The 40,775-nt window shown below is 61.5% G+C and carries 41 protein-coding genes and 2 pseudogenes; 20 read left to right on the forward strand and 23 right to left on the reverse strand.

Annotation, left to right across the window (positions count from 1 at the left end; genetic code table 11):
- Positions 1-238: 238 nt before the first annotated feature.
- Positions 239-2,437 (reverse strand): OsmC domain/YcaO domain-containing protein, encoded by a 2,199-nt coding sequence (locus tag AACW30_RS18670; RefSeq protein ID WP_200625595.1) that lies wholly within the window; start codon positions 2,435-2,437, stop codon positions 239-241.
- A gap of 134 nt (positions 2,438-2,571) precedes the next feature.
- On the opposite strand from AACW30_RS18670, the gene AACW30_RS18675 reads away from it, so the two are divergent.
- Positions 2,572-3,192: a LysE family translocator gene (locus AACW30_RS18675; RefSeq protein WP_200625596.1), complete on the forward strand. Its 621-nt coding sequence runs from the start codon at positions 2,572-2,574 to the stop codon at positions 3,190-3,192.
- Here AACW30_RS18675 and AACW30_RS18680 read toward each other — a convergent pair.
- From AACW30_RS18680 to AACW30_RS18690, 3 genes are read right to left on the reverse strand one after another with little or no spacing between them, the layout of a single operon-like run.
- Positions 3,179-4,351 (reverse strand): arabinose transporter, encoded by a 1,173-nt coding sequence (locus AACW30_RS18680; RefSeq protein ID WP_200625597.1) that lies wholly within the window; start codon positions 4,349-4,351, stop codon positions 3,179-3,181. The two genes, AACW30_RS18675 and AACW30_RS18680, sit on opposite strands and share 14 nt — an antisense overlap.
- A 12-nt stretch (positions 4,352-4,363) precedes the next feature.
- On the reverse strand, positions 4,364-5,230 hold the full coding sequence (locus tag AACW30_RS18685; protein ID WP_200625598.1) for an SDR family oxidoreductase: 867 nt from the start codon (positions 5,228-5,230) through the stop codon (positions 4,364-4,366).
- A 13-nt stretch (positions 5,231-5,243) separates the two neighbouring features.
- Positions 5,244-5,900: an O-methyltransferase gene (locus AACW30_RS18690; protein ID WP_200625599.1), complete on the reverse strand. Its 657-nt coding sequence runs from the start codon at positions 5,898-5,900 to the stop codon at positions 5,244-5,246.
- 111 nt (positions 5,901-6,011) lie between these two features.
- Between AACW30_RS18690 and AACW30_RS18695 the strand changes: the two genes are divergently transcribed.
- The 3 genes from AACW30_RS18695 (at position 6,012) to AACW30_RS18705 (ending at position 9,108) form a co-directional block, all read left to right on the forward strand.
- Entirely contained in the window at positions 6,012-6,644 is a 633-nt protein-coding gene (locus tag AACW30_RS18695; RefSeq protein WP_124417641.1) for a TetR family transcriptional regulator, read from the forward strand.
- Between the two features lie 28 nt (positions 6,645-6,672).
- A complete protein-coding gene (locus tag AACW30_RS18700; protein WP_200625600.1) occupies positions 6,673-7,488 on the forward strand; it encodes a suppressor of fused domain protein in 816 nt (271 codons plus the stop codon).
- A 306-nt stretch (positions 7,489-7,794) separates the two neighbouring features.
- Positions 7,795-9,108: an NAD(P)/FAD-dependent oxidoreductase gene (locus AACW30_RS18705; protein WP_200625601.1), complete on the forward strand. Its 1,314-nt coding sequence runs from the start codon at positions 7,795-7,797 to the stop codon at positions 9,106-9,108.
- Positions 9,109-9,113: 5 nt separating this feature from the next.
- On the opposite strand, the gene AACW30_RS18710 is transcribed toward AACW30_RS18705, so the two are convergent.
- Genes AACW30_RS18710 through AACW30_RS18720 form a run of 3 tightly spaced genes read right to left on the reverse strand, consistent with a single transcriptional unit; the run spans position 9,114 to position 11,676 of the window.
- The gene (locus tag AACW30_RS18710) at positions 9,114-9,722 is read right to left on the reverse strand and encodes an XAC2610-related protein (RefSeq protein WP_200625602.1); all 609 of its coding nucleotides are present in this window, start codon (positions 9,720-9,722) and stop codon (positions 9,114-9,116) included.
- 16 nt (positions 9,723-9,738) lie between these two features.
- On the reverse strand, positions 9,739-10,260 hold the full coding sequence (locus AACW30_RS18715; RefSeq protein ID WP_119740067.1) for a GNAT family N-acetyltransferase: 522 nt from the start codon (positions 10,258-10,260) through the stop codon (positions 9,739-9,741).
- A gap of 30 nt (positions 10,261-10,290) precedes the next feature.
- Positions 10,291-11,676 (reverse strand): XAC2610-related protein, encoded by a 1,386-nt coding sequence (locus AACW30_RS18720; protein WP_200625603.1) that lies wholly within the window; start codon positions 11,674-11,676, stop codon positions 10,291-10,293.
- 126 nt (positions 11,677-11,802) lie between these two features.
- Here AACW30_RS18720 and AACW30_RS18725 point away from each other — a divergent pair, with 126 nt between their 5' ends.
- Entirely contained in the window at positions 11,803-12,363 is a 561-nt protein-coding gene (locus AACW30_RS18725; RefSeq protein WP_200625604.1) for a cysteine hydrolase family protein, read from the forward strand.
- On the opposite strand, the gene AACW30_RS18730 is transcribed toward AACW30_RS18725, so the two are convergent.
- Both AACW30_RS18730 and AACW30_RS18735 read right to left on the reverse strand, forming a co-directional pair.
- The gene (locus AACW30_RS18730) at positions 12,360-12,815 is read right to left on the reverse strand and encodes an NUDIX hydrolase (protein ID WP_200625605.1); all 456 of its coding nucleotides are present in this window, start codon (positions 12,813-12,815) and stop codon (positions 12,360-12,362) included. The genes AACW30_RS18725 and AACW30_RS18730 overlap by 4 nt on opposite strands.
- A 5-nt stretch (positions 12,816-12,820) precedes the next feature.
- Positions 12,821-13,465 (reverse strand): TetR/AcrR family transcriptional regulator, encoded by a 645-nt coding sequence (locus AACW30_RS18735; RefSeq protein WP_106579019.1) that lies wholly within the window; start codon positions 13,463-13,465, stop codon positions 12,821-12,823.
- Positions 13,466-13,537: 72 nt separating this feature from the next.
- On the opposite strand from AACW30_RS18735, the gene AACW30_RS18740 reads away from it, so the two are divergent.
- A complete protein-coding gene (locus tag AACW30_RS18740) occupies positions 13,538-14,404 on the forward strand; it encodes an aldo/keto reductase family oxidoreductase (protein ID WP_200625606.1) in 867 nt (288 codons plus the stop codon).
- Between the two features lie 8 nt (positions 14,405-14,412).
- On the opposite strand, the gene AACW30_RS18745 is transcribed toward AACW30_RS18740, so the two are convergent.
- Both AACW30_RS18745 and AACW30_RS18750 read right to left on the reverse strand, forming a co-directional pair.
- Positions 14,413-14,859 (reverse strand): bleomycin resistance protein, encoded by a 447-nt coding sequence (locus AACW30_RS18745; protein WP_200625624.1) that lies wholly within the window; start codon positions 14,857-14,859, stop codon positions 14,413-14,415.
- Positions 14,859-15,305, reverse strand: coding sequence for an HIT family protein (locus tag AACW30_RS18750; RefSeq protein ID WP_200625607.1), 447 nt, complete (start codon positions 15,303-15,305; stop codon positions 14,859-14,861). The genes AACW30_RS18745 and AACW30_RS18750 overlap by 1 nt, the downstream gene beginning before the upstream one ends.
- 173 nt (positions 15,306-15,478) lie before the next feature.
- Between AACW30_RS18750 and AACW30_RS18755 the strand changes: the two genes are divergently transcribed.
- Entirely contained in the window at positions 15,479-16,123 is a 645-nt protein-coding gene (locus AACW30_RS18755; RefSeq protein ID WP_200625608.1) for an aspartate/glutamate racemase family protein, read from the forward strand.
- 10 nt (positions 16,124-16,133) lie between these two features.
- Here the strand turns inward: AACW30_RS18755 and AACW30_RS18760 are convergent, their stop codons facing one another.
- The gene (locus tag AACW30_RS18760; RefSeq protein WP_200625609.1) at positions 16,134-17,636 is read right to left on the reverse strand and encodes an FAD-dependent oxidoreductase; all 1,503 of its coding nucleotides are present in this window, start codon (positions 17,634-17,636) and stop codon (positions 16,134-16,136) included.
- A gap of 79 nt (positions 17,637-17,715) precedes the next feature.
- Between AACW30_RS18760 and AACW30_RS18765 the strand changes: the two genes are divergently transcribed.
- Positions 17,716-18,183 (forward strand): MarR family winged helix-turn-helix transcriptional regulator, encoded by a 468-nt coding sequence (locus AACW30_RS18765; protein ID WP_145161118.1) that lies wholly within the window; start codon positions 17,716-17,718, stop codon positions 18,181-18,183.
- A 17-nt stretch (positions 18,184-18,200) separates the two neighbouring features.
- On the opposite strand, the gene AACW30_RS18770 is transcribed toward AACW30_RS18765, so the two are convergent.
- Entirely contained in the window at positions 18,201-18,887 is a 687-nt protein-coding gene (locus tag AACW30_RS18770) for an SDR family NAD(P)-dependent oxidoreductase (RefSeq protein WP_200625610.1), read from the reverse strand.
- Between the two features lie 358 nt (positions 18,888-19,245).
- Between AACW30_RS18770 and AACW30_RS31585 the strand changes: the two are divergent.
- A pseudogene (locus tag AACW30_RS31585) lies at positions 19,246-20,250 on the forward strand (cache domain-containing protein); the annotation flags it as partial.
- Between the two features lie 87 nt (positions 20,251-20,337).
- Positions 20,338-21,105, forward strand: coding sequence for a methyl-accepting chemotaxis protein (locus tag AACW30_RS31590; RefSeq protein WP_442793552.1), 768 nt, complete (start codon positions 20,338-20,340; stop codon positions 21,103-21,105).
- Here AACW30_RS31590 and AACW30_RS18780 read toward each other — a convergent pair.
- From AACW30_RS18780 to uvsE, 5 genes are all read right to left on the reverse strand, one after another.
- Positions 21,102-21,902: an alpha/beta fold hydrolase gene (locus tag AACW30_RS18780; protein ID WP_200625612.1), complete on the reverse strand. Its 801-nt coding sequence runs from the start codon at positions 21,900-21,902 to the stop codon at positions 21,102-21,104. The genes AACW30_RS31590 and AACW30_RS18780 overlap by 4 nt on opposite strands.
- Positions 21,903-21,982: 80 nt before the next feature.
- A complete protein-coding gene (locus AACW30_RS18785; protein WP_200625613.1) occupies positions 21,983-22,885 on the reverse strand; it encodes a LysR family transcriptional regulator in 903 nt (300 codons plus the stop codon).
- Between the two features lie 44 nt (positions 22,886-22,929).
- The gene (locus AACW30_RS18790; RefSeq protein WP_200625614.1) at positions 22,930-23,700 is read right to left on the reverse strand and encodes a nucleotidyltransferase domain-containing protein; all 771 of its coding nucleotides are present in this window, start codon (positions 23,698-23,700) and stop codon (positions 22,930-22,932) included.
- Complete coding sequence (locus AACW30_RS18795; RefSeq protein ID WP_200625615.1) at positions 23,697-24,176, reverse strand: AAA family ATPase; 480 nt, start codon at positions 24,174-24,176, stop codon at positions 23,697-23,699. The genes AACW30_RS18790 and AACW30_RS18795 overlap by 4 nt, the downstream gene beginning before the upstream one ends.
- 41 nt (positions 24,177-24,217) lie before the next feature.
- Complete coding sequence (uvsE, locus tag AACW30_RS18800; RefSeq protein ID WP_200625616.1) at positions 24,218-25,246, reverse strand: UV DNA damage repair endonuclease UvsE; 1,029 nt, start codon at positions 25,244-25,246, stop codon at positions 24,218-24,220.
- 253 nt (positions 25,247-25,499) lie between these two features.
- Here uvsE and AACW30_RS18805 point away from each other — a divergent pair, with 253 nt between their 5' ends.
- The 4 genes from AACW30_RS18805 to AACW30_RS18820 all read left to right on the forward strand — a co-directional run bounded on the left by AACW30_RS18805 (position 25,500) and on the right by AACW30_RS18820 (position 28,850).
- A complete protein-coding gene (locus AACW30_RS18805) occupies positions 25,500-25,823 on the forward strand; it encodes a hypothetical protein (RefSeq protein ID WP_200625617.1) in 324 nt (107 codons plus the stop codon).
- Between the two features lie 88 nt (positions 25,824-25,911).
- A complete protein-coding gene (locus AACW30_RS18810; protein WP_119740040.1) occupies positions 25,912-26,337 on the forward strand; it encodes a DUF2231 domain-containing protein in 426 nt (141 codons plus the stop codon).
- Positions 26,334-27,626, forward strand: a complete 1,293-nt coding sequence (locus AACW30_RS18815) for a PQQ-dependent sugar dehydrogenase (RefSeq protein WP_200625618.1) — start codon at positions 26,334-26,336, stop codon at positions 27,624-27,626. The genes AACW30_RS18810 and AACW30_RS18815 overlap by 4 nt, the downstream gene beginning before the upstream one ends.
- A 306-nt stretch (positions 27,627-27,932) precedes the next feature.
- The gene (locus tag AACW30_RS18820) at positions 27,933-28,850 is read left to right on the forward strand and encodes a bifunctional helix-turn-helix transcriptional regulator/GNAT family N-acetyltransferase (RefSeq protein WP_119740036.1); all 918 of its coding nucleotides are present in this window, start codon (positions 27,933-27,935) and stop codon (positions 28,848-28,850) included.
- A 39-nt stretch (positions 28,851-28,889) separates the two neighbouring features.
- On the opposite strand, the gene AACW30_RS18825 is transcribed toward AACW30_RS18820, so the two are convergent.
- Both AACW30_RS18825 and AACW30_RS18830 read right to left on the reverse strand, forming a co-directional pair.
- Positions 28,890-30,293, reverse strand: a complete 1,404-nt coding sequence (locus tag AACW30_RS18825) for an MFS transporter (protein WP_200625619.1) — start codon at positions 30,291-30,293, stop codon at positions 28,890-28,892.
- A gap of 143 nt (positions 30,294-30,436) precedes the next feature.
- The gene (locus tag AACW30_RS18830) at positions 30,437-30,967 is read right to left on the reverse strand and encodes a GNAT family N-acetyltransferase (protein ID WP_200625620.1); all 531 of its coding nucleotides are present in this window, start codon (positions 30,965-30,967) and stop codon (positions 30,437-30,439) included.
- A 153-nt stretch (positions 30,968-31,120) separates the two neighbouring features.
- On the opposite strand from AACW30_RS18830, the gene proP reads away from it, so the two are divergent.
- Together proP and AACW30_RS18840 are read left to right on the forward strand one after the other, a co-directional pair.
- Positions 31,121-32,623 carry a glycine betaine/L-proline transporter ProP gene (gene proP / locus AACW30_RS18835; protein ID WP_179608315.1) on the forward strand — a complete coding sequence of 501 codons (1,503 nt, stop codon included), beginning with the start codon at positions 31,121-31,123 and terminating at the stop codon, positions 32,621-32,623.
- A gap of 52 nt (positions 32,624-32,675) precedes the next feature.
- Positions 32,676-33,182: a GAF domain-containing protein gene (locus tag AACW30_RS18840; protein WP_106579000.1), complete on the forward strand. Its 507-nt coding sequence runs from the start codon at positions 32,676-32,678 to the stop codon at positions 33,180-33,182.
- Here the strand turns inward: AACW30_RS18840 and AACW30_RS18845 are convergent.
- Positions 33,157-33,278 (reverse strand): annotated as a pseudogene (locus tag AACW30_RS18845) (AraC family transcriptional regulator); the annotation flags it as partial. The gene AACW30_RS18840 and the pseudogene AACW30_RS18845 overlap by 26 nt on opposite strands.
- Positions 33,279-33,405: 127 nt before the next feature.
- Positions 33,406-34,227, reverse strand: coding sequence for an AraC family transcriptional regulator (locus AACW30_RS18850; protein WP_106578999.1), 822 nt, complete (start codon positions 34,225-34,227; stop codon positions 33,406-33,408).
- Between the two features lie 97 nt (positions 34,228-34,324).
- On the opposite strand from AACW30_RS18850, the gene AACW30_RS18855 reads away from it, so the two are divergent.
- Complete coding sequence (locus tag AACW30_RS18855) at positions 34,325-35,536, forward strand: MFS transporter (protein WP_119740027.1); 1,212 nt, start codon at positions 34,325-34,327, stop codon at positions 35,534-35,536.
- Positions 35,537-35,647: 111 nt separating this feature from the next.
- Positions 35,648-36,814 (forward strand): GGDEF domain-containing protein, encoded by a 1,167-nt coding sequence (locus AACW30_RS18860; RefSeq protein ID WP_200625621.1) that lies wholly within the window; start codon positions 35,648-35,650, stop codon positions 36,812-36,814.
- A 284-nt stretch (positions 36,815-37,098) separates the two neighbouring features.
- On the opposite strand, the gene AACW30_RS18865 is transcribed toward AACW30_RS18860, so the two are convergent.
- The gene (locus AACW30_RS18865; RefSeq protein ID WP_200625622.1) at positions 37,099-37,428 is read right to left on the reverse strand and encodes a DUF2834 domain-containing protein; all 330 of its coding nucleotides are present in this window, start codon (positions 37,426-37,428) and stop codon (positions 37,099-37,101) included.
- An 83-nt stretch (positions 37,429-37,511) separates the two neighbouring features.
- Between AACW30_RS18865 and AACW30_RS18870 the strand changes: the two genes are divergently transcribed.
- Both AACW30_RS18870 and AACW30_RS18875 read left to right on the forward strand, forming a co-directional pair.
- A complete protein-coding gene (locus AACW30_RS18870) occupies positions 37,512-38,300 on the forward strand; it encodes a helix-turn-helix domain-containing protein (protein WP_200625623.1) in 789 nt (262 codons plus the stop codon).
- 55 nt (positions 38,301-38,355) lie between these two features.
- Entirely contained in the window at positions 38,356-40,065 is a 1,710-nt protein-coding gene (locus AACW30_RS18875) for an amidase (RefSeq protein WP_106578994.1), read from the forward strand.
- Positions 40,066-40,775 lie beyond the last annotated feature (710 nt).

Consider the following 40,775-nt stretch of genomic DNA (forward strand, 5'->3'; position numbering starts at 1 on the left):
TCAAAGGTGGGAGCTGGCTTGCCTGCGAAAGCATCACCTCGGTACACCTGAAACACCGAGGTGTCTGCATCGCGGGCAAGCCCGCTCCCACAGGGGTTCAGCGTCGGGCTGAATGATGTTGATTGTCGCCGCACTCAAAGGTGGGAGCTGGCTTGCCTGCGAAAGCATCAGCTCGGTACACCTGAAACACCGAGGTGTCTGCATCGCGGGCAAGCCCGCTCCCACAGGGGTTTACGCGTCAGGCTGAGGTGATATTCGCACGCGCCGCGTGCAGCTTTTTGTAGCTGTCGATCAAGCGCAAATGCCGATCCAGCCCTTCCAGCTTCATGCTGGTCGGCGTCAAGCCATAGAAACGCAGCGTGCCGTTGACCGAGCCGATCACCGCGTCCATGCGCTCATTGCCGAACATGCGGCGGAAGTTGGCCTCGTAATCCGCGAGTTCCAGGTCCTCGTCCAGGTGCATCTCCAACACCGCGTTCACCGCCTGATAGAACAGGCCGCGATCAGCAGTGTTGTCGTTGTACTGCAGGAACATCTCCACGCACTCTTTCGCCTCCTCATATTGCTGCAAGGCGAGGTAGATCAGCAGCTTCAACTCCAGAATGGTCAGTTGGCCCCACGCGGTGTTGTCGTCGAACTCGATGCCGATCAAGGTGGTGATGTCGGTGTAATCGTCCAGCTCGCTTTCCACCAGACGCTCAGCCAGCGCTTTGAGCTCGTCATCGTTGAGGCTGTGCAGGTTGAGGATGTCGGCCCGGAAAAACAGCGCCTTGTTGGTGTTGTCCCAGATCAGGTCATCCACCGGGTAAATTTCCGAGTAGTCCGGTACAAGGATGCGGCAGGCGGTTGCGCCTAGGTGTTCGTACACCGCCATGTAGGACTCTTTGCCCATGCCTTCGAGGATGCCAAACAGGGTCGCGGCTTCCTGGGCATTCGAGTCTTCGCCCTGGCCCGAGAAATCCCACTCAACGAACTCGTAGTCTGACTGGGCACTGAAGAAGCGCCACGAGACCACGCCGCTGGAGTCGATAAAATGCTCGACGAAGTTGTTCGGTTCGGTCACCGCGTGGCCTTCAAAGGTCGGCTGCGGCAGGTCGTTCAAGCCTTCGAAGCTGCGGCCCTGAAGCAATTCGGTGAGGCTGCGTTCCAGCGCCACTTCCAGGCTTGGGTGGGCGCCGAACGAGGCGAATACGCCGCCGGTGCGCGGGTTCATCAAGGTCACGCACATCACCGGGAATTCACCGCCCAGGGACGCGTCCTTGACCAGCACCGGGAAGCCCTGGGCTTCCAGACCTTGAATACCGGCAAGAATTCCCGGGTATTTGGCGAGCACTTCAGCCGGTACGTCCGGCAGGGCGAATTCGCCTTCGATGATTTCGCGCTTGACCGCGCGCTCGAAAATCTCCGACAGGCACTGCACCTGGGCTTCGGCCAGGGTATTGCCGGCGCTCATGCCGTTGCTGAGGTAGAGGTTTTCGATCAGGTTGGACGGGAAGTACACCACCTCGCCATCGGACTGGCGCACGAACGGCAGCGAAACAATGCCGCGTTCTTCATTGCCCGAGTTGGTGTCATACAGGTGCGAGCCGCGCAGTTCGCCATCGCGGTTGTAGATTTTCAGGCAGTAGGCGTCGAGGATTTCAGGCGGCAGCTCGTCTTTGCTGCCCGGCTGGAACCAGCGCTCATCCGGGTAGTGCACGAACGGCGCGTTGGCCAGTTCCTCACCCCAGAACTGGTCGTTGTAGAAGAAGTTGCAGTTGAGCCGCTCGATGAACTCGCCCAACGCCGACGCCAGTGCGCCCTCTTTGGTCGCGCCCTTGCCGTTGGTGAAGCACATCGGCGACTGAGCATCGCGGATATGCAGCGACCAGACGTTGGGCACGATATTGCGCCACGAGGCGATTTCAATCTTCATGCCCAGCCCCGCGAGGATGCCGGACATGTTGGCGATGGTCTGCTCCAGCGGCAGGTCCTTGCCAGCGATGTAGGTGCCCGTTTCAGAAGCAGCATTAGGCATCAGCAACGCCTGGGCATCGGCGTCGAGGTTGTCCACCTCTTCAATCACAAACTGGGGCCCTGCCTGCACGACTTTCTTGACGGTGCAACGGTCGATGGAGCGCAAAATGCCCTGGCGGTCCTTGTCGGAGATATCCGCCGGCAACTCGACCTGGATCTTGAAGATCTGGTTGTAGCGGTTTTCCGGGTCAACGATGTTGTTTTGCGACAGGCGAATATTTTCGGTGGGGATATTGCGCGTTTCGCAGTACAGCTTCACAAAGTACGCCGCACACAACGCCGACGAAGCCAGGAAGTAATCGAACGGACCCGGGGCCGAACCATCGCCTTTATAGCGAATGGGTTGGTCGGCAATCACCGTGAAGTCATCGAACTTGGCTTCAAGCCGAAGGTTGTCGAGAAAGTTGACCTTAATTTCCATGCGGGCACACCAGAACGAGCTAAACAAATTGGCCGCCATTATGAAGATTTTCGCCGGGAAGTCTCAGGGTTTTCCGAATTGGCTGCCGATCGGTGCTAACGTTCCAGCCAACCTCTCATTGAAGTTGTGCGCCCATGACCCTCACCGACAACCTCCTCGCCTTCACCTTCGCCGCCACTGTGCTGACGCTCACGCCCGGGCTCGACACCGCCTTGGTGCTGCGCACCGCTACGGTAGAAGGCAAGCGTCAGGCGCTGCACGCTGCCCTCGGCATCAACGCCGGTTGCCTGGTGTGGGGCGCGGCCGTGGCTTTTGGGCTGGGCGCGTTGATTGCAGTGTCGGAGGTGGCGTTCAACCTGCTCAAGTATTGCGGCGCCGCTTACCTGGCCTGGTTGGGCGTGCACATGCTGCTGCGCCCGCGCCGTTCACTGTCGTCGGCCAACGCTGACGCCAGGCCCGGCGGCAACTGGTTTTTCAAGGGCATGCTGGGCAATGTGCTGAACCCTAAGGTGGGGATTTTTTACGTGTCGTTCCTGCCGCAGTTCATTCCCCAAGGCCATTCGTTGATTGCCTGGACGTTCGGCCTGGTGAGCATTCACGTGGTGTTGGGGCTGGCGTGGTCGTTGGCGTTGATTGGCGCCACCCGGCCACTGTCCGGCTTCCTGCGCCGAGAAAAGGTCATTCAGTGGATGGACCGCACCACGGGCCTGATCTTCTTTGTATTTGCCGCGCGCCTGGCCTTCAGCAAGCGCTGAGTTCAGGCTGTTTAGCCAACAACAGCCACGCCACCACCACCGACATCGTCACCGCCACGGCGCCTGCCAGGTACACCGACGCTACGTCGGTAGCACCGGCCAAGGCGCCGGCCAGCGGAGTGCTGATCCCTAACGCAATATCGAGGAAGGCCACATAGGCGCCCATGGCCAGTCCGCGCGTTTGCGGGGGCGCACGCTTGATCGCCTCGACACCAAACCCCGGGAACGCCAACGAATAACCGAAGCCGGTCAGCGCTGCGCCCACGTACGCCGTCAGCGGTGAGCCTGCGCCCCAGATCAACAACTGCCCCGCCGCTTCGATCAGTACACAGACCAAGGCGACGACTGCGCCACCGAGCTTGTCCGGCAGGTGCCCGAAGAAGATTCGCGCGCCAATAAATGCAAGGCCAAACGCGGTGAAGGCGAACGACGCGTTGCCCCAGTCCTTGGACGCAAACAGCAGCGCGATAAACGCTGTGATCAGCCCAAAACCGATGCTGGAAAACGCCAGCCCCAGGCCCGGCAACCACACTGTGCCCAGTACTTTGTAAAACGAGGTGCGCCGCTGGCTGGTGGGCGCAACGCCCTTGGCCCCCGCGACGATAGCCAGCGCGCACAGCGGCAACAGCAGGGTCGCGATACTGATTCCACTGAACCCCCACTGGCTGTTGATTGCCACGCCCAACGGTGCACCCAGCGCAAATGCGGCATAGATCGCAATGCCGATCCAGGCCATGACCTTGCCGGCGTTTTGCGGCCCGACCAGGCCCATGCCCCAGCCCATCGAGCCGGTGATGATCAGGCTTTCACCCACGGCCAGCACCACGCGCCCGGCGAGCAGAACCCACACCGACAGCGCCGGTGTGTCGACAAACGCCAGCGACGCCAGGTACAGCACACCGGAACTGGCCGCCACCAGCATGCCAATCAACATCGCACGCTTGGGCCCACGCATGTCGGCAAAATTGCCGGCCCAGGCCCGTGACAGCAACGCCGCCGCGAACTGCGCGCCCACCACCACGCCGACCACCAGGGTGCTCATGCCCAGGGTGTGGTTCAGGTGCAGCGCCAGCACCGGCAACTGCAGGCCGATGATCAGGAAACCGACGAACACCGCCAGCGTGATCGGCAGCATTTTGAGCAAGACAGGTTGAGTCATGAAAACCTTCCGTCAGAGGGTGAAGTAGTCGGCTTGATCAAGGTCTGTGAGCAAGTCCGGGCCGCTGGGAGCCCAGCCCAGCAGGTCGCGGGTGCGCGCGCTGGAAACGGCCATGTCGGCCCCGGCCATCATCGCGAACCAACCAAAATGCTCACGCGGCCGGGATTGCACCGGCACACCCAGGCGGCGCCCGATGACCTCAGCGATGGCTTTGAAGGGCACGGCCTCGTCCGCAACCGCGTGGTACACGGCTTGGCTGACGCCCTCCTCCAGCGCCAGGCGGTAGACCCGCGCCGCGTCGGTGCGGTACACGCCGGACCAGCAATTCTCGCCGTCGCCGATATAGGCCGACACGCCCGTCTGCCGTGCCAGGCGAATCAAAATCGGCAGAAAACCATGGTCGCCTACCCCGTGCACCGATGGCGCCAGTCGCACGGTTGCCGCCCGTATGCCACGCTCGGCCAACAGGCGCGCGGCGGGTTCGGATTGGCGCGGGGCGCCAGCGTTCGGTAAGTCACTCTCGAGCGCGCCGCGCGCCAGGCCAGACAAACCCGAGGTCACGATCAGCGGCGTATCCGAACCTTTGAGCACACTTTCCAGCGCCTCGATCACGCGACGGTCCTGTGCGCAGTTTTCGATGAACCGTGTGAAGTCATGATTGAACGCGGTATGGATGACCGCATCTGCGCTCCAGGCCGCACGGCGCAAAACGTCCAGGTCATCCAGACAGCCGCGCAGCACTTTCGCGCCGGTGGCCGCCAGTGCCTGGGCCTTTTCATCGCTGCGGGCCAAACCGGTGACCCGGTAGCCGGCGCCGATCAGATCCTTGACCACTTCGCAGCCAACCCAGCCGGTGGCTCCCGTGACAAATACATGCATGAGGTGACTCCTGTTAGCGCAAGCGGATCGAGAGTTCGATGTCATCGGCAAAGGGCACGGACAGGTAGCCGTTCGCAGGCTCGCGCACGTGCGCCAGGTAATGCGGGCAATAGTCGGTATTGTCGGCTATCACCAGCGCGCCGGGCCGCAGGTGTTTTTCCACCCGGTGCAGCACGTCGCCATACAGGCTCTTGGCGCCATCGAGCAGCAGCAGATCGACCGCTTCCGGCAGGTCTGTGGCCAACGTCACCAAGGCGTCGCCCTCACGGATTTCGATCAGGTCGCTGACGCCGCCCTGAATGAAATGCTCGCGTGCCAGGGCGATCTTCGAGGGCTCGAATTCGCTGCCAATCAGCACGCCGCCACCGTTGTCGCGCAACGCGGCGGCCAGGAACAAGGTAGAAAGGCCAAACGACGTCCCAAACTCCACGATAGCCCGCGCCTTAGTGCTGCGCGCCAACAGGTACAACAAGGTGCCGGTGTCGCGAGAGACCGGCAGCCACAGGTCTTTGAGCATCATGTAGAGCGCGAGGTAGTCGGTTTTGCTGTGCATCAGACGGTCGCGTTCTTCACGCGAAACGCTGTTGATGAGAGGGCTGGTGGCCGCATTGGCTTGTGCGTACAGGCGTTCGATCAAGGGCGCCATTGGCGCGGAGGTCAGGGTCGACATGATTGATTTCCGTGAGGTTGGGACTAAGATGCGACTAATTCGTCGCATTAAAAGTATGCGAGTGATTCGTCGCATTCGCTATTCGCGTTAGCCCCGCCGCTGGAGCCCTTGATGACAACCCGCCAGACCGCCCGTATTTCCTCACGCAAACAGCCACAACAGGCGCGTTCCACCGAGCTGGTGGCGGCGATCCTGCAAGCAGCTATTCAGGTTTTGGCCAAGGAAGGCGCGACGCGTTTCACCACCGCACGCGTGGCGGAAAAAGCCGGCGTGAGTGTCGGTTCGGTGTACCAGTACTTCCCCAACAAGGCGGCCATCCTGTTCCGACTGCAGAGCGATGAGTGGCAGCAGACCACGCAGATGCTGCGCGACATTCTGGATAAAACCGACGTTGCGCCGCTTGAGCGCCTGCGCACCCTGGTGCATGCGTTTATTCATTCCGAATGCGAGGAAGCGCAGATGCGCGTAGCGCTGAACGACGCCGCGCCGCTGTATCGCGATGCGCCCGAAGCCGTGGAAGTGCGCGCGGCAGGTCAGCGCGCCTTTGAGACGTTCATGCTTGAATTGCTACCCGATGTGCCTGCTGAACGCCGAGCACTGGCCTGCGATTTGATCCTGACCACGCTCAGCTCGGTGGGTAAGGATTTTTCCGGCAGCCCACGTACGGCGGCGGAAATAGCTGTTTACGCCGATGGAATGGCTGATATGTTTCGCGCCTATGTAAACGCACTGAATCTGCTGTAAAGCACTTATCTCCAGCAAAGGAATGCCCATGGACTTCTTCAAGAAGTTGTTCGGTATTGCCAAAAAACCTGACGCCGAAGCGGCCCTGTCCGCGCCGACTGAACCTGTTGAGCCGGTTGAAACAGCAGCAGATGCAGCCAATATCGCCGCGCGCCTTGCCAGCGGCGATTGCCTGGACCGTCACTGGCAGACCGTGGGTCGCGTGGAACAGGACGTGCTGACGTACATGATCAGCCCAAGCTTTACCGGCGGTCCTCATTGGCCCTCCACCCGCCAGGCGTACCGCGTGGTGCGCCGTGATGAATCCATCGTCCTCGCCACCGAAGGCCTGTCCGACCCCTTCGACGATGCAGAAGGGCTGGGCAATGGGTTTGAGATGGAATTGTTCCTGGAAACACCGGATATCCCCGACGACGCCCGTGGCGAGCCGGGTGATGTCGACCCTTTGCGTCGCAGTTGGGCGTTCGAGCTGCTCGAACACGTCGCCAAGACCGTGGCTAACGCGGGCGGCATTACCCACCAGTTGGACAATCACGGCGTACTGTCTTTGGAACTGCCAGGGTTCAGCCTGTCACATCAGATGAGCGATCAAGTGCCCACGCTGTTCGTCACCGAAGACGACGCCGCCGGTGTGCTGCTCGGTGGGCCCGAACCAGACTTCCCTACCCGCCTTGAAGACATGCCGCTATCGCCGGTGCGACTGGTGCCGGTGGTGTTGATTACCGCGTCGGAGCTTGAGTATGTGCGTGCAGGTGGGCGTGCGGCTCGAGAGGACCTGGTGGCGCGTTTGAACGCCGCCGGCGTAGGGCATACCAGCACCTTGTATCGCCAAAGCGTGGTATGAGGGAGCGTTGCGCCGCCGCGACGATTGTTTAACGAAGCCATAACTGAAGGTACACAAACGGCGATTTAACGCACCTGCGCGTGGTGGGAGCATCGGCAACCATGATTTCGCTATTGCGTGTGTTCCCTCGCCACCTGCACCCTTGCTTTCCGAAGGCGCGTGCGCGTCCCTGCGAAAACCCGCTGTTCAATATCATCCTGGCCTTCTGGGCGCTGTGGCATTGCCGTCATGCGCGTCCGCCCGATGCACGCCTCTGATCAAGTCGAAACGCCTCGCCGGCATTCATTTTTTCAGAAGGATCATTCCATGACCGCAGCCCTGCGCCCTGTCATCGGTGCTGCCCAGCGCAGCGCCTCGTATTACACCGCCAGCCTCAACGACGCTACCCAGTACCCGACCCTGCAAGGCCAGGTCAGCGTTGACGTGGTGATTATCGGCGGCGGCTTCACCGGCGTTGCCAGTGCCGTCGAGCTGGCTGAACGCGGGCTCAAGGTTGCGATTGTCGAAGCCAACCGGATCGGCTGGGGCGCCAGCGGGCGCAATGGTGGGCAAGTCACCGGCAGCCTGTCGGGCGATGAGGCCATGCGCGAGCAAATGCGCAACCGCCTGGGCACGCAGGTGGACGACTTCATCTGGCACCTGCGCTGGCGTGGTCACGAGATCATCGAGCAACGCGTGAACACCTACGCCATTGACTGCGACCTCAAGCACGGCCACTTGCACGCGGCGATGAAGCCCTCGCACCTGAGCGAACTGCGTGCTTTCCACGACCAGGCACAACGGCGCGGCATGGGCGATCAGGTCAGTCTGCTCGATCAGGCCGCTATGCGTGAGCATCTGGACAGCCCGTTGTACCTCGGCGCGCTGAAAAACACGCGCAACCTGCACGTGCATCCGCTGAACCTATGCCTGGGCGAAGCCCGCGCGGCGCACAGCCTGGGCGCCTTGATTTATGAGAATTCCGCGGTGCTGGAAATCGTGCATGGCGACCGGCCTGCCGTGATCACCGCCCTTGGCCGCATCGACGCGCGCCAGGTGCTGCTGGCCGGCGACGTGTACCACAGGCTCGAACCCAAACAGCTCAAGGGCAAAATCTTCCCGGCCATGGGCGGCATTGTCACGACCGCGCCGCTGGGCGCGCTGGCGCAGCAGATCAACCCACAGGACCTGGCGGTGTACGACTGCCGGTTCGTGCTCGATTACTACCGCCTGACGGGCGATGGGCGCTTGCTGTTCGGTGGCGGCGCAAACTATTCCGGGCGCGACTCACGCGACATTGCCGCAGAGCTGCGCCCATGCATCGAGCGTACGTTTCCCGCACTGAGGGGGGTAGACATCGAGTTCCAGTGGAGTTGTGCGATGGGCATTGTGATCAATCGCATCCCGCAGCTGGGCAAGCTTTCAGAGCATGTCTGGTACTGCCAGGGCTACTCGGGGCATGGCATCGCCACCAGCCACATCATGGGCGAGATCATGGCCGAAGCGCTGACCGGCACGCTGGAAAAGTACGACACCTTTGCCGGCTGCAAACACATCAAGGTGCCGCTGGGCGATGTGTTCGGCAACCCGATGCTGGCGGTGGGCATGTGGTACTACCAGATGCTCGAGAAGCTGCGCTGACCCACTCAGGGTTGAGCGGGTTGCTTGCGGGACATGCCGGTGAAGAACATGGCATTGTCCGGCGCCGAGTTGTGCTCGATCACCGCGAAATTTTTCACCAGTTGAATGTGGTACGGGCCGTTTGAAGGGGGTGCCAACGGCTCACGCACGATGATCAGGTTCTCGGTTTCCATTGGCCCCGTGTAGCCGCGCGGCATGCTGGAGTTTTCGCCGAACTCGGTGGGCGGGACTTCTTCCTGGGTGTAGGCGCTCAGCCGTACCCGCTCGCCGTTGCGCATTTTCCAGCGGGTAGAACGGGTCCAGCAACAATCGCGGTCCACTTGGGAGAGCAAAATGCCCTCTGAGGGACTGAGCGAGAACATGCCGCTGCTGGTCTCCCAGGCCAGCTTGGTCAAGGGCGCGTTGATTACCCAACGCTGGGTTTGCGGGTCTTGCAGGTAAACATCGAACATCGGTTTGTAGCGCTGGATGGGATCGTTGCCATTGCGAATCGCCAGGTCCTGGCGACCGTCCTGGTCGAAGTCGGCGAAATACAGCAGGCTGAACGGCCCAAGCAGCCCATTGTCGGTCTTGCCATGTTGGTCCACCGGCACATTGGCGGCCGGCGAGTGCAACTGGTGGGGGGCCGTTTCAGGCGCCCTTACTGGGCGATACCCACCACGTCATTGCACACCGGCTACCGGCTTCAAAGCCGTGGGCGTACTCGTCGGCCAGGATATCTGCCAGGCGCTTGTCCCCTTGCTGCTGGAAACCCAGGCGGCTGTAAAACGGCGCGTTCCACGGCACATGCTTGAACGTCGTCAGTGTCACCGCACGCAGTGGATAGGAACGCGCACAGTCCATCGCCGTTTCCACCAGTTTGCGCCCCCATCCCTGGCCTTGTATGGATTGCGCGACGGACACCTCATGAATATGCAAAGCATCGCCCTGGCGTTCTGCGCTGAGGAAACCCTGTGGCTGGGCGTCAGCATCGACGACCACCCAACAGGTCGATAGTCCGATCAGTTGGCGATGGCGTTCAACGCTCACCGTGGGGGTGTCTGCCAGCCAGCTCAAGCCATCGATATGACGGAATACGTGAGCGGCGCTCAGCTCAACGCTGGGCAATAGCGGCGCGTCATCGGCAAGCGCCAGGCGAATGTGTACAGGCATGAGTTCTCACGTCCTAGGCTGGCAGGTGAATCAGGGCTGTTTGCGGTACATGCCCGTGAAGTAGTCCGGGCTGTCCGGCGCCGAGTTATGTTCGATCACCGCGAAGTTTTTCACCAGTTGGATGTGGTACGGGCCAACGCGCTGCGACGCCAGCGGCTCGTGCACGATGATCAGGTTCTCGGTTTCCATCGGCACCGTATAGCGCGCCGTCGCGATCGCCTTCGCGCTCGCGGTGTCTTTCAGGGTGAGGGTGATTTCCGCCAGTTCCCTGCCCTGGGCATCGCGCTCGGGCAGGATTTTCAGGTCGAGGTCGCCGTCGCGGTCCAGGAAGTCACTGCGCATCTGGTAGTGGCCGCTGCGCTGGTCACGCGCGACTTCGTCGAGTTTGGTGTAGTCCGGTTCCTGGTACTCATCGTGCAATTGGATCGCCAATTCGCGGTCGTCGCCCCTGGCGCCGCTGACCCAGGTGCCGCCATAGTCTGTGGAGATCCGCCAGATGCCGGTTTGATGGCCGTCGTCGGTGTATTCATGCAGGTTGAGAAAAGGCTCACCGTCATAGTCTGCTCTCGAACCAATCAATTTGATCGGCGCACCGCTGCCACTCTTGGTGTATCGCAACTCACCAATCACCACCGCGCCCTGGTCCTGGTACCAGATTTCGACCGGGATCTTGCCGTTGAGCGTGCCGACCAACCGGCGTGCATCTTCGTTGACGGGGCCTTCCAGCCTCGGGGTTTCCAGCCATTGGCCGGCCTTCCATTCGCCGGTGGTACGCAGCATATAGCCGCGGGGCATGCTGGAGTTCTGGCCAAATTCGGTGGGCGGGACCTCTTCCTGTGTATACGAACTCAGCTGCACCAACTGACCGTCGCGCATTTGCCACTGCGCCGAGCGCGTCCAGCAGCAACCACGATCTGTTTGCGAATGGATAACGCCGTCCTGCGCGTTGACCGAAAACATCCCGCCGGAGGTTGCGTTAGCCAACTCGGTCAGCGGCTCATTCAGCACCCATTGGGTTTTCTGCGGGTCTTGCAGGTACACATCGTAGTTGTACTGGAAACCTTCATCGGCGCCGTTGCCATTGCGGATCGCCAGGTCCTGGCGGCCATCAGCGTTGATGTCGGCAAAGTACAGCAAGCCGTACTGCCCAACCAAATGATCCGGGTCGGTTTTGCCGTTGCGCAGCGGTACGTTTCCGGCCGGGGTCTGCAACTGCTGGAGGACTTCGAGGGTGTTTTTGTCGCGCACGGTGATCAGTGCCGGTGCCGGTTGATCCAGCGCTTCGGGCACTTCGGGGAATAGCACTTCGACCAGGTAGTTACCGCTGGGGTCGTTGACCGAGAACGAGCGTGGTTCGGCCATGACCGGCAACGCGAGGGTCATGGAAAGGATCACACCGCAACGTAGCGCGCGCATCCAGAGCATCCTTGCTGAAATGGGGGCCCGCAGTGTAAAGGCAAACAGCGACGGGTTCGAACAAATCCCTGTTGGCGTGCCTGCAATCGCTGGTATGTTCGCTCCAGATCAGCAAAAGGATGTGCCATGGAACCGTTAGCGACGAACGCAGCATTGGTAATCATCGACATGCAACAGGGCATGAACCATCCCAAGCTTGGGCGCCGCAACAATCCAGAGGCTGAGTTGCACATGCAGCAGCTTCTGGGCGCCTGGCGGCAGTCACAACGCCCGGTCGTGCATGTCCGGCATATGTCGCGCACGCCTGGCTCGGTGTTTTGGCCAGGCCAGCCGGGCTGTGAATTCCAGGAAGCGCTGGCGCCGCTCACGCATGAGCACGTGCTGGAGAAAAACGCGCCGGATGCGTTCGCGGTCACCGGCCTGGAGCGCTGGCTGCAGATACGCGCGATCAGGCAGTTGGTGATCGTCGGCGTGATCACCAACAACTCCGTCGAGTCTACGGCGCGGTCCGCCGGCAACCTGGGTTTTGACGTGATCGTGGCGGCAGACGCTTGCTATACGTTTGATCAAACCGACTTGTCGGGGCGGCTCTGGCCTGCCGAGGATGTGCATGCGCTGTCGCTGAGTAACCTGGCGATGGACTACGCCCGGGTCATGGACACACTCGATATCCTTGCCGCGGCTTAAGCGGCAAAAATGCCCGCGTTGACCAGCATTTCAATCAGTCCCTGGGGCCATACCGTGTCCTCGGTCGATCGCAACGCCTGAGCGGACCACCAGCGATGGTCCGCCATCACCTGCGTCTCTTGCGGCGTCCACTCTGCCCTGGAAAGCGCTTCGCTCGCGACGTGAACGATAAAGTAGTGCTCAATCGCCAATACCGTTTCACCGCTGGGCAGCATCAACTCAAAGCTGTTTTGTGCCACTGGCGCTTCAACAGTGCTGAGCACAATGCCTGTCTCTTCGCGCAGTTCGCGCAGAGCTGCCGCGTGGAAGGTTTCGCCCTCCTCGACGCCGCCGCCGGGCGTGGCCCAGTAATCCCTACCGGCCAGGGCGCCGTCTTTATGCACAAACCTGAACAGCAGCACTTCATCCGCCGGGTTTATAACCAACAATCGTGACGCCTTACGCTCGCGCATTCGCTTTATTCCTTGCTTGAAATCGGGTGCTGATGGGCTTGCAGATAGGCCCGTAACAGCAGTGTGGTCTGCTGCTCTAGTCCTGCTTCGAACGCAGGCGATGCGTTGCCTTCGAGCAGGGTCCGTACCGGGCCGACGATAGCGCTCAGGGAAATCCCGGCGGTCAGGATCGGGTCTTCAAAATGCGCATCCGGCGCCGTCTCCAGCATGGCGGCGATCACCGCCACCATGCGCGTGTTGATGCGCGCGACCAATTCGGCACCGCCCCGCTCGCCCGCAATGGCATACAACGCCTTGGAAACGCCCTGGTCGCGCAACTTGGCGGTGACCAACGCGCTGACCAGGCCGCACGCCATTTCCGCCACCGGCCTGCCTTGGTGCCGGTCGCACGCCAACTCAACCGCTTCGGCCACCCACTCGAGGTGTTTTTGCAGTACGGCGGCAAGCAGCGCGTCGCGGTTGGGGTAGTACTGGTAGAGACTGCCCACCGACATGCCAGCGCGCTCAGCCACTCGGGTGGTGGTGCAGCGGATCAAGCCCTGCTGGGTCAAAACCTGAAGCGTTGCGGTGTGCAGTGCCTCGACGGTGGCGACTGAGCGCGCCTGAACCGCTGATTTTCTTGGCTTTAAGGTGGCTTTGACGGTGCTCATGGAATGCGAATTCCAAAATCTGAAGGATCCTTCATATTAGAGCCTTACTCAGATGAAGCAAGGGTGATGGCTATGACGGGCTTGGCAAACAGCGGCACCTTCACATTGGGCGACCGCCAAGTGAACCGCATCGGTTACGGCGCGATGCAATTGGCAGGCCCCGGCGTATTCGGCCCGCCCAAGGATCGAGCGGCCGCGCTGGCCGTACTGCGCGAGGCCGTCGAAGCCGGCGTGAACCACATCGACACCAGCGACTTCTACGGGCCGCATATCACCAATCAGCTGATTCGCGAGGCGCTGCACCCTTACCGCGATGACCTCACCCTCGTCACCAAAATCGGTGCCCGCCGTGACAGCGAAGGTGGCTGGCATGCCGCGCCTTCGAGGGAAGCGCTGATACAGGCCGTGCATGACAACCTGCGCAACCTGGGCCTGGATGTACTGGACGTGGTCAATTTCCGCGCGTCCCACAACCTGATGGGCCCCGGCGAGGGCTCGAACGAAGCGCCATTGACTGCGCTGGCAGAACTGCAACAGCAAGGCCTGGTGCGCCATATCGGCATCAGCAACGTGACGCCGACGCAGGTGGCCGAGGCGCGCAACATCGTCAAGTTCGTGTGCGTGCAGAACCTGTACAACATCGCGCATCAACACGATAACGCCCTGATCGACGAGCTGGCACAGCAAGGCATTGCCTACGTGCCGTTCTTCCCGCTGGGCGGTTTCACACCGGTACAGTCATCGACACTGACGCGTGTTGCACAGCGCCTAGGTGTGACGCCCAAGCAGCTGGCGCTGGCGTGGCTGCTGCGTCGCTCACCGAACATTTTGCTGATTCCCGGCACCTCGTCGGTGGCGCACTTGCATGAAAACCTGGCGGTGGGCGAACTGGTATTGACCGATGAGACTGTCGCTGAGCTGAATGCCATCGCGCACTGAACCTCACGCTATGTGGGCACCCCGTCATCGAGCCGGCGTGCCCTTTCGCCAAGTCTTTCGACCAGCCTGACCAAATAACCGTCCGGGTCCTGCACGAGAAACTCACGCTGCCCGACCTCGACCTCACCGGCCCTGTACCAGACATCCTTGCAGGGTTTGAACACGGGATACGCCACAGCATCGAGCCGCTCAATGAGCGGACCAACCGCCGCCACATCAATCTGCAGATTCATACCGCGCCCCAGCGGCAGGTCCAATGCCGCCGTTTGCCACTGATTGGCGCGCGGGTCGATTTGCTCGAGCATCACCTGCGCGCCGTTGAGGTCAAGGTAGGCAAAGCCTTCTTCCAAACGCTGGTAAGCCACCGTGAAGCCAACCCATGACACCCAGAATTCGAGGCTGGCATTCAGGTCAGTGACCATCAATTCCGGGACCAGCTTATTTCTTTGCATCATCATCCTGCGTCCAGTGTGGAGGTCAGCAATTGCGCGAGCTTCTTGCGCAGGTCACCGTGCTGCTCTTCAGCGTAAGGCGGTGCCGTTTTCCAGTCGTAGAACCATGCGGGCATCGTGCGCTTGTCGTCCGGCTCCGTGGCGTAGCGAGGGAAAATATGGCTGTGCAACTGCGGTTCCGAGTTTCCCAGAATCTCGTAATTGATGCGCAACGCACCGGTGGCGGCCAACAGGGCATCGCCGATGCGCACCATGTCGAGCAGGTAGGCAGCGCGGGCGTTGGCGTCCAGGTCATTGAGGCTGGCGACCACGGGATCGGGCAGCAGCAGGCAGTAACCGGGCAAAAACTGTACGTCGCCCATGACCGCCCAACCCGAGGCCATGCGGCAGATAACCTTGTCATTGGCACCCTTGCGGGCCAGTTCTACGCGGTGTGAAATCAGCGGCATGCATTGTCCTTAATGACGCAGGCAAGAAAGTGACAGGCTATGTGAACCGGGCGCATCCATGCAAACATAGGCCGGGCTGACGCTGTTAGCCCAGCAACCGAACGGGTGCACGCCCTGCCGACTGACGAGTGACTCCGATAAACATTGCAGCGCAGCCAACGTGGAATAGCCCGATGCGAATGACCTGTCTGCATACCGCTTCCAGCAATATCAAGGTCTTCGATGCCGCCGCAGACAAGCTGGGGATCGCGCCCAATGTTCTGCATCATGAAGTGCGCGCAGACCTGCTCGCCGCCGCCGAACAGGCCGGTGGCCTGACCGTGGACATTGCCAGCGCAACCGCCTCGGCACTGCGCCTGCTCGCGCTTGAGGCCGACGCCGTGGTGCTCACCTGCTCGACCTTGGGCCCGGTGGTCGACGGGCTTTCACCAAGCACAGCCATTTTACGTACTGACCAGGCACTGGCCTTCGCGGCGGTTCAGGCAGGCGGCAACATCGCCGTCCTGTGCGCCGTGGAAACGACACTGGAACCCACCGCTCGCCTGTTCCGGCAGGCCGCGCAACTCACCCGCGCGTCGGTGGATGTGCAATGGGTGCCAGGCGCGTGGGCGCTGTTTAAGGCAGGCGATCTGGACGGCTACCTGGCCGTCATCGCGGACGCGGCTAATCGCGCCTATACGAACGGCGCGTCCACCGTTGCACTGGCCCAAGCCTCCATGAGTGGCGCCGCCGCACGGGTCACCGCAGGGCCGCCGCCCCTCACCAGCCCGACGGCAGGCCTGAGTGCCGCCCTGCAAATCCTCCTCAAGGGTCGATGACGGGCGGCAGTTAGCAGGCCTTTTCCAGCAGCACCGGCGATAGCCCGACCTGCAACAAGTAAGCCTCCAGCGATTGGAGGCTGCCCGATGAAACAATCGCACCGACATAGCCATCGGGACGCACCAGCACCCACTCGCCAGGCGCCAGTTCGTAAGCGTCTTGAAACTGCCCTTGCTCATCGATTACCTCACCGTGTGCATCAATGAGGTGGATATGCAGCCCGGCCCGAGGCGACACCAAGCCGGGTGCAACGCCGTATCCCAACAGCGTCCAATGCGCGCCCTTGAACAGATCAAACAGGCGCAGTGATTGCCCGCCGGCGCCACGCAGTCGCGCATCCGGCGCACGGTTGCCGACGCGTTCGGCGTGCCCCAGCGCGAGTGACGATTGCGGGTAACCGAGGTCGAGTTGATGCACGTCCCTGCCCCGGCGCATGTCGCCGCGTTGCATGCCCTGGAGCAACTGGGTCGACAAGCCCAGCACCGAAGCGGCTATCGGGCGCCGCTCTTGTTCGTAAGTGTCGAGCAGCGTTTCAGGTGCACCGTTGGCCACCGCCGCCAGTTTCCAGCCCAGGTTGTAGGCATCCTGCACGCTGGTGTTGAGCCCTTGACCGCCGGTGGGTGGATGAATGTGCGCAGCGTCGCCGACCAAAAATACCTGGCCGACGCGGTAGTGATCGGCCAAGCGGGCATTCATGCTGTAAGCCGACGCCCAGGACACGGCGTGCACCTGGATGTCATCGCGCCCGGTGCGTTTTGCGATGAATGCTGTCAGCCCCTGGGCGCTGAGGTCGACCTGAGCCTCGAGCGCGATTGGCGCCTGAATCTGGAACAGCTCGGTGCCGGCCAGAGGGCACACGGCGACCTGCCGCAGCAGGTCGCCTTCACCGAAGCGGTGCCAGCAGTCCCGCGTAAGCCCCGACAACTGCACATCGGCGACCAGCGCACGCACGCCCAGCGTCTTACCCGCAAACCCGATTTCAAGGGCGTGACGCACAAAACTGCGGCCGCCGTCGGCGCCCACCAACCAGCGCGCACGCACTGATTGCGTGCCTGCCGCGCTGGCCAGTTGTACGCTGACGCCCTCGTCATCTTGTTCGAATGCCACCAACTCGCAGCCAAACTCCGGCCGATGACCGAGCTCGAGCAAGCGTTCGCGCATCACGCGTTCGGTCAGAAATTGCGGCACCATCAACGGTTGTTGATACGGCTCGGCCGCCGTCGAGGCGTTGCGCTCGATGGAATCGCCATCGGTGTAGCTGCCATCGTCGCGGTAGCGCCGCTCAGTCGGATAGACTCCACCCACGGCGAACAGGCGATCCAGAATCCCGAGGTCTTCGAAAATTTCCTGTGACCGCGGCTGGATGCCCTTGCCACGCGAGCCGTGAAAAGGCTCGGCATTTTTTTCGACCAGGCGGAACGTGATACCCCGTCGAGCCAAGTCGATCGCCAGGGTCAGACCGGCCGCGCCGGCACCGCAAATCACTACATCGACAGCGCATCGCTCGTTCATACGGATCACCTATATGTGCAATACGCACATATTAAGACGGAGAGACACAGTGTCAACAAAAAGCGTGCAAAACGCACATATGAGCGCACAACTGCGTGACTTGCACGGCTCGCTCGTGGAGATCGTTGGGGTGATGAACCGCCCGCAGCGTGACGAAGCCATGGTGCGCGAGGCCGGGATTTCCCTGGACCGCGCGTTGTTTCCGCTGCTGGTGCTGGTTGAACGGCTGGGCCCGATTGGCGTGGTCGAACTGGCCGACCGCGTGGGCCGCGACTACACCACCGTGAGCCGCCAAGTGGCGAAACTGGAAAGCCTTGGCCTGATCCTGCGCCAGGAAAGTGCCGTGGACCGGCGTGTACGCGAGTCAGTCATCACCGAAAAGGGCAAGGCGATGACCGACCGCGTGGATGACGCCCGCGAGCGCATGGGTGTGTCGATCTTCTCGACCTGGGAGGAAGGCGATTTCGAAAACCTGGTACGCCTGATGCGCAAATTCGCCGAGGACATCAAGGACGATTCGATACGGGCAACCAAAGGTCTGCGCTGACAACCCTCGGGCAAGGTTCACCAGGGTAAGGTCACGCCGTGCCGATCCGTGAACGTCAGGCCGGACACACCGGCGTGCCCTTCCACGGTTTCCACCACCCGCGGGATGCTTTCGCCGATCTCGAGCAGCGCACCGGGGCCGCCCATTTGCGTGCGCACCCAGCCGGGCGCGACCAGCAGATAGGCCAGGGAGTCGCCCTGATGGCGGCTATAAAAGGTCTTCATCAACATGTTCAAGGCGGCCTTGCTGGCGCTGTACAACTCCCATTGGCCGCGGTTGCCTGCAACGCTGCCGAGTTCCGATGACATCACTGCCACGACGCCGTTGCGCTCGACATTGCCATGGAACAGCTCGACCGCGCGCATCGGGCTCAACGCATTGGTAAGCAGCATGTCGACAAAGTCCTGTTCGTCGACCTGCAGCGTGTTCAACTCATTGGCTTTGCAGATACCCGCATTGATAAACAGCGTGTTCAGGCGATAGGCCGCCAACCGGCCCTGCAGCGCACGCACCGACGCCAGGTCGGCGATGTCGACGTGCTCAAGGGTCAATTGCTTGGGGTAACAAATCTTCAGGTTCTCCAACGGCGCGCAATCGCTGCGGTACGTAGCAATGACGTGGTGACCGCGTGCGCAATATTCTTCGGCGAGGGCCAGGCCGAGCCCACGTGAAGCGCCGAGGATCAAACAGGTTTTGTGGGTCATGACAACGTTCCTTCACACTTGGCTGACAGGCCGGCAGTGAAGCATCGCGCTTGGCGCGCCTTCAATATCCCAACCGTCATGGGGCAAGTGCTGCCACGTCATCAATCGAATGGGCGTGTTCTGCCGCTCGCACCCACAGAACAAAAACTATTTTTGTTGTACACAAAATACCGCTAAAGATTTACCACCCAGGAGCCGAAACAAGCAGTGATAGCAAATCGCCGCCTCTCAAGCCGAGACGATGATTTGGCCGCCCTCCCTGCCGATGCTCGTCTCGATGAAAATAAAAAATAAGCTGGTACTCGCGTTCGTCTCCGTGGCCTTTATCCCGGTCAGCCTGGTCGCGCTGATCTGCGTGATGAACACACGAACCCAGGCGGTGGAGCAATTCATCGACGGCAGCACCCGCGAAATACGCCAGATCGATGGCAACATCCGGCAATTTTTCGAGGGCACACTGCAGAACGTCGATCAAATGTCCGCCGATCCTGTATACACTTCGGTGAACACGCTCAAGAATTATCAGCCTGCCAATGCCGCCAGCCAGCCGCTGCCGGCCCAGGCTCAGCAGGTCATTGTCCAATTCGCACGCTTTGGCGCCACCCACCCTTCGGCAGCGATTCTGTCCATCGGCCTGGAGGACGGCACCTACGCCAAATGGCCCGATGACCCGCAACTGTCCCAGTACGATCCGCGTACCCGCCCCTGGTACAAGGCCGCGATGGCCAGCCCCAACAAAACCGTGCGCACCCCTGCTTACTATTACGACAAGGATGACGTGGCCCTGGTGGGCACCGCGCGCGCGCTGCTGGACACCACCGGCAAGGCCAAGGGTGTGTTCGTGGTAAGTGTGTCGCTGAAGAACCTCACCGAGTTGCTCAAGAGCATCAAGCTGGGTGAAAGCGGCTACGTGATGCTGATCGAAGACGGCGTGGTGCTGGTCGACCCGCGCGATGCCGCGCACAACTTCAAGCCGCTCAAAGCGCTCGGCGCGCCTTATGCGCGCCTGGCCGAAACGATCCAGAGTTCCACCGAGGTGGTCATCGACGGCGTGCGCTACATGGCCAACGTCTGGACCTCGCCCGGCCTCGGCTGGCGCTATGTCGGGCTGATCGAATACAACGAGGTGATGGCGGCTGCCACGCGCATGACTTACCTCACCGCAGCCATTGTGGCGGTGCTGGTGTTGATCTTCGGGCTGATTGCAGCCGCGTTTTCCAAGGTGATCGTCAAGCCGATCGGCCAGGTCAGCACGGGTTTGCAGTCCATTGCCCAAGGCGAAGGCGATCTACGCCATGAATTGCAGGTGCAGGGCAAGGATGAAACCGCCGAACTGGCTGGCTGGTTCAACAAGTTTCTCGCTGCTATCCGTCAGCTGATCCAGCATATCGGCGCGGCCTCGACCAACTTGCAGGACGCCTCACGGGGCAACAGCCAGGTGGCGCACAACATGAACGAAGCCGCTGGGCGCCAGCGCGAGGCGGTGGAACTGGTATCCACCGCGTTCAACGAAATGGTCGCCACCGCCAACGAGGTCGCGCGCTCCTGCAGCGGCGCGGCAGAGTCGGCCGAGAACGGCCATCGCCGCGTGGCCGAGGGCAAGCAGCAGATCGAAGTCACCACCGATAACGTCAACCGCCTGGGCCGCCGCCTCACCGAGTCGTCCCAGGCGATGGTCGAGTTGGAAGCCGGCAGCCGCAGCATCAACCAGATCCTCGGCACCATTCGCGCCATCGCCGAACAGACCAACCTGCTGGCGCTCAACGCGGCGATTGAAGCCGCCCGCGCCGGTGATCAAGGCCGTGGGTTTGCCGTGGTGGCCGATGAAGTGCGTGCGCTGGCCAAGCGCACCTCGGACTCCACTGGCGAGATCGAGCAACTGCTCGGCACCCTGGGCAGCAAGACCTTGGAAGTCACGCAAAAGATGAGCAGTTGCCTGGACCTGTCACGCGCCAGCGTGTCGTCGATTGAAAATGCGCGAGACAGTTTTGAAGGCATTCAGCTGTCGGTGAATGAAATCCGCGACCAGAACCTGCAGATTTCCGCCGCCGCCGAGGAGCAACACAGCGTCGCCGAAGAGATCAACCGGCACATCCAGCAGATCTATGACGAGGCGCGACTGGTCGAAAGCCTGGCTCATTCAGCCCAGGACGATTCGGGGCGATTGGCAGGTTTGTCGGATGAGCTGAACGCCTTGGTGGGACGCTTCAAGTCCTAAAGCGTGCGACTTTGGAAGTCTGCAATCTGCCGCCACATCGCCGCCGGATTGGAATACATCGGAAAGTGCCCGCACTGGGCAATCGGCGCCAGGCGCACGCCATTGGCCTGGATGTGCGGCAAGTAGGACAGCGTGGCGTTCTGCTCGCCGTACATGAACATCGTCGGACACGGCAGCCCGAGGAACTTGCCCATCAGGTCGGCGTGGTCAGACAGCTCGACCATCGACGCGAAGATCCCGCGCACTGCGCCGGCTCGGACTCTATGGCGCAGGCTCGCCGAATACAGCGCGCTGGCATACGCCGGTGCCTGGCGCGTGCGGTGGATGAAAGCGCTGAAAAACGCATCGGGATCATCGGCCGGGAAATCGACGATTTGCCGGCTGAGGAAACAATCCTCGGGGGCGATATTGCCTTCGATGTCGGTGAAGCTCAGTACCCGCTCCGGAAAACGATGCGCAAGCAGCAATGCGGTCAAACCGCCCATCGAGTGGCCCACCAGATGGAAGCGCTCGACATCGAAATGCTCCAGCACCTGCAAAGCCGTCTCCAGCAGGAAGGGAATGCAAATCTTCGACAGATCGGCGCACTCGCTTTCACCGCAACCGGGCGCGTCAAAAGCGACAACGGCATGCCCGTCGAACGCTGGGTGCAGGACGATATCGGCGTAGTCTTCCTTGGTCGAACCAAACCCATGCAAAAACACAATGGGCGCGCGCGTGCCACTGCGATACAGCGCAGCGATGCTCAACGCAACGCCGTCTACCGTCAGCGGCACAGCGGTGTGGACAAACGACATGGTGGGCACTCCCTCAACAGACAGGCGGCGCATTTGAAGACTTTCCCGGCCTTATGTAAATGACGGATAACAGAACAGACTCATACGCCAATCGTATGAGCCTGCAAGTGCGCGATGACCTGCGTGACCAATGGGTTGGGCCGTTCGCTATTCCACGCCACCGCCGTCGTCACCACGTTGAGCTTTTGTGTCAGCGCGCGCAGCACCACATTGTCCGGTGCAAGTTTCTTCAGGGACGCCGGCACCAGGGCAATGCCCTGGCCACAGCTGACGAACGCGATTTGCGATGCCACGGAACGCACCTCATGCAGCACGCGCGGCGAAAACCCGCTGGCGCGACACGTGGCGATCAGGTTGTCGAAATACACCGGGCTGACCCTGCGCGAGAACATCACCAGTGGCTCGCTGGCCAGGCTCGACAGACTGATGCGAGTGCGCGTTGCCAGCGGGTGGTCGCTGGGCAAGGCCACCATCAGGCGATCCTCGAGTAATGGCAGCGACTGGATCGCGGGGCCCAGGTCGCCGTCGAGCCGCGCAAAGGCCAGGTCGATATCCCCCGCCTCCAGAGCGGGCACGGCCTCGACACTGTCAATCTCGCGCACCGACACGGTGAGGTGCGGGTAGTGCTGTTTGAGTTGGTTGATCAACCCCGGCAACACATCAAACATCGCCGTGGAAATCGCGCCAATGGTGAGCAGGCCCGACTGCCCCGCCACCGCCTCCTCGACCGCCAGCTCCAGGCGTTCCAACTGCTCGGCGAACTTGCGCACCGCCGGCAGGATCGCCGCGCCTACCGGCGTGAGTTTGGCGCCGCGCCGCGAGCGTTCGAACAAGGTGACCTTGAGCGCCTGTTCCAACACCTGGATCTGCTCGCTCAACGGCGGTTGCGACATGCCCAAGCGCTTGGCGGCACGGCCGAAATTCTGTTCTTCGGCAACGGCGAGGAACAGCCAGAGGTGGCGAATCAGGCGAAAGTTGATCATAGGCTCGGCGTATGCAAAGTGAGGTTGAGCGCCAATATACCTATCTAAACCTGCTCTGAAACCATCCAGCTGACAAAGGCCTGCAGGCGCGCAGAAAACGCTGCGCATTCGGCACTCGGGTTGCGCGCTTCAAACAGGAAGTAGGCGATCTGGACACGCATCGACGGGTAATGCTGCACGAATAACGCCACGTGCTCTTCAAGGGTTTGCGGCCAGCCCGACGCATCTGCCGCGCGCAGAATGTGCGTCGACCGAATCAACTTGCGCGCCGCTTCGCGTTGCAGGCGAAGTCGCTCGGGTGGCGAGCTGGCGTGTTCAATGCGTGTGAGGTAACCGCTCAACACCGGCTCGAAGTCAGCATTGAGCGCCATGGCGATGTCACGTGAGGGCCGAAACGGCTCAAAGCGCAGCGACAGATCATCGCCCCACACGCAACGACAATGGTGCTTGAGCCAGAAGCCCCAGCGGTTGCGGTTCTCGGGCGCCAGCACCTCGGCGCGGTGGCCGATGTCGAAGTCGATCTTGCTCACCACCTCGTGCCGTTGCTCCAGGGCCTGGCGCAGCTGTTCCAGCGCCTCAAGCACGTGCGCATCCGGCGGATCAGTCAGCACCAGCGTCACATCAAGGTCGGACTCGCCTGGGCTGGCATCGCCCCTCGCGACACTGCCGTAGAGGTAAAGGCTGTGCAAGCCCAGCCCTGCGCCTGCCAGCGACTCGCGCACATCGGCCAGCAGCGGTTGGAATTGAGCTTGAATGGGCGCATCGGCAATGATCAGCACACAACCATTGGCATCGACACCTTGAGGCGCGCTCATGGGCGATGCACCTCAATCACCAGGCCTTCCGACTCACTGGGCACACAGAAATGGCGCGTGATCAGGTCGAACTCGGCATCCGTGGCGGCAAAATCATGCTCGCCCTGAGCATTGCGCGCATGCAAGCGAGCGCGGCAGGTGGCGTCATCCAGTTCCAGGTAATGCAGGCGGTGCGGCGCTTGAGCCGCGTGTGCCAGCCCCAGCAACCATTCACGGTTGGCCAGTGTGTTCGCCGGAAAATCGAGCACCACATTGATGCCTGATTGCAGCAGATTGATCACCAACGGCCCCACCACCGCGCGAACACGCTGGGCGCAGCGCAGGTAATCGGCAATCGACACAATCTCACCCGGATAGAGCTGCGCCAGCCACTGGTCTTCGCTGAGCACAAAGGCCGCGTGTTCGGCGGCCAGGGTGTGAGCCAGGGTGGATTTGCCAGAGGCAATCTTGCCGCACAACAGATGCAGGGTTGGCATGGAACGGTTCCTTATGTCGGGCCACCCAGCATGCCATTTTTTCACGCCGAACGACGCTGCCAATACTCAAAAAATGCCAGCGCCGCGACATTCTTGTCTTTGGCTTCCAGCATGATGTCGAAGCGCTCGAGAAACTGCAGCGCGTAGTCATTGGTCCAGCGGTTCCACATTTGCGCGCTGTGGGCGTACAGATCGCGCTTGGCGACCACCTTCAGCAGCGCGCCCATTTCCAGCTTGTGCTCGGCGTCAAACCCCAGCGCTTGCAGGCTTTCCTGGGGCTGGGAGTAATGCATCGTCGGGCGTACGCCGCGCCAGCTCTCGATGACGCGGGCAACCCGCGGTGAATCGGGGTCGATGTATTCGTCTTCGTTGATCCAGCAGTGATGAATGTCCAGCACCACCGGTGCCAGGTCGGCGACTTGCAGACAGTGGTCCAGGCCGTAGGTTTTTTCGTCGTTTTCAAAGGTGATGCAGTTACGCGCCACCTCGGACAAGCGTGACCACACCGCGCGGGTGCCCTCAACGCCTAAACGGCCGGCGATATGGACGTTGCACTTGAGGTCCTGAAAGCGGCGGCCGTAGCCCATCATGCGGATCATGTCGGCGTGGTATTCGAACTCGGCCACGCTGTTTTCCACCACACCGGGGTTGTCCGAGCCCAGCACGCAATATTGCCCAGGGTGGAAGGACAACCGGATATCCGAGGCGCGAGCCAGGTCGCCGATGGCGGCGAACCCTTCGCTCAACTGACGCACAAGAGCCGGGTCCTTGTAGACATCCGCCACTTTCGGGTGGCTGTAGAACGGCAGCAGGTCACTGCTCAAGCGCAGCATGCGCAGCGTCGCAGGCAGCTCGGCGACATACGCCAGCAGGCGCAATTGCGCCGCGAGGTTGTGGGTCACCACCTCGACCAATTTGCTCCGGGCGACCTGAGGTTCGACGCTCTCCATCCAGCGCAGGGTGGTGGTACGCGGGTTGTAGGGGCCTTCGATTAACTTGAGCGCACTGGCTGACGGCAGGCGTTCAGGGTGCTTGTACTGGCAGGCAAAGCCGATGCGAGGATGGGTCATGGTAAGGCCAGGTAATGAGTGATCGTGAGCACAACAGAATGTTAGGCGCGTGGCGCCGCCAGGGGTTCATTCAACCCGCGTCTTGCGTGAATCAAGTTGAATCCCGGTTTCGCCGGGCGGTCACCTATAAGGAACGATAACGCAATGGAGGTGATGATGAACCTTGCAATGACACTCTTCAGCCTGTTTGCCGGTTGGATGGCGATTGTGTTCTCCATGACGTGGGGCCTGTTGCGCGTCCTGCGCTGGCACCATGCTTAGCACCTCCGACGGGCGCTATTTTGTGGTCAAGGGCCAGCTGTGGCGCTGCACCAACCCCGCGCTGGATGAAGCCACGCGGCAGCGCTGGGTCAACGCCTTGATGGACGCGCGCCGCGCCGTCAAGTCGGCCAAGGCCAGCGGCGACGCCAGCCAATTGCGCGCGGCTCGCCAGCAGGTGCAGCAGGCCAAGGTCGCACTCGGTGAGCGTGGCCCGGTGTGGTGGCGCGATGGCAGCCCGGACTACAACCGTTACCAAGTGGCCAATACGCCGTATGCGGCGTGGTTTGAAAAACATCTCGACACGAAGCCCCACTGAACTTTCTTACAAATGCCAGGCTCCTTTCCTATGCGAAGTCACCGTGCCCTGATCCCAGGGTGCTGAACGATAAGGAGCCGCCACCGACATGACTACCCTCCCCGCCTATCCCACCGTCAGACCTGGCCCGCTGCACTCGATCCTGCTGGCCGGCAGCGTGCCGTTGTTTTTGGGTGCCTTGCTCAGTGACATTGCCTACGGCCAGACTTACCAGATCCAGTGGGCCAACTTTGCGTCCTGGCTGATCGCCGGCGCGCTGGTGTTCAGTGGCTTTGCGCTGTTGTTTGCGCTGGTCAACCTGCTGCGCGCCGAACGCAAGGCCGGGCGCCCGGCGGCCTATTTCCTGCTGCTGTTGGCGACGTGGGTGCTGGGGCTGGTCAACGCCTTTCAGCACGCCAAGGACGCCTACGCGATGATGCCTGGCGGACTGATTCTGTCGGTGATTGTCACGGTGCTGGCCATTGCCGCAACGTGGATCGGCCTGACTAACCTGCGCTCGGGAGTTGCCCAATGAAACCACTCCACACCCTGAGCGTATTGAGCGCCGCCCTGTTGCTGACCGCCTGTGGTGGCGAAGGCGACAAGACCCAGGCCCGCGGCCCCGATCCGAAATTGCCCGAGCAACAAAGCAGCCTGCTGCCGAGCATGAAAATTGCCGAGCCAGCACCCTGGGGCGAGCAGAAACCCAAGGTGCCCGAGGGCTACAGCGTTACCGCCATCGCCACCGACCTGGCTATCCCGCGCCAGACCCTGGTGCTGCCCAACGGCGACATCCTCGTCGCCGAAGGCCGTGGCGGCAGCGCGGCCAAGCTCAAGCCCAAGGACGTGATCGCCAGCGTGATCAAGGCCGAGGGCAACACCAAGGTCAAGGGCGGCAACCGCCTGACGCTGCTGCGCGACGCCGACGGTGACGGCACCTACGAACTGAAGACAGTATTCGCCGACAACCTCAACGCGCCTTATGGCCTGGCCTACGCCGACGGCAAACTCTACGTCGCCAACCAGGACGCGCTGGTGCGCTTTGACTACACCGACGGCCAGACCAAAGCCAGTGGCCCGCCGACCACAATCACCGACCTGCCGGCGCAGATCAACCACCACTGGACCAAGTCCCTGGCAGTGAGTGAGGACGGGCGCCAGCTGTACGTGGGCATCGGCTCCAACAGCAACATCACCGAGCGCGGCATGGAAGTGGAAATCGACCGGGCGATGGTCTGGCAGATCGATGCCGCCACCGGCGCGCACAAACCCTACGCCACTGGCATTCGCAACCCGACCGCGCTCACGATTCAACCCGGCTCCGGGCAATTGTGGGCAGTGGCCAACGAGCGTGATGAACTCGGCCCGGACCTGGTGCCGGACTACCTGACGTCGGTGCGTGAAGGTGCCTTTTATGGCTGGCCCTACAGCTACTGGGGCCAGAACGTCGACCCGCGCGCGCAACCGCAGAACCCGGCGAAAGTCGCCGCTGCCATCAAGCCCGATTACAGCCTGGGCTCCCACGTTGCAGCGTTGGGTGTGGACTTTTCCATCCCAGCGATGGGTGAGAAATTCGCCGACGGCGCGTTTGTCGGCGAGCATGGCAGCTGGAACCGCGATAACCCGGTGGGCTACAAGGTGATCTTCGTGCCCTTCAGCAATGGCAAACCGGCGGGTGAACCGATTGATTTTGCTACCGGTTTTCGTGGCGATGACGGCAAGACACGTGGTCGCCCAGTGGGTGTGACGGTGGACCCCAAAGGTGCGCTGATCATCGCCGACGACTTGGCCAATACCATTTGGCGCGTAACGCGTAATCGCTAGCCCGTACATGACAGGGGCGATTCGCCCCTGTCAGCCCTCACCATGCCATTGCATTTCAAGCCAGGCCAGCAGCGCCGCAACTTCGCTGCGCGGGCCCGCGCCTTGCTGCGTGTAGAGCGAAATCGCCTCGCGCGGTGCGTGGCGCCAAAACGTATGTCCGTAAAATTCGGACGGTGGGCTATCCGTTGAAAGCAGTGGAGATCGATCGCCGGCGTTGCTGTTCGCTGCCGTAAGGCGTTAAAAGCTGTTGACTTGATTGCTTTAGGCAACCATATAATTGCTTAGGGCAACCAATCGAGCACAGTCATGACCACGACCCTTGTCGAACGCGCCGCGATCATTCGCGGTTTCAACCGTTTTTACACCCATCAGATCGGCGTGCTGCAGGAACACTTGCTGCAAAGCGATTTCTCGCTGACCGAAATCCGCGTGATGTACGAACTCTCCTCCCGTGGCGACCTGACCAGCGCCGACCTGTGCCAGATGCTCGGCCTTGATGCGGGCTACTTGAGCCGGCTGATCAGCGGCTTCGAAAAGAAAGGGCTGATCCAGAAAGTCCGCTCCGTCACCGATGCGCGTGCGGTGCAACTGCACCTCAGCGACCTCGGTCGATCAGTGCTGGCGCCGCTGGAAAACCAGACCCAACAGGAAGTCATCGCCTTGCTCCAGGCCTTGCCCGAGCAGCAACAGCAGCAACTCACGGCGTCGATGCAGCGTATCCAGACACTGTTGCAAGGCGGCACGCCAAGTTACCTGCTGCGCGACCCGCAGCCCGGCGATATGGGCCTGGTGGTGCAACAGCAATCGGCGTTGTATGCGCGTGAGTACCACTGGAATTGGGAGTTTGAAGCGTTGGTATCGGAGATTGTCGCCAAGTATTTGCGCGAATTCGACCCGAGCGCCGAGCGTTGCTGGATCGCAGAGAAGGACGGTGAAGTGGTGGGTTCAATCTTCGTGGTGCGCCATGACGAAACCACCGCCAAGCTGCGCATGCTCTACGTGGACGCCAGTGCACGGGGCATGGGCATCGGTCAGCGACTGGTGGAGGAATGCCTGCGTTTTGCGCGCAATGCCGGTTACAAAAGCATGCTGTTGTGGACGGTCGACGCGCTGACCGATGCGCGCAAGCTGTATCAGAAAGCCGGCTTCCGCCTGGTAGACGAAGAAGCGACGGTAAGCTTTGGCAAATCGTTGATCAGTGAAACCTGGGCCCGCGAGCTGTAAGGCGTTCCCGCGCTGTCGCCAGCGCGGGCGTTTGCGCGGTTAGAGGTCAGTGATTTCTTTATGGCGCGGCACCAGCGCCTTCATCACGCTCCACGCCACCAGGTAGGCCAGGGCACAGATCGCAAACATGATCATGTAGCCGGTGTGGATGTCGTTGATGGACTTGTAGTAGTCGAACACCCAGCCACCGATCTTGGTCATCACCACACCGCCCAAGCCACCGGCCATGCCGCCGATGCCAACCACCGAGGCCACGGTTTTTTGCGGGAACATATCGGACACGGTAGTGAAGATGTTGCACGACCACGCTTGGTGCGCCGAGGCGCCCACACCGATCAGCAGCACCGGCACCCAGAAGCTCAGGTAGCCAAAGGGCTGAGCCAGCAACACCACCAGCGGGAATAGCGCGATCACCAGCATGGCTTTCATGCGCCCGTCGTAGGGTGCATCGCCACGGGCCATGAAGTAGCTGGGGAACCAGCCGCCGCCGATACTGCCGACCATGGTCATGCTGTACAGCACCGCCAGCGGCATCACGATATCCGCGCCTTTCATGCCGTATTGCGCCGACAGGTAAGTGGGCAGCCAGAACAGGAAGAACCACCACACGCCGTCAGTCATGAACTTGCCAAAGGCAAAAGCCCAGGTCTGGCGGTAGGTCAGCAGTTTGAACCACGAGACTTTTTTCGCAGCAGCACCCACAGGCTCTGGGGTGAACGGCTGCACTGTCTGGTCGCTACGAATGTAGGCCAGCTCTTCGGCCGACAAGCGTTTTTGCTGCTCCGGTTTTTCGTAAACCGCAGCCCACACCGCCACCCAGATGAAGCCCAACATGCCGATGACCATAAAGGCCGCTTCCCAGCCCCATATGCCGGCAAGCAAGGGCACGCAAATCGGCGCCAGGATCGCCCCCACGTTAGCCCCGGAATTGAAGATACCGGTGGCCAGCGAGCGTTCTTTTTTCGGGAAGTATTCGGCGGTGGCCTTGATCGCGATGGGGAAGTTGCCCGCCTCGCCAATCGCCAGCACGGCGCGTGACAGCATGAAACCGGCAATCGACACCGGGATCACCGCCAGGCCGATAGCGCCGCTGACCGCAGCGATGCCCTCACCCATCGGCACCGAAAACGCATGCATGATGGCGCCGGTGGACCAAATGCCAATCGCCACCACGTAGGCGGCCTTGGTGCCGATCTTGTCGACGAAGCGTCCGGCAAACAGCATGGAAATCGCGTAGACAAACTGGAACACCGCCGCGATGTTGGCGTAGTCCGTGTTGCTCCAGCCAAACTGCGTCGACAGCTGCGGCGCGAGAAGGCTGAGGACCTGGCGGTCGAGGTAGTTGACGGTAGTGGCAAAGAACAACATCGCGCAGATGGTCCAGCGATAGTTGCCGACGGCCGTGCCGACGCGATGGGCGTTGATGGGCTCATTCAAATTCATGGCATCACTTTTTATTTTTGTTAGGTAGGACATACGTAACGTCATATGTCGTCGTACAACTGTGACTTTTATATCGGGCCGCCTACCCGGTGTCAATCTCGAAGATTGCCTTTTAACGAGGGATTACGCAGATCTGAAAGTACTTAACTACGTGCAGTTGTAGGATGACAAATCCTGAATACCCGGCTGGGTGCTTTGCCGGGCACATCATCAAGCAGGCCGAAGGGCTGCATACCGAGCTTTTCCAGCACACGGATCGACGCGGCATGATCCGGCCGCACCAACCCGAATACCTGAGGCAAACCCAGCGTTTGAAACGCCATCGTCAGCGCATCGCGGCCAAGCTCGGTGGCATGGCCTTGCCCCCAGGCATCGACCGCAAAGCGATAGCCCAGGTTGATGCGCCGCTCGGTCAGGTAATTGAGCGGCGCCACGCCGCCAAAGCCGATGAGGTGATCGGGCGCCTCGCGGCGGGCAATGGCCCACCAGCCATAGCCCTGGCTGGCCCATTGTTCGAGCCAGTGGCTGAGCAAGCGTTGCGCGTCGTCGAGGCTGGCCATTGGACCACTCGGGTTAAACAGGTTTGTCTGCGGGTCGCCGAAGATCGCGAACAATCGGTGCACATCGCTGGTCTCGGGCTTGCGATAGATCAGGCGGGAGGCGGTGGCAGGCATTCTGATAATTCCCTGGTCAGGTCGTGAAGTTCAATTCATCTGCAAAAAAAGGTAAATAGCGGTGAATTATTTCATGTCCGCTTGTATCTGAACTGACAGAGCGGTGCCATCGCAACGATGGCACCTCCCCTGTTCTGTTTTAGAGTGGCCCGCATGAAATTACGTAAGAAAAGCGTCAAACCCATCGGATTGAAAGACATCACCATCGTCGACGATACCAAGGTGCGCAAGGCGATTACCGCCGCCGCCCTGGGTAACGCCATGGAGTGGTTCGACTTTGGTGTCTACGGTTTCGTCGCCTATGTGCTGGGCAAGGTGTTCTTCCCGGACGCCTCGCCGAGCGTGCAAATGATTGCCGCCTTGGCCACCTTCTCGGTGCCCTTCCTGATTCGCCCGCTGGGTGGCCTGTTCTTCGGTGCGCTGGGTGACAAATACGGACGGCAGAAAGTCCTCGCCGCAACCATCGTCATCATGTCCTTGAGCACCTTTGCCATCGGCCTGATTCCCGGGTATGCCTCGATTGGCATCTGGGCACCGATCCTGCTGTTGCTGTGCAAAATGGCCCAAGGGTTCTCGGTAGGCGGTGAGTACACCGGCGCCTCGATCTTCGTCGCCGAGTACGCCCCGGACCGTAAACGCGGGTTCCTCGGCAGCTGGCTGGATTTTGGCTCGATTGCCGGTTTCGTGCTCGGCGCTGGTGTGGTGGTGCTGATTTCGACGATCCTCGGTGAAGCCGATTTCGAAGCGTGGGGCTGGCGCCTGCCGTTCTTCCTCGCCCTGCCTTTGGGCATTATCGGCTTGTACCTGCGTCACGCGCTGGAAGAAACCCCGGCCTTCCAACAGCACATGGACAAGCTTGAACAAGGCGACCGCCAAGGCCTGACCCACGGCCCCAAGGTGTCGTTCAAAGAGGTGGCTACCCAGCACTGGCGCAGCCTGCTGACCTGCATCGGTATCGTTGCGGCCACCAACGTGACGTACTACATGTTGCTCACCTATATGCCGAGCTACCTGTCGCATAACCTGCATTACAAAGAAAACAGCGGCGTGCTGATCATCATCGCGATCATGGTCGGCATGCTGTTCGTGCAGCCGTTCATCGGTTTTGTCAGCGACAAGATTGGCCGTAAACCCTTCATCATCGCCGGCAGCGTCGGGCTGCTGTTCCTGTCTATCCCGGCGTTTATGTTGATAACCAGCGGCAAAATCGGCCTGATTTTCGCCGGTCTGCTGATTCTGGCCGTGGTGCTGAACTTCTTTATCGGCGTGATGGCCTCCACGCTGCCAGCTATGTTCCCTACCCACATTCGCTATAGTGCGCTGGCCAGCGCGTTCAACGTCTCGGTACTGATCGCCGGCCTTACCCCCACTGCGGTGGCGTGGCTGGTGGAAAGCACCAACGACCTGTACATGCCCGCCTACTACCTGATGGTGTTTGCGGTGGTCGGCTTGATTACCGGCCTGACCATGAAGGAAACCGCGAACAAGCCGTTGCGCGGCGCGGCGCCAGCAGCGTCCGATATGGAAGAAGCCAAGGAAATACTGCAAGAGCACCATGACAATATCGAGCAGAAGATCGAAGACATCGACGCCGAAATTGCCGCTCTGGAAGCCAAGCGCCAGAACCTGGTGCAGCAGCATCCGCGAATCAACTGATACCTGACCGTGCGTGGCGGCCCCCGCCGCCACGCCTTTGGAGTGCCCAAACATGGTTCCAAGCGTCACCGCAGCCCACTCTTTACTCAGCGCGGACGAACGCGCCGCCATCGCCGAAATCGAAGCCACCACCAGCATTCTGCAACTGGTAACCCGCCTGACCGGCATGCGCTTTGCCGGCATTGCCAAATTCACCGACCTTGAATGGGTGGTGTGCTCGGTCCATGACCCGCTGCACATGGGGATTCATGTCGACGACGTACTCGACCTGGAAACCACCCTGTGCAGTGAGTTCTGCGTCGACCCGCAGGCACTGTTCATTCCGCAGATCAGCCAGAATGGCCGCTTTGCCACCCGCCCGGTGGTCAAGCAGTACGCCATCGAAAGTTACGCCGGCGCGCCGATCTTTCTGCCCGATGGCCGCTTGTTCGGCGCGCTGTGTGCACTGGACTCGCGGGCGATGCTGTTTGACGACCCCAACCTGCCGGAAACCCTTAGCCTGTTTGCGCGGCTGATTGGCTGTATCTTCTTCGCTAACCTGACAACGCCTGATCAGTAACCGCCGCCCTGCCCCGCAGTGCAGCAATATCGCGCTTTGGCGGCACGCCAAACAATCGGCTGTACCCACGAACTGTAAAGGGCTTTCATAGCCCACAGCGCAAGTAGGCTGGTGGATTTGGCTTTCCAATCGGCAATCGATTCGGGTGCCACCCTGGGTATCGCCAGCCTGTCGGCTTACCTGACCTCGCGGCGTGCTACAGCGACCTACGTGAGCCGCCGCGCTACCTGAAAAACTGACTCGGGGTTTTGCCAAACTGTTTCTTGAACATGCTGGTAAACGCGCTCGGGCTCTCATAGCCCAGTTCGATGGCCACATCGATGATCTTCTCCCCCACCGCGATGCGTTCCAGCGCCAGCAGCAACCGCGCCTGCTGGCGCCATTGGCCGAAGGTCAGGCCGGTTTCCTTGCGGAACAGGCGCTGGATGGTTTTCTGGTCCAGGTCCAGGCGATCACTCCAATCGGCGACTGTCGAGGCATCACCCGGCTCCTGCTGCAGCGCCTGGCAGATACGGTTGATGCGCAGGTCGGCCGGCTGGGGCAGTGACAACGGCAAGGCCGGCAGGATCGCGAGTTCGTCGAGGATCAAGTGCATGATTCTCGCCTCGCGCGAGTCCTCGGCATACGGCGGCTTCAAACTCACCGAGGCTTTGATCAGCTCACTCAGCAACGGCGACACACTGACGGTCTTGGGCTCGCTCGGCAGATTGGGGAAACGGTCCGGGCGCACAAACACGCTGCGCATCTTCAACGTGCCCACGCAACGCAGCGAATGCACCTGCCCGCTGGGCATCCAGAACCCGCGATTGGGCGGCACCGTCCATTGGTTCAACGCCGAATACACCACCATCACGCCTTCGACGGCGTACAACAGTTGATGCTTTTCGTGACTGTGGTCGGGGATCACCCAGTTTTCGGGGTAATCGGTCGCGGAACTGATGACAGCCCAGTCGCCCTCGTCGATCTCCCGCAGAAATACATCCAGTGGTTTGATGATTTCGCCCTTTTTGCGATGGTTGGCGCCCGAATTACGCGAGACAGGCATTTTCAGCGAATCTAGCATAAACGCCGCAACATTTAGAAACGGGCAGCGCGCTAAAGTACGCACTGCCCCTGTTCGCTGCCTTGTATGGAATGCCTGCATGTCGAGCCTGACCGCGCCACCCGCCACTGCAACCGCTACGCCGCAAATAAGCCCCTTGGTCATGCGTGTCCTGGGCGCCTGCGCCCTGGCGCACATGATCAACGACCTGATCCAGGCCGTGCTGCCGTCGATCTACCCGATGCTCAAGGCCAACTACGGGCTGAGCTTTACCCAGGTCGGCCTGATCACCCTCACCTTCCAGTTGACCGCGTCCTTGCTGCAACCCTGGATCGGCTACCACACCGACCGCTATCCCAAGCCCTGGCTGCTGCCGGCGGGCATGGTGTGCACGCTGATCGGCATCCTGCTGCTGGCGTTTGTCGGCACCTTCCCGTTGATCCTGCTGGCGGCGGCGCTGGTCGGGGTCGGGTCGTCGACCTTCCACCCGGAAACCTCACGCGTGGCACGCCTGGCCTCGGGCGGGCGCTATGGCCTGGCACAATCGACCTTCCAGGTCGGCGGCAACACCGGCAGCGCGTTCGGCCCGTTGCTGGCGGCGGCGATCATCATTCCCTACGGCCAAACCCATATCGCCTGGTTCGGGCTCTTCGCCGTGTTCGCGATCATGGTGCTGTATGGCTTGAGCCGCTGGTACCGCCACCACCTCAACCTGTTCAAACTCAAGCAAGGCGGCAAGGCCACCCACGGTTTGTCCAAAGGCCGCGTGACATTTGCCCTGGTGGTACTGGCGTTGCTGGTGTTCTCCAAGTACTTCTACATGACCAGCCTGACCAGCTACTTCACCTTTTACCTGATCGAGAAATTCCACCTGTCGGTGGCCAGCTCGCAGATGTACCTGTTCCTGTTCCTCGGCGCGGTGGCTGTCGGCACCTTTGCCGGTGGCCCGATTGGCGACAAGATCGGCCGCAAGAAAGTCATCTGGTTCTCGATTCTCGGCGCCGCGCCCTTCACCCTGGCCCTGCCCTACGTCGACCTGTTCTGGACCGCCGTGCTCAGCGTGGTGATCGGCTTCATCATCGCCTCGGCCTTCTCGGCCATCGTGGTCTTCGCCCAGGAACTGGTGCCGGGCAATGTCGGGATGATCGCCGGGATCTTCTTCGGCCTGATGTTTGGCTTCAGCGGGATTGGTGCCGCGCTGCTCGGCTTGCTCGCCGACAACCACGGCATCGAGTACGTCTACAAAATCTGTTCGTTCCTGCCACTGGCGGGCATCCTGACGATCTTGCTGCCCTCGACCAAAGGCGTCTGACCGGCCGATCATCGGCTGGCCGTGTGCTATCACGCGGAATGCTCTGAAAAACCTGCGTGTGCGCTTACAATCCCGATTTTCAAGCGCACACCCAGGCAGACCCGGCACGACATGACGCTCGACCCTCCTACGATTCTGATATTGACCATCGCGCTGGCTGCCGCTGCTGCCCTCTATCTGGCGGTGGAATGGCGCAGTGTGCGCGAGCCTTCGCTGCTGTTCTGGGCGGCAGGTTTCGCGATCATCAGCGTCGGCTCCACCCTGGCCCTGCTGCGCAGCAACGGCCTGTTGATGATCGGTATCTGGTTTGCCAACGGCTTGCTGGTGGCCGCGCACTGGCTGTTTTTGCTCGGCGTGGCACGTTTTACCCAGGTGCGCTTGTCGCGTGCGTGGCTGCTGATGCTGGTCGCCTGGCTCGGCGTGCTGCTGTTGCCCAGCGACCTGGCGTGGTCCAAGGCCATGCTGATGGTCAACTCATTGCTGGTCGCGTTGCCGACCTTGCGCGCCAGTTTCCTGCTGCGCCCCCACGGCAGATCCCTGAGCATCGGCGCGGTGCAACTGCGCTATGTATTGCTGCTTCACGGCGCCTTTTATATGGCCAAGGCGCTGTCGGTAATCATCCCCGGCACGCTGATCGATCTTGCCGCGTTCAAGGGCGAAATCATCCAGGTTTCCTTGGTGGAGGGCGCAATGGCGATCATGTTGATCGCGTTGTCGATGACCGGCTCCGAGCGCTACCGGCGTGAACAGCAGATCGCCCGGCTGGCGGCCCGTGACCCGCTGACGGCGCTGTACAACCGCCGCGCCCTGGATGTGCGTGCGCCGCAGCTGTTGGCCCAGGTATCGCCGCAACAGCCGGGAGCTTTGTTGTTGATCGATATCGACAACTTCAAACTGGTCAACGACCTCTACGGGCATATCGCTGGCGACCGTTTGCTGATTGCCCTGAGCGAGATGATCCGCACGGTGGTGCCCGAAGGCGCGCTGGCGGCCCGCTTGGGCGGAGATGAGTTTGTGATCCTGTTGACCAAGGCCTCGACCGCCCAGATCGTCGAACTGGGCAGCCGCTTGCGTGAGCAGTTCCAGCAGTTGGCCGCACACACCTTCACCACCCCGGTACCGGTAACCCTGAGCATCGGCGCCAACCTGTTCGACCAGCCACCGCCGAGCCTGACGGCGCTGATCGAACAAGGCGACACCACACTCTACGAAAGCAAACGCGGCGGGCGTGACAGCATTCGGCTGGTGGACCGAACGGGAGCCGGTTCGTACGGTTAATGGCTTCCTGTGGCGAGCGGGCTTGTTGTGGCGAGCGGGCTTGTTGTGGCGAGCGGGCTTGCCCCGCATTGGGCTGCGCAGCAGCCCCATAAAGGACGCCAAGTTGTTTCAGGGACACCGCGTCGGCAGTTCTTTGGGGTTGCTGCGCAACCCAACGCGGGGCAAGCCCGCTCGCCACTGGCAGCCCGCTCACCACCGCTAGCCCGCTTACCACTGCCAGCCCGTTCACCACCGCTAGCCAGGCTGCCAGTGCGGGCTTGCTTATTGCCCAAGGTTGGCGACTCTCAGGAGGGCGCGCGGGTGCTCGGCGCTTGGCGGCAGAACCCATTCACGACGATGTAAAGCAACGGTCCCACCGACACAAACACCGCCGTCAGCAAAAAATACGGCACCAGCGACGCCATCGACCGCCCTCGCCCGCGCGCATCCCGATACATCCACACGCACGCAAGTACCGCCATCAGGTACAGGTCAATCACTACCTGCGCGGTGTCCGGCCGCGACATCAATTCCCGCCCAAATTCCAACAGTGACTGCTCGGCCGTGAGCATCGTAGCCAAGGTGTACAACGAAAACCCGAGCAAACCGGCCAGGGCTAAATAAGGTCTGCGCATGGTGCCTTCCTTGAAATGATCGAGGCTCAACATAGTGATAAGGTTGCGCCTCTCGCAATGACCTCGGAGGTCATGATCAGGCCATGGACACCCCTTCTACTGCCGGCCAGCACCTGCGCCAATTGCGTCGACACGCCAAGCTCAGCCAGCTGGACCTGGCCTTGATCACGGGCGTTTCCCAGCGCCATCTCAGTTGCATCGAAACCGGCCGGGCCAAGCCAGGCCCGGGCACTTTGCATACTCTGCTGACGGCGCTGCTGGCCCCGCTGGAGTACTGCAACCAGGTGTTCCTCGCCGCCGGATACGCGCCGCGTTACACCGCCACTCCGCTCGCCGCCCCGGCCATGGCCGCCGTCCGTGACGCCGTCAGCCATGTGCTGCACGCCAACAATCCCGCCCCGGCGATTCTGCTGGACAGCGAGTGGCAAGTGCTCGCCGCCAACGCCAGCACCGGCCTGTTGTTTGAGCTGGTCGGGATTGAGCCGAATGCCGCCCAAGGGCTGAACCTGCTGACCACGCTGTTACAAACCGGCGGCCTGGGCGATCACCTGATCAACGCCGAAGAAATCCGCACCGTCGCCTGGCAACGCGCAACCCGCGAAGCGCTGGGTAATCCTGCACTGGCCGGGTTACTGGCCCGTTTGCCGGTGCCGAGCAGCACGCAGTTGCCCAATGAAATGCCGCCGCTGGTGTTCACCCGCATCCGCTCAGATCGCGGTGAGCTGAATTTCCTGTCGACCTTCACCACCTTCGGCATGCCCCAGGACATCACCCTCACGTCACTGCGCATCGAACATCTGATTCCAGCTGACGCGCCCACGTGGCAAGTGATGCGCGCCGCTTACGCGGAGTATGCGGCGCTGGTTTTGTGAAATATCTGTACGTAGACTGCCGCCATACCTCCCACTTGAAGGCGGCGAAAAAAACGTGATGCAAGTTACCGAAGTCTCCATTGCCCAATTGCGCGCGGCGCTTGAAAGCGGCCAGACCACTGCCGTTGAACTGGTCCAGGCTTACCTGGCGCGGATCGAGGCCTATGACGGCCCGCAGACCGCGACCAAATTGAACGCCGTGGTGGTGCGCAACCCGCAAGCACTTGAAGAAGCCAAGGCCGCCGATGCGCGCCGGGCCAAGGGCGAAACCTTGGGGCCATTGGACGGCATTCCCTATACCGCCAAGGACAGCTACCTGGTCAAAGGCCTGACGGCGGCCTCCGGCAGTCCGGCCTTCGCCTCGCTGGTGGCGCAGCGCGACGCCTTCACCATCGAGCGCCTGCGCGCCGGCGGCGCTATCTGCCTGGGCAAGACCAACATGCCGCCGATGGCCAATGGCGGGATGCAGCGCGGCGTTTATGGCCGTGCAGAAAGCCCGTACAACGCTGACTACCTGACGGCACCGTTTGCCTCCGGCTCGTCCAACGGCGCGGGCACCGCAACGGCTGCCAGCTTCGCCGCCTTCGGTTTGGCCGAGGAAACCTGGTCGAGCGGCCGCGGCCCGGCGTCCAACAATGGCCTGTGTGCCTACACGCCATCGCGCGGGATCATTTCCGTACGCGGCAATTGGCCGCTGACGCCAACCATGGACGTGGTAGTGCCGTACGCACGAACCATGGCCGACCTGCTCGAAGTACTCGACGTCGTGGTCGCCGAAGACACCGACACGCGCGGCGACCTCTGGCGCCTGCAACCGTGGGTGCCGATTCCGAGCGTGGCGTCGGTGCGCCCGGCCTCTTACGCTGAGCTGGCTGTGGGCAGCGAATCCCTGGCCGGCAAGCGTTTCGGCGTGCCACGCATGTACATCAATGCCGACCCCGAGGCCGGCACCAGCGAGAAACCCGGAATCGGCGGGCCAACCGGGCAAAAGATCCACACCCGTGCCAGCGTGATCGACCTGTGGCACGCCGCGCGCCAGGCGTTGGAAGCGGCCGGCGCCGAAGTGATTGAAGTCGACTTCCCACTGGTCTCCAACTGCGAAGGCGACCGTCCTGGCGCGCCGACGGTGTTTACCCGTGGCTTGGTCTCCAAGGAATTTTTGCACGACGAATTGTGGGAGCTGTCGGCCTGGGCGTTCGATGATTTCCTGCGCGCCAACGACGACCCGGCGCTGAACCGCCTGGCGGATGTCGACGGGCCGAAAATCTTCCCGCACGACCCTGGCACCCTGCCCAACCGTGAAGACGACCTGGCCGCCGGCATGGACGAATACGTGCGCATGGCCGAGCGCGGCATCACACCGTGGAACGAAATCAGCACCGTGCCGGATGGCCTGCGCGGGCTGGAACAGACCCGACGCATCGACCTGGAAGACTGGATGGACGCACGGGGGCTGGACGCGGTGTTGTTCCCGACCGTGGCCGATGTCGGCCCGGCCGATGCCGACGTGAACGAAGCCTCGGCGGATATCGCCTGGAGCAACGGCGTCTGGGTGGCTAACGGCAACCTCGCGATCCGCCACCTGGGCGTGCCGACCGTCACCGTGCCGATGGGCGTGATGGCGGACATCGGCATGCCCGTAGGGTTGACCTTCGCCGGACGTGCCTATGACGATTCGGCGCTGCTGCGTTTTGCTTCCGCGTATGAAGCCACCGGCAGCAAACGCCTGATCCCGCCGCGTACACCACCACTGGCAGCAGGCTAAACACGGTTCAATTGTGGGAGCGGGCTTGCCTGCGATAGCGGTCGATCAGTCAGCCTATTTTGCACTGACAGACCGCCTTCGCGGGCAAGCCCGCTCCCACAGTTTTGAATGCATTTCAGGCCACGCCGATCAGCAGCTGGCTAAGCCCGCTCCAAATGTGGGAGCTGGCTTGCCTGCGATAGCGGTGGATCAGCCAGCCTATTTTTCACTGATAGACCGCCTTCGCGAGCAAGCCCGCTCCCCAGTGTTGACTACATTTCAGGCCACGCCGATCAGCAGCTAACTAAACACGCTCCAAATGTGGGAGCTGGCTTGCCTGCGATAGGGGTGGATCAGCCAACCTGTTTTTCACTGACAGACCGCCTTCGCGAGCAAGCCCGCTCCCACAGTGTTGACTGCATTTCAGGCCGCGCCGATCAGCAGCTGGCTAAATACACTTCAAATGTGGGAGCTGGCTTGCCTGCGATAGCGGTGGATCAGCCAACCTGTTTTTCACTGAAAGACCGCCTTCGCGGGCAAGCCCGCTCCCACAGTTTTGAATGCATTTCAGGCCACGCCGATCAGCAGCTGGCTAAGCCCGCTCCAAATGTGGGAGCTGGCTTGCCTGCGATAGCGGTGGGTCAGCCAACCTGTTTTTCACTGACAGACCGCCTTCGCGAGCAAGCCCGCTCCCACAGTGTTGACTGCATTTCAGGCCGGGCCGGTCAGCA

The sequence above is a fragment of the Pseudomonas sp. MF6747 genome (assembly GCF_963890955.1).
Classification (GTDB): domain Bacteria; phylum Pseudomonadota; class Gammaproteobacteria; order Pseudomonadales; family Pseudomonadaceae; genus Aquipseudomonas.

What these genes read in the sequence shown, in the direction of transcription:
- AACW30_RS18680 (WP_200625597.1), bottom strand. Translation starts at nt 4,351, where the DNA reads ATGACTCAACCTGTCTTGCTCAAAATGCTGCCGATCACGCTGGCGGTG.
- uvsE (WP_200625616.1), bottom strand. Translation starts at nt 25,246, where the DNA reads ATGACCCATCCTCGCATCGGCTTTGCCTGCCAGTACAAGCACCCTGAA.
- AACW30_RS18830 (WP_200625620.1), bottom strand. Translation starts at nt 30,967, where the DNA reads ATGCCTGCCACCGCCTCCCGCCTGATCTATCGCAAGCCCGAGACCAGC.
- AACW30_RS18705 (WP_200625601.1), top strand. Translation starts at nt 7,795, where the DNA reads ATGACCGCAGCCCTGCGCCCTGTCATCGGTGCTGCCCAGCGCAGCGCC.
- AACW30_RS18725 (WP_200625604.1), top strand. Translation starts at nt 11,803, where the DNA reads ATGGAACCGTTAGCGACGAACGCAGCATTGGTAATCATCGACATGCAA.
- AACW30_RS18695 (WP_124417641.1), top strand. Translation starts at nt 6,012, where the DNA reads ATGACAACCCGCCAGACCGCCCGTATTTCCTCACGCAAACAGCCACAA.
- AACW30_RS18855 (WP_119740027.1), top strand. Translation starts at nt 34,325, where the DNA reads ATGTCGAGCCTGACCGCGCCACCCGCCACTGCAACCGCTACGCCGCAA.
- AACW30_RS18765 (WP_145161118.1), top strand. Translation starts at nt 17,716, where the DNA reads ATGAGCGCACAACTGCGTGACTTGCACGGCTCGCTCGTGGAGATCGTT.
- AACW30_RS31590 (WP_442793552.1), top strand. Translation starts at nt 20,338, where the DNA reads ATGAACGAAGCCGCTGGGCGCCAGCGCGAGGCGGTGGAACTGGTATCC.
- AACW30_RS18770 (WP_200625610.1), bottom strand. Translation starts at nt 18,887, where the DNA reads ATGACCCACAAAACCTGTTTGATCCTCGGCGCTTCACGTGGGCTCGGC.
- AACW30_RS18670 (WP_200625595.1), bottom strand. Translation starts at nt 2,437, where the DNA reads ATGGAAATTAAGGTCAACTTTCTCGACAACCTTCGGCTTGAAGCCAAG.
- AACW30_RS18790 (WP_200625614.1), bottom strand. Translation starts at nt 23,700, where the DNA reads ATGAGCGCGCCTCAAGGTGTCGATGCCAATGGTTGTGTGCTGATCATT.
- AACW30_RS18675 (WP_200625596.1), top strand. Translation starts at nt 2,572, where the DNA reads ATGACCCTCACCGACAACCTCCTCGCCTTCACCTTCGCCGCCACTGTG.
- AACW30_RS18715 (WP_119740067.1), bottom strand. Translation starts at nt 10,260, where the DNA reads ATGCCTGTACACATTCGCCTGGCGCTTGCCGATGACGCGCCGCTATTG.
- AACW30_RS18720 (WP_200625603.1), bottom strand. Translation starts at nt 11,676, where the DNA reads ATGCGCGCGCTACGTTGCGGTGTGATCCTTTCCATGACCCTCGCGTTG.
- AACW30_RS18735 (WP_106579019.1), bottom strand. Translation starts at nt 13,465, where the DNA reads ATGAGCACCGTCAAAGCCACCTTAAAGCCAAGAAAATCAGCGGTTCAG.
- AACW30_RS18820 (WP_119740036.1), top strand. Translation starts at nt 27,933, where the DNA reads ATGACCACGACCCTTGTCGAACGCGCCGCGATCATTCGCGGTTTCAAC.
- AACW30_RS18700 (WP_200625600.1), top strand. Translation starts at nt 6,673, where the DNA reads ATGGACTTCTTCAAGAAGTTGTTCGGTATTGCCAAAAAACCTGACGCC.
- AACW30_RS18865 (WP_200625622.1), bottom strand. Translation starts at nt 37,428, where the DNA reads ATGCGCAGACCTTATTTAGCCCTGGCCGGTTTGCTCGGGTTTTCGTTG.
- AACW30_RS18780 (WP_200625612.1), bottom strand. Translation starts at nt 21,902, where the DNA reads ATGTCGTTTGTCCACACCGCTGTGCCGCTGACGGTAGACGGCGTTGCG.
- AACW30_RS18685 (WP_200625598.1), bottom strand. Translation starts at nt 5,230, where the DNA reads ATGCATGTATTTGTCACGGGAGCCACCGGCTGGGTTGGCTGCGAAGTG.
- proP (WP_179608315.1), top strand. Translation starts at nt 31,121, where the DNA reads ATGAAATTACGTAAGAAAAGCGTCAAACCCATCGGATTGAAAGACATC.
- AACW30_RS18795 (WP_200625615.1), bottom strand. Translation starts at nt 24,176, where the DNA reads ATGCCAACCCTGCATCTGTTGTGCGGCAAGATTGCCTCTGGCAAATCC.
- AACW30_RS18760 (WP_200625609.1), bottom strand. Translation starts at nt 17,636, where the DNA reads ATGAACGAGCGATGCGCTGTCGATGTAGTGATTTGCGGTGCCGGCGCG.
- AACW30_RS18730 (WP_200625605.1), bottom strand. Translation starts at nt 12,815, where the DNA reads ATGCGCGAGCGTAAGGCGTCACGATTGTTGGTTATAAACCCGGCGGAT.
- AACW30_RS18840 (WP_106579000.1), top strand. Translation starts at nt 32,676, where the DNA reads ATGGTTCCAAGCGTCACCGCAGCCCACTCTTTACTCAGCGCGGACGAA.
- AACW30_RS18870 (WP_200625623.1), top strand. Translation starts at nt 37,512, where the DNA reads ATGGACACCCCTTCTACTGCCGGCCAGCACCTGCGCCAATTGCGTCGA.
- AACW30_RS18755 (WP_200625608.1), top strand. Translation starts at nt 15,479, where the DNA reads ATGCGAATGACCTGTCTGCATACCGCTTCCAGCAATATCAAGGTCTTC.
- AACW30_RS18805 (WP_200625617.1), top strand. Translation starts at nt 25,500, where the DNA reads ATGCTTAGCACCTCCGACGGGCGCTATTTTGTGGTCAAGGGCCAGCTG.
- AACW30_RS18745 (WP_200625624.1), bottom strand. Translation starts at nt 14,859, where the DNA reads ATGATGCAAAGAAATAAGCTGGTCCCGGAATTGATGGTCACTGACCTG.
- AACW30_RS18825 (WP_200625619.1), bottom strand. Translation starts at nt 30,293, where the DNA reads ATGAATTTGAATGAGCCCATCAACGCCCATCGCGTCGGCACGGCCGTC.
- AACW30_RS18750 (WP_200625607.1), bottom strand. Translation starts at nt 15,305, where the DNA reads ATGCCGCTGATTTCACACCGCGTAGAACTGGCCCGCAAGGGTGCCAAT.
- AACW30_RS18810 (WP_119740040.1), top strand. Translation starts at nt 25,912, where the DNA reads ATGACTACCCTCCCCGCCTATCCCACCGTCAGACCTGGCCCGCTGCAC.
- AACW30_RS18740 (WP_200625606.1), top strand. Translation starts at nt 13,538, where the DNA reads ATGACGGGCTTGGCAAACAGCGGCACCTTCACATTGGGCGACCGCCAA.
- AACW30_RS18850 (WP_106578999.1), bottom strand. Translation starts at nt 34,227, where the DNA reads ATGCCTGTCTCGCGTAATTCGGGCGCCAACCATCGCAAAAAGGGCGAA.
- AACW30_RS18860 (WP_200625621.1), top strand. Translation starts at nt 35,648, where the DNA reads ATGACGCTCGACCCTCCTACGATTCTGATATTGACCATCGCGCTGGCT.
- AACW30_RS18785 (WP_200625613.1), bottom strand. Translation starts at nt 22,885, where the DNA reads ATGATCAACTTTCGCCTGATTCGCCACCTCTGGCTGTTCCTCGCCGTT.
- AACW30_RS18690 (WP_200625599.1), bottom strand. Translation starts at nt 5,900, where the DNA reads ATGTCGACCCTGACCTCCGCGCCAATGGCGCCCTTGATCGAACGCCTG.
- AACW30_RS18815 (WP_200625618.1), top strand. Translation starts at nt 26,334, where the DNA reads ATGAAACCACTCCACACCCTGAGCGTATTGAGCGCCGCCCTGTTGCTG.